70 protein-coding genes and 2 pseudogenes (1 of these 72 only partly in view) are annotated in these 57,030 nt (G+C 35.9%); 12 read left to right on the top strand and 60 right to left on the bottom strand.

What is annotated here, in order from left to right; genetic code table 11:
- Both terL and K5S59_RS11855 read right to left on the bottom strand, forming a co-directional pair.
- A protein-coding gene (terL, locus tag K5S59_RS11860) for a phage terminase large subunit (RefSeq protein WP_000323342.1) crosses the window boundary here: on the bottom strand, nt 1-44 show its 5' end (the start). It extends 1,672 nt beyond the left edge of the window; 44 of the gene's 1,716 nt are visible here — the first part of the coding sequence; it begins with the start codon at nt 42-44; the stop codon falls past the left edge of the window.
- Between the two features lie 16 nt (nt 45-60).
- Entirely contained in the window at nt 61-492 is a 432-nt protein-coding gene (locus tag K5S59_RS11855) for a phBC6A51 family helix-turn-helix protein (protein ID WP_230090773.1), read from the bottom strand.
- Between the two features lie 148 nt (nt 493-640).
- Between K5S59_RS11855 and K5S59_RS11850 the strand changes: the two genes are divergently transcribed.
- Nucleotides 641-1,282, top strand: coding sequence for a S1 family peptidase (locus K5S59_RS11850; RefSeq protein WP_001083941.1), 642 nt, complete (start codon nt 641-643; stop codon nt 1,280-1,282).
- Nucleotides 1,283-1,726 carry a hypothetical protein gene (locus tag K5S59_RS11845; RefSeq protein ID WP_000185755.1) on the top strand — a complete coding sequence of 148 codons (444 nt, stop codon included), beginning with the start codon at nt 1,283-1,285 and terminating at the stop codon, nt 1,724-1,726.
- Between the two features lie 193 nt (nt 1,727-1,919).
- Here K5S59_RS11845 and K5S59_RS11840 read toward each other — a convergent pair whose 3' ends face one another.
- From K5S59_RS11840 to K5S59_RS11825, 4 genes are all read right to left on the bottom strand, one after another.
- Complete coding sequence (locus K5S59_RS11840) at nt 1,920-2,483, bottom strand: recombinase family protein (protein ID WP_000873651.1); 564 nt, start codon at nt 2,481-2,483, stop codon at nt 1,920-1,922.
- Between the two features lie 161 nt (nt 2,484-2,644).
- The gene (locus K5S59_RS11835; protein ID WP_001032575.1) at nt 2,645-3,457 is read right to left on the bottom strand and encodes an AAA family ATPase; all 813 of its coding nucleotides are present in this window, start codon (nt 3,455-3,457) and stop codon (nt 2,645-2,647) included.
- Nucleotides 3,450-4,901, bottom strand: a complete 1,452-nt coding sequence (locus tag K5S59_RS11830; RefSeq protein WP_001178744.1) for a Mu transposase C-terminal domain-containing protein — start codon at nt 4,899-4,901, stop codon at nt 3,450-3,452. Before K5S59_RS11830 ends, K5S59_RS11835 begins: the two co-directional genes overlap by 8 nt.
- Before the next feature lie 19 nt (nt 4,902-4,920).
- Nucleotides 4,921-5,475, bottom strand: coding sequence for a recombinase family protein (locus tag K5S59_RS11825; protein WP_000904909.1), 555 nt, complete (start codon nt 5,473-5,475; stop codon nt 4,921-4,923).
- Between the two features lie 381 nt (nt 5,476-5,856).
- Here K5S59_RS11825 and K5S59_RS11820 point away from each other — a divergent pair, with 381 nt between their 5' ends.
- On the top strand, nt 5,857-6,444 hold the full coding sequence (locus K5S59_RS11820) for a GNAT family N-acetyltransferase (RefSeq protein ID WP_000680909.1): 588 nt from the start codon (nt 5,857-5,859) through the stop codon (nt 6,442-6,444).
- Between the two features lie 493 nt (nt 6,445-6,937).
- On the opposite strand, the gene K5S59_RS11815 is transcribed toward K5S59_RS11820, so the two are convergent.
- On the bottom strand, nt 6,938-7,327 hold the full coding sequence (locus K5S59_RS11815; RefSeq protein ID WP_000196742.1) for a hypothetical protein: 390 nt from the start codon (nt 7,325-7,327) through the stop codon (nt 6,938-6,940).
- Between the two features lie 259 nt (nt 7,328-7,586).
- On the bottom strand, nt 7,587-7,913 hold the full coding sequence (locus tag K5S59_RS11810; RefSeq protein ID WP_000200018.1) for a hypothetical protein: 327 nt from the start codon (nt 7,911-7,913) through the stop codon (nt 7,587-7,589).
- A gap of 156 nt (nt 7,914-8,069) precedes the next feature.
- Here K5S59_RS11810 and K5S59_RS11805 point away from each other — a divergent pair, with 156 nt between their 5' ends.
- Nucleotides 8,070-9,275 carry a protein kinase family protein gene (locus K5S59_RS11805; protein WP_000214049.1) on the top strand — a complete coding sequence of 402 codons (1,206 nt, stop codon included), beginning with the start codon at nt 8,070-8,072 and terminating at the stop codon, nt 9,273-9,275.
- Here the strand turns inward: K5S59_RS11805 and K5S59_RS11800 are convergent.
- From K5S59_RS11800 to K5S59_RS11770, 7 genes are all read right to left on the bottom strand, one after another.
- A complete protein-coding gene (locus tag K5S59_RS11800; RefSeq protein WP_000678671.1) occupies nt 9,272-9,469 on the bottom strand; it encodes a hypothetical protein in 198 nt (65 codons plus the stop codon). The genes K5S59_RS11805 and K5S59_RS11800 overlap by 4 nt on opposite strands.
- Entirely contained in the window at nt 9,466-9,663 is a 198-nt protein-coding gene (locus tag K5S59_RS11795) for a hypothetical protein (RefSeq protein ID WP_001294613.1), read from the bottom strand. Before K5S59_RS11795 ends, K5S59_RS11800 begins: the two co-directional genes overlap by 4 nt.
- 1 nt (nt 9,664) lies before the next feature.
- A complete protein-coding gene (locus K5S59_RS11790) occupies nt 9,665-9,946 on the bottom strand; it encodes an AbrB/MazE/SpoVT family DNA-binding domain-containing protein (RefSeq protein ID WP_000843025.1) in 282 nt (93 codons plus the stop codon).
- The gene (locus K5S59_RS11785) at nt 9,943-10,323 is read right to left on the bottom strand and encodes a hypothetical protein (RefSeq protein WP_000659531.1); all 381 of its coding nucleotides are present in this window, start codon (nt 10,321-10,323) and stop codon (nt 9,943-9,945) included. The genes K5S59_RS11790 and K5S59_RS11785 overlap by 4 nt, the downstream gene beginning before the upstream one ends.
- A gap of 126 nt (nt 10,324-10,449) precedes the next feature.
- On the bottom strand, nt 10,450-10,596 hold the full coding sequence (locus tag K5S59_RS11780) for a BC1881 family protein (protein ID WP_000790088.1): 147 nt from the start codon (nt 10,594-10,596) through the stop codon (nt 10,450-10,452).
- 2 nt (nt 10,597-10,598) lie between these two features.
- On the bottom strand, nt 10,599-11,540 hold the full coding sequence (locus tag K5S59_RS11775; RefSeq protein WP_000354189.1) for a hypothetical protein: 942 nt from the start codon (nt 11,538-11,540) through the stop codon (nt 10,599-10,601).
- Nucleotides 11,541-11,556: 16 nt separating this feature from the next.
- Entirely contained in the window at nt 11,557-11,874 is a 318-nt protein-coding gene (locus K5S59_RS11770) for a hypothetical protein (protein WP_000802566.1), read from the bottom strand.
- 272 nt (nt 11,875-12,146) lie between these two features.
- Between K5S59_RS11770 and K5S59_RS11765 the strand changes: the two genes are divergently transcribed.
- A complete protein-coding gene (locus K5S59_RS11765) occupies nt 12,147-12,602 on the top strand; it encodes a hypothetical protein (protein WP_000796401.1) in 456 nt (151 codons plus the stop codon).
- Between the two features lie 688 nt (nt 12,603-13,290).
- On the opposite strand, the gene K5S59_RS11760 is transcribed toward K5S59_RS11765, so the two are convergent.
- Nucleotides 13,291-13,713 carry a hypothetical protein gene (locus K5S59_RS11760; RefSeq protein ID WP_000801155.1) on the bottom strand — a complete coding sequence of 141 codons (423 nt, stop codon included), beginning with the start codon at nt 13,711-13,713 and terminating at the stop codon, nt 13,291-13,293.
- 153 nt (nt 13,714-13,866) lie between these two features.
- Here K5S59_RS11760 and K5S59_RS11755 point away from each other — a divergent pair, with 153 nt between their 5' ends.
- Nucleotides 13,867-14,397, top strand: coding sequence for a GNAT family N-acetyltransferase (locus K5S59_RS11755; RefSeq protein ID WP_000627263.1), 531 nt, complete (start codon nt 13,867-13,869; stop codon nt 14,395-14,397).
- A 246-nt stretch (nt 14,398-14,643) separates the two neighbouring features.
- On the opposite strand, the gene K5S59_RS11750 is transcribed toward K5S59_RS11755, so the two are convergent.
- The 23 genes from K5S59_RS11750 to K5S59_RS11640 form a co-directional block, all read right to left on the bottom strand.
- Nucleotides 14,644-15,423, bottom strand: coding sequence for a hypothetical protein (locus tag K5S59_RS11750; RefSeq protein ID WP_002078178.1), 780 nt, complete (start codon nt 15,421-15,423; stop codon nt 14,644-14,646).
- Nucleotides 15,424-15,449: 26 nt separating this feature from the next.
- Nucleotides 15,450-15,974, bottom strand: coding sequence for a dUTP diphosphatase (locus K5S59_RS11745; protein ID WP_001021291.1), 525 nt, complete (start codon nt 15,972-15,974; stop codon nt 15,450-15,452).
- A complete protein-coding gene (locus K5S59_RS11740) occupies nt 15,974-16,273 on the bottom strand; it encodes a hypothetical protein (protein WP_000117788.1) in 300 nt (99 codons plus the stop codon). Before K5S59_RS11740 ends, K5S59_RS11745 begins: the two co-directional genes overlap by 1 nt.
- 16 nt (nt 16,274-16,289) lie before the next feature.
- Nucleotides 16,290-16,655, bottom strand: coding sequence for a hypothetical protein (locus tag K5S59_RS11735; RefSeq protein WP_000509443.1), 366 nt, complete (start codon nt 16,653-16,655; stop codon nt 16,290-16,292).
- Between the two features lie 25 nt (nt 16,656-16,680).
- Entirely contained in the window at nt 16,681-16,938 is a 258-nt protein-coding gene (locus tag K5S59_RS11730) for a hypothetical protein (RefSeq protein WP_080010456.1), read from the bottom strand.
- Nucleotides 16,901-17,173, bottom strand: a complete 273-nt coding sequence (locus K5S59_RS11725; protein ID WP_000532405.1) for a hypothetical protein — start codon at nt 17,171-17,173, stop codon at nt 16,901-16,903. The genes K5S59_RS11730 and K5S59_RS11725 overlap by 38 nt, the downstream gene beginning before the upstream one ends.
- A 3-nt stretch (nt 17,174-17,176) precedes the next feature.
- Nucleotides 17,177-19,603, bottom strand: a complete 2,427-nt coding sequence (locus tag K5S59_RS11720; RefSeq protein WP_002078183.1) for a bifunctional 3'-5' exonuclease/DNA polymerase — start codon at nt 19,601-19,603, stop codon at nt 17,177-17,179.
- Between the two features lie 23 nt (nt 19,604-19,626).
- The gene (locus K5S59_RS11715; RefSeq protein ID WP_001074793.1) at nt 19,627-22,713 is read right to left on the bottom strand and encodes a DNA primase small subunit domain-containing protein; all 3,087 of its coding nucleotides are present in this window, start codon (nt 22,711-22,713) and stop codon (nt 19,627-19,629) included.
- Nucleotides 22,714-22,732: 19 nt separating this feature from the next.
- Nucleotides 22,733-23,467, bottom strand: a complete 735-nt coding sequence (locus K5S59_RS11710) for a hypothetical protein (RefSeq protein ID WP_000191309.1) — start codon at nt 23,465-23,467, stop codon at nt 22,733-22,735.
- Nucleotides 23,467-23,709 (bottom strand): hypothetical protein, encoded by a 243-nt coding sequence (locus K5S59_RS11705; RefSeq protein ID WP_000523224.1) that lies wholly within the window; start codon nt 23,707-23,709, stop codon nt 23,467-23,469. The genes K5S59_RS11710 and K5S59_RS11705 overlap by 1 nt, the downstream gene beginning before the upstream one ends.
- Before the next feature lie 89 nt (nt 23,710-23,798).
- Nucleotides 23,799-25,376, bottom strand: coding sequence for a DEAD/DEAH box helicase (locus K5S59_RS11700; RefSeq protein WP_002078187.1), 1,578 nt, complete (start codon nt 25,374-25,376; stop codon nt 23,799-23,801).
- A gap of 83 nt (nt 25,377-25,459) precedes the next feature.
- Nucleotides 25,460-25,978: a M48 family metalloprotease gene (locus tag K5S59_RS11695; protein WP_000371312.1), complete on the bottom strand. Its 519-nt coding sequence runs from the start codon at nt 25,976-25,978 to the stop codon at nt 25,460-25,462.
- 9 nt (nt 25,979-25,987) lie between these two features.
- Nucleotides 25,988-26,539 (bottom strand): hypothetical protein, encoded by a 552-nt coding sequence (locus K5S59_RS11690; RefSeq protein WP_000137802.1) that lies wholly within the window; start codon nt 26,537-26,539, stop codon nt 25,988-25,990.
- Nucleotides 26,532-26,834 carry a hypothetical protein gene (locus K5S59_RS11685; protein WP_000636793.1) on the bottom strand — a complete coding sequence of 101 codons (303 nt, stop codon included), beginning with the start codon at nt 26,832-26,834 and terminating at the stop codon, nt 26,532-26,534. The genes K5S59_RS11690 and K5S59_RS11685 overlap by 8 nt, the downstream gene beginning before the upstream one ends.
- Complete coding sequence (locus K5S59_RS11680) at nt 26,831-27,889, bottom strand: metallophosphoesterase family protein (protein ID WP_001216049.1); 1,059 nt, start codon at nt 27,887-27,889, stop codon at nt 26,831-26,833. The genes K5S59_RS11685 and K5S59_RS11680 overlap by 4 nt, the downstream gene beginning before the upstream one ends.
- Nucleotides 27,889-28,266 (bottom strand): hypothetical protein, encoded by a 378-nt coding sequence (locus tag K5S59_RS11675; protein WP_000335906.1) that lies wholly within the window; start codon nt 28,264-28,266, stop codon nt 27,889-27,891. Before K5S59_RS11675 ends, K5S59_RS11680 begins: the two co-directional genes overlap by 1 nt.
- A gap of 16 nt (nt 28,267-28,282) precedes the next feature.
- Entirely contained in the window at nt 28,283-28,918 is a 636-nt protein-coding gene (locus tag K5S59_RS11670; protein ID WP_000273132.1) for a chromosome segregation ATPase, read from the bottom strand.
- 13 nt (nt 28,919-28,931) lie between these two features.
- Nucleotides 28,932-29,165, bottom strand: a complete 234-nt coding sequence (locus K5S59_RS11665; protein ID WP_000421150.1) for a hypothetical protein — start codon at nt 29,163-29,165, stop codon at nt 28,932-28,934.
- Nucleotides 29,165-29,464 (bottom strand): hypothetical protein, encoded by a 300-nt coding sequence (locus tag K5S59_RS11660; RefSeq protein ID WP_229144806.1) that lies wholly within the window; start codon nt 29,462-29,464, stop codon nt 29,165-29,167. The genes K5S59_RS11665 and K5S59_RS11660 overlap by 1 nt, the downstream gene beginning before the upstream one ends.
- A 10-nt stretch (nt 29,465-29,474) precedes the next feature.
- Entirely contained in the window at nt 29,475-31,031 is a 1,557-nt protein-coding gene (locus K5S59_RS11655; protein WP_033656670.1) for an AAA family ATPase, read from the bottom strand.
- Nucleotides 31,015-31,176: a hypothetical protein gene (locus K5S59_RS11650; protein ID WP_001190219.1), complete on the bottom strand. Its 162-nt coding sequence runs from the start codon at nt 31,174-31,176 to the stop codon at nt 31,015-31,017. Before K5S59_RS11650 ends, K5S59_RS11655 begins: the two co-directional genes overlap by 17 nt.
- Nucleotides 31,177-31,199: 23 nt before the next feature.
- Complete coding sequence (locus K5S59_RS11645; protein WP_000516901.1) at nt 31,200-31,349, bottom strand: hypothetical protein; 150 nt, start codon at nt 31,347-31,349, stop codon at nt 31,200-31,202.
- A gap of 5 nt (nt 31,350-31,354) precedes the next feature.
- Entirely contained in the window at nt 31,355-31,663 is a 309-nt protein-coding gene (locus tag K5S59_RS11640; protein ID WP_212981986.1) for a helix-turn-helix transcriptional regulator, read from the bottom strand.
- 266 nt (nt 31,664-31,929) lie between these two features.
- On the opposite strand from K5S59_RS11640, the gene K5S59_RS11635 reads away from it, so the two are divergent.
- The gene (locus K5S59_RS11635) at nt 31,930-32,268 is read left to right on the top strand and encodes a helix-turn-helix domain-containing protein (RefSeq protein ID WP_000351123.1); all 339 of its coding nucleotides are present in this window, start codon (nt 31,930-31,932) and stop codon (nt 32,266-32,268) included.
- A 22-nt stretch (nt 32,269-32,290) separates the two neighbouring features.
- On the opposite strand, the gene K5S59_RS11630 is transcribed toward K5S59_RS11635, so the two are convergent.
- The 3 genes from K5S59_RS11630 to K5S59_RS11620 form a co-directional block, all read right to left on the bottom strand.
- Complete coding sequence (locus K5S59_RS11630) at nt 32,291-32,464, bottom strand: hypothetical protein (RefSeq protein ID WP_000712296.1); 174 nt, start codon at nt 32,462-32,464, stop codon at nt 32,291-32,293.
- Nucleotides 32,465-32,607: 143 nt separating this feature from the next.
- A complete protein-coding gene (locus K5S59_RS11625) occupies nt 32,608-32,763 on the bottom strand; it encodes a hypothetical protein (RefSeq protein WP_000723157.1) in 156 nt (51 codons plus the stop codon).
- 1 nt (nt 32,764) lies between these two features.
- Nucleotides 32,765-33,922, bottom strand: coding sequence for an AimR family lysis-lysogeny pheromone receptor (locus tag K5S59_RS11620; protein WP_001202304.1), 1,158 nt, complete (start codon nt 33,920-33,922; stop codon nt 32,765-32,767).
- Nucleotides 33,923-34,301: 379 nt separating this feature from the next.
- Here K5S59_RS11620 and K5S59_RS30675 point away from each other — a divergent pair.
- Nucleotides 34,302-34,370 (top strand): annotated as a pseudogene (locus K5S59_RS30675) (YkvA family protein); the annotation flags it as partial.
- A 238-nt stretch (nt 34,371-34,608) separates the two neighbouring features.
- On the opposite strand, the gene K5S59_RS11615 reads toward K5S59_RS30675, so the two are convergent.
- The 10 genes from K5S59_RS11615 to K5S59_RS11570 form a co-directional block, all read right to left on the bottom strand.
- Nucleotides 34,609-35,838, bottom strand: a complete 1,230-nt coding sequence (locus K5S59_RS11615) for a tetracycline resistance MFS efflux pump (RefSeq protein ID WP_000021839.1) — start codon at nt 35,836-35,838, stop codon at nt 34,609-34,611.
- A gap of 199 nt (nt 35,839-36,037) precedes the next feature.
- Nucleotides 36,038-36,508: a MarR family transcriptional regulator gene (locus K5S59_RS11610; RefSeq protein ID WP_001030894.1), complete on the bottom strand. Its 471-nt coding sequence runs from the start codon at nt 36,506-36,508 to the stop codon at nt 36,038-36,040.
- Between the two features lie 204 nt (nt 36,509-36,712).
- Entirely contained in the window at nt 36,713-37,714 is a 1,002-nt protein-coding gene (gene tdcB / locus K5S59_RS11605; protein ID WP_000628901.1) for a bifunctional threonine ammonia-lyase/L-serine ammonia-lyase TdcB, read from the bottom strand.
- Between the two features lie 86 nt (nt 37,715-37,800).
- Entirely contained in the window at nt 37,801-39,384 is a 1,584-nt protein-coding gene (locus K5S59_RS11600; protein WP_000523021.1) for an aminotransferase class V-fold PLP-dependent enzyme, read from the bottom strand.
- Nucleotides 39,385-39,453: 69 nt separating this feature from the next.
- Entirely contained in the window at nt 39,454-40,002 is a 549-nt protein-coding gene (gene plsY, locus K5S59_RS11595) for a glycerol-3-phosphate 1-O-acyltransferase PlsY (protein ID WP_000610851.1), read from the bottom strand.
- Between the two features lie 132 nt (nt 40,003-40,134).
- Entirely contained in the window at nt 40,135-41,034 is a 900-nt protein-coding gene (locus tag K5S59_RS11590) for a BadF/BadG/BcrA/BcrD ATPase family protein (RefSeq protein ID WP_000876633.1), read from the bottom strand.
- Nucleotides 41,035-41,052: 18 nt separating this feature from the next.
- Nucleotides 41,053-42,201, bottom strand: coding sequence for an anhydro-N-acetylmuramic acid kinase AnmK (gene anmK / locus K5S59_RS11585; protein ID WP_098258766.1), 1,149 nt, complete (start codon nt 42,199-42,201; stop codon nt 41,053-41,055).
- Nucleotides 42,202-42,223: 22 nt separating this feature from the next.
- Nucleotides 42,224-42,490 (bottom strand): hypothetical protein, encoded by a 267-nt coding sequence (locus K5S59_RS11580; RefSeq protein WP_001021967.1) that lies wholly within the window; start codon nt 42,488-42,490, stop codon nt 42,224-42,226.
- A 78-nt stretch (nt 42,491-42,568) separates the two neighbouring features.
- Entirely contained in the window at nt 42,569-43,852 is a 1,284-nt protein-coding gene (locus K5S59_RS11575) for a PTS sugar transporter subunit IIC (RefSeq protein ID WP_120450162.1), read from the bottom strand.
- A gap of 11 nt (nt 43,853-43,863) precedes the next feature.
- Nucleotides 43,864-44,169: a PTS sugar transporter subunit IIB gene (locus K5S59_RS11570; RefSeq protein WP_097845051.1), complete on the bottom strand. Its 306-nt coding sequence runs from the start codon at nt 44,167-44,169 to the stop codon at nt 43,864-43,866.
- A 226-nt stretch (nt 44,170-44,395) separates the two neighbouring features.
- On the opposite strand from K5S59_RS11570, the gene K5S59_RS11565 reads away from it, so the two are divergent.
- Nucleotides 44,396-45,955, top strand: coding sequence for a glycoside hydrolase family 10-like protein (locus K5S59_RS11565; protein WP_098258765.1), 1,560 nt, complete (start codon nt 44,396-44,398; stop codon nt 45,953-45,955).
- A gap of 56 nt (nt 45,956-46,011) precedes the next feature.
- Here K5S59_RS11565 and K5S59_RS11560 read toward each other — a convergent pair whose 3' ends face one another.
- The 3 genes from K5S59_RS11560 to K5S59_RS11550 form a co-directional block, all read right to left on the bottom strand.
- Nucleotides 46,012-46,845, bottom strand: coding sequence for a DUF3974 domain-containing protein (locus K5S59_RS11560; RefSeq protein ID WP_097845053.1), 834 nt, complete (start codon nt 46,843-46,845; stop codon nt 46,012-46,014).
- Nucleotides 46,846-46,869: 24 nt separating this feature from the next.
- Entirely contained in the window at nt 46,870-47,982 is a 1,113-nt protein-coding gene (locus tag K5S59_RS11555) for a toxic anion resistance protein (RefSeq protein WP_120450160.1), read from the bottom strand.
- 314 nt (nt 47,983-48,296) lie between these two features.
- Nucleotides 48,297-48,881, bottom strand: coding sequence for an O-methyltransferase (locus K5S59_RS11550; protein ID WP_098258764.1), 585 nt, complete (start codon nt 48,879-48,881; stop codon nt 48,297-48,299).
- A 311-nt stretch (nt 48,882-49,192) separates the two neighbouring features.
- Between K5S59_RS11550 and K5S59_RS11545 the strand changes: the two genes are divergently transcribed.
- Nucleotides 49,193-49,351 carry a hypothetical protein gene (locus tag K5S59_RS11545; RefSeq protein WP_001100983.1) on the top strand — a complete coding sequence of 53 codons (159 nt, stop codon included), beginning with the start codon at nt 49,193-49,195 and terminating at the stop codon, nt 49,349-49,351.
- A 35-nt stretch (nt 49,352-49,386) separates the two neighbouring features.
- Here the strand turns inward: K5S59_RS11545 and K5S59_RS11540 are convergent, their stop codons facing one another.
- The 3 genes from K5S59_RS11540 to K5S59_RS11530 form a co-directional block, all read right to left on the bottom strand.
- A complete protein-coding gene (locus K5S59_RS11540; RefSeq protein WP_098258763.1) occupies nt 49,387-50,256 on the bottom strand; it encodes a sigma-70 family RNA polymerase sigma factor in 870 nt (289 codons plus the stop codon).
- Entirely contained in the window at nt 50,234-51,544 is a 1,311-nt protein-coding gene (locus tag K5S59_RS11535) for a phytoene desaturase family protein (RefSeq protein WP_098258762.1), read from the bottom strand. Before K5S59_RS11535 ends, K5S59_RS11540 begins: the two co-directional genes overlap by 23 nt.
- Before the next feature lie 83 nt (nt 51,545-51,627).
- On the bottom strand, nt 51,628-53,160 hold the full coding sequence (locus K5S59_RS11530; protein ID WP_120450158.1) for an SMI1/KNR4 family protein: 1,533 nt from the start codon (nt 53,158-53,160) through the stop codon (nt 51,628-51,630).
- 225 nt (nt 53,161-53,385) lie between these two features.
- Here K5S59_RS11530 and K5S59_RS11525 point away from each other — a divergent pair, with 225 nt between their 5' ends.
- Nucleotides 53,386-54,018: a cupin domain-containing protein gene (locus tag K5S59_RS11525; protein ID WP_000204202.1), complete on the top strand. Its 633-nt coding sequence runs from the start codon at nt 53,386-53,388 to the stop codon at nt 54,016-54,018.
- Nucleotides 54,019-54,659: 641 nt separating this feature from the next.
- Here the strand turns inward: K5S59_RS11525 and K5S59_RS11520 are convergent.
- Nucleotides 54,660-55,891 (bottom strand): annotated as a pseudogene (locus K5S59_RS11520) (exosporium glycoprotein BclB-related protein).
- Between the two features lie 478 nt (nt 55,892-56,369).
- On the opposite strand from K5S59_RS11520, the gene K5S59_RS11515 reads away from it, so the two are divergent.
- Nucleotides 56,370-56,660, top strand: a complete 291-nt coding sequence (locus tag K5S59_RS11515; protein WP_001121646.1) for a DUF4183 domain-containing protein — start codon at nt 56,370-56,372, stop codon at nt 56,658-56,660.
- A 61-nt stretch (nt 56,661-56,721) separates the two neighbouring features.
- On the opposite strand, the gene K5S59_RS11510 is transcribed toward K5S59_RS11515, so the two are convergent.
- Nucleotides 56,722-57,030 (bottom strand): DUF4183 domain-containing protein (locus tag K5S59_RS11510; protein ID WP_220784052.1); only part of this gene is annotated, 309 nt, incomplete at its 5' end.

Here is a 57,030-nt window from a genome sequence, read left to right as displayed (position 1 = left end):
TGACGTTCTTGACGGGCTAACCATTTACCGTCTATATATGCCATGTAGCCCGCCCTCCTTTTACTCGCCTGTCAATTTTTTTAATTTCTCAAGCTGTTCTTCAATTTCAGCATTTGTACGAGTTGCATTGCCTAAATCACCCTCGATTACTTTCTTATCAGTCAGTAAACCGAATCGCTGCATGTACAATTGCATCGCTTTTACACTTGGTTGCGGCCCTAAAATTAACTGCATTAACTTGCTGTATACCTGCTCGCGCTTCTCTGCGAGAAAACTATCGGCCACTTCACTCTTGAATGCGATGAAGTCCTGGTTCTTAGTTCGCCACTCCCAAAGCGTTGTCCGATTTATACCAAGCTCGTTCGCCATTTCGTCTTGGGTTCTTTTTTCCTCGTTATTCGATTCCATCAACTCATTTTCTACAAGCAAGTACGCCGCTTGAATTTGTTTAGCCGTAAGTTTCTGTTTTAACTCGTCTAACTTCGCCATCATCCCGCTCCCCTTTCTTCGTGAAATAGAAAAAGGCAATCGATTTAATATCGACTGCCTTGAAATTCGTATATTTAAACTTTTAAATCACTATATTTCCATGGTAAAATTTACTTGTATTTTCATATAAATTTAGAGGTGGTCTATAATCATGAATAGCTTTATTTTCTCAATAGGTAGACTTATAAATGGTACATATCATGCCGCAGGTACCTGTACTTTAATCAATAGGAAAAACACATTAGTAACAGCAGCACACGTAGTTAATGGCACTGATGTAAATCTAGTAATCAAGCTCAATGACAACTTTGACAATGGTTACCAAGACACAACTCTCACCCAATCAAATTTTTATGCTGTTAAAATCGAGCATATAGACCCAATAAGAGATGTTTGTATCCTTTCTTTGCAAAGTAAAAATGCCTTCTACTCGCACCTTAAGATTGGAAATTCTGATGAAATAAATCCAGGTGATGAAGTTACTATTTCCAGTTTTCCACACTCTGACTTGGGTAGAATTGTCTTGACCCAACAAACTTGTGAAGTTGGCGCCAAAATTCTACTTAGTTCTAAAAAAATTAAATCCAAACACCTAGTCTTGAACATTCAAGCACGTCCAGGACAATCTGGAGGACCTGTTATTAGAAAATCAGATAATACAATTATTGCTATACTGATTGGTGCTTACGTTCCCACAATTGGCGGCGGTATTGACCTTGGAGGAATTGACCCTCAAACATTGCACCAAACAACACATGCTGTTTCTACAGAATACATGGAAAGGATGTTATAAATGACTAATACAAACTCATTTTTCGAAAAACAAAAAGATTCAGAATGGCTTGATGTGTTACCAGATTACCAAAAAAGTATAGTATCTGAATTACTTGTCTCAAATTCTTATGAAGAAGCTGCATCAGCATGGCTTGAAGCCTCTGTTGATTATACATCTCCTTTCAGTGCGCAACCAAAATCAGAAAAGAAATTTTTTGATTTACTAAAAAAAGAGGTACAAAAATTACTTTGCGGAAGTCCTGATTATGCCGCTGAGCGAAATGAGTTTACTCAATTAACTCAATTACCTCAAAATAAAACAGCTATTGTTTCTATGGTATCAGCTTTAATTGGTGCAAAGGTTGGACTAGCAGCTTCTTTTATAGCACCAGCTATTGTTCTTATTTTCATGACGATCGGAAAAGCATCGCTTAATGCATGGTGCGAAATGCAAACCAACTAATCTATTGAATAGTATTATTATAAATAAACACACCCGCCAGTTACATAGTAGGTGTGTTTATTTACAAAAACTCGTTCTGTTTAACCCCTCGAGTTTAAAAATTCTGGCGGAACGTTACGAGCACCTGCCAGTCCCTCACCAGATTTGACCTCCCCCGGGGGATTTCTTTTTGCCCCAAAATAAAAAGCCGGAATTACTGTTCCGACTTTTTTTTCTTTTTCGCTCGTATTAAAGTACTTTTACTTATTCCAGTCTTTTCTTCTACTTGCTTATATGAATGCTTATTAGCTAATAAACCTAGTGCGTGTTCAATTTGTTTCTTACTGTACTTATTCGGTCTACCTTCCCTAAAGTCTTCACGCTGCTTAGCAATTGCCTTACCTTCTTGTGTCCGCTCAACAATCATGTCACGTTCAAACTCTGCGAACGCACTCATAACATTGAATACTAAGCGACCTGTCGGTGTATCCTCTATCAGTCCCATGTTCAATACATGTACCTTCACACCTTTTTCAAACAGTTCTCTCACAGTCTGTATCGCATCTACAGTTGAACGAGCAAAACGATCCAGCTTAGTAACTACCAAGGTATCACCTGACTCTAGTATCGAAAGTAGTTCCTTAAACTTAGGACGATCAGCTTTTGTACCAGTGAACTTCTCTGAATAAATTATACTACAGCTTTCCTTCTCCAGTGTTTGAATCTGTGCCTCTAAGTCCTGGTGAATCGTACTTACCCTCGCATATCCGTACTTCATTCATATCAGCTCCATTTCGGCCTAACTAATGACACTAAGTTATGACACCATTTAATACCTTGTGTCACTTTTGGAGTTATTTTGCGCTTGTTTTAAGTAATATTTTGCATTATAAGTAAATATAAAAACGCTATCATCATATAAAACGATAGCGTTTTTATTTACTTGATTCCGATTACTAAACTATCTCGTGCGGCTTCAACAACTTCTGTTGTTATTGTTTCAAGCTTATTAATTTCGAGTATTCTTTCAATTTGAGTGAACAGTCTCTGTATGAGCCTAAAGTTCCCTCCAGTAATCTTTATTATGCTAGTTATTGCCTCATAATCGGAAAAGTCCTCAAGCTTTATAGAAAGTCCTAACTCTCTCCATTTATATTCCAAAATATGATGGGTTTCATCTTTACTAAGTTTATCAAATTCATGGGCAAATCCAATTCTAGAGTAGAGTTGAGGGTATCGAGCTAATCGCTTTTCAATGCCAGGCATTCCAATTAATATCATCGCTATATCATTTCGATCGTAGATATCCCTAAGTTGTTCTAAATTTTGTACTTTTAGGCGATCTATTTCATCAACAATAATCAGGTCGATATCTTCATAAGCGTCAGTGGAGTACTTTTCTTCTTCTCCCTTAGTAAGTACTTTATACATAGTTCTTACCATGTTCATTCTAATTCCAATAGTATGAATCTCGTCAGTCATTTTAGTGGCTCGTACAGCTGGAGCTGTATAAAAAATTGTCCTAGCCTCAAGTATTTTTTCATCTGCATCTTGGCCAATTTCATTTGCTGTTTTATAAGCTATTTGTTTTTCAATGGAATCCCAATTTGCATAATACCTTGAGGACAATGTTTTTCCTACACCCGGTAATCCATAACAAATGCCTATATATTTATATTTGATACATGCATCACAAAACTCGGCAAATCGCTTATATTCTTTTGTTTCAATAAATTTTTGACCTTTATTCATTGAAATACCTCTTTAACTTTGACTTTGACTTTTTGGTAGGTTCATTTATTTTGTTCTCTAGATCCTTTTTCTTTGACAAGGCAATTTCTTCTACAACAGTTTTTCCAGAATCGAGTTGCTTTTTTAGACTTCTCCGTATTTTATTTCGTGCTGAAACAATCTCTTTTAAATCTACTGTATAATCGGAGATTTCAGGGGAAATAGCCGTACATAAGTATTTATCTTGATAAAACACTCGAATCTCCGCAATGTCTCTTGGATTATAACGAATAATGACAGTTTCTCCAATGTATGCAGCTAGATTTGTGTCTATATATCTAAGTCCTTGGAAGTGAATCCCGTCAGAATGAACCTTCCTTGGTTTCGCTACATTTAGCAATAATAAATCAAGACTTTCCAAACTCTCAGGCATATTGGGAAGAAATCCAGAATTATTCCACGCCTGTATCGGTTCTTTTTTTGTTGTACTGTGAACCCTATGGTGATAGTTACTTATAATGAAATTTGATAATTTTTCATCTAATTCTTTAATGGTAAGAAGTGAAGTGCTAGTCTGATTTCCCAAATAACCGGGTAAATCTTGCAGAAACAATTGATTAATGGTTAAAAAGAATCTCTCTATTTTCCCACGCCCTCTTGGAACACCAACTGTAGAAAAAACTAGATTAATTTTTAAATCAACTGCTACTTGCTCTAAATGGTTGGATGTAAAGTCACTCCCATGGTCTGTATAAAATATTTCAGGAATCCCACATATTTTCCAATCGGGATTGCTTTTTTTCCATATTGCTTGGTGTAAGACCAAAGATGTATGTATAGCAGAGGGATTTTCAAAAGTTAAGAAATATCCAGCGACTGCTCGGCTATAATCATCTAAAATGATTGTTAGCCAAGGTCTTTCTGGTTTTCCTTTTTCATTTAAAACTATAATGTCTAATGGGGTATGGTCTGCTTGCCAAATTTCATTGGGGTAGCTTGCCTCTCTTCGATGAATTAAATCATATTGATTGTTGTATGCTTTTTGGCCATCATGCGCTAACTTCTTCAGGCTTGGCAAAAGGGACTGTGATACCTTATGCACTTGATAATAACTTGGTTTTTCCCAGCCTTTTTTCTGACATTGCTCACAAATCATCCGATGAATAGACGTTAATGAATTCCTTTTGTACTTCAATATCAATTGTTCGATCGACACGACAACTTCTGGCTCTAAATGTGTTTTGCCGGCATCACTTCTTGTTTTTCGAATTAAACCTTTTAATCCATTTTGTTTATAGTCCTGAATCCAGTATTGCAGCGTTCTTTTGGCAATACCGGTTTCTTTTATAATAACAGTTAATGTTTTCTCATCGGTAAGATAAGGCGCAATGATTTTATACTTTACCATTGCTTCTCGACGTTGTTCTTCTGAATAAGCCGTTAATGGAGGATGTTCATTTTGCATTAATAACCACCTTTCCGATTTATTGTCTTTCTAAATAGCGATAAATTGTAGTACGAGATACACCCCATTTTTCTGCGACATCTTTGATAGGTGTACCACTTTCAATTAGGGATTTCATCATTTCTATGTCTTTCAATCCAAACTTTTCTGGTCTGCCACCGAGCCTTCCTCTTGCTCTAGCTGCCGCTCGACCGGCAGCCGATCTTTCTTCTATTAAATTACGTTCAAATTCAGCAAAAGCTGCGAATAAGTGAAACATCAATTGTCCTGTTGCATTACTTTTATCCATTGTTAGGTTTTCTTGAAGACTATGAAAACCAATACCACGTTTATTTAAGTTATTCACAATTTGGATCAAATCTTGCATGTTGCGTCCTAGACGATCCAATCGCCAAACTACAATTGTATCGCCTTCACGTGCATAATGAATTGCTTCCTCTAAACCAGGACGTTGTTTTTTTGTTCCACTCATTTTATCGTGAAAAATCTTCTTACAACCATATTGAGTTAGTGCATCTGTTTGTAAATCTAAATTTTGTAATCCTGTAGATACACGTGCATATCCAATTAACACCAATTATCACTCTTTCTAATTTTTACTCTATTACCATTGTAACATAAGATAGAAACACATTGGTTATTGAACATAGAATAATGAACAGAGTTTTATTACATATAAGACAATAAAACACGCTTCTTTTAAATCAAAAAGAAGCGTGTTCAGAAAAGGACGAGTTTTGGAACAAATATTGGGTTTAAGAAATATTGGCAGGCTGCTTTTTTGATAAAAAGCGCTTTTTTAATTTTGTTCCGCAATCGGTCCATATTCTGGAATAAGTGATTGTATAAATAATTAAATTTTGAGATAATTACCATTAAGGAAAAGGGAGTTTAAATGGAATAAGATTGCTCACTAAAAGAAGTAATGAAAATATGACTTATAAGGGGTAGAGTTATGAAGCATAAAATATCAGAAAGATTATTTAGAATAGATTGCGGATATATATATATCCAAGAGTTTTCCATTAAAGATGCAGATAGTATATACAGAATTTCAAATCAACCCGAAATATTTAAGTTCTTGCCAGACTGGAAATCAACAAAAGAACAAAGGGTAGATTGGGTTACCAATTATGAAATACCAGCAAATAAAGCCTTTCTTGATGCCGCTGTAAATACATCAAACATAGATGGTCATTTTTTAAAACTAGGGGTATTTATTAAGGAAACAGATGAATTTATTGGTTGGTGCTGTACAGGCATTAAAGATGAGCTACCTTCACCGAATAGAGAAATTATGTATGCCATTTCAAGTGAATTTCAAAAGAAAGGATACGCTACTAAAGCGTCTAAAGGATTGATTAACTATTTGTTTACAAATACAAATTTAGATGTCATTAACGCAGTAGCTTTAATTAACAACGTTTCATCAAATAAAGTTATTGAAAAATGCGGATTTACTTATCTGAGTCAACAAACGATAGAAAATGAATTATATAATCACTATATATTGAATAAATCAGAGTGGATGAAAAAGCATTAAATGAAAATGTTGTTGTTCCAGAAAAGGGCGCTTTAATGGAGCAACGAAAAAAGCCTAATTTCTCAATTTTAATGAGAAATTGGGCTTTTTATATTTACTCATAGTGCAAAATAGCGCTTAAAATAGGTGCAAAATAACTCCTAAATTGACAACCTTGATACTATCACACCCATAACAAAGTGTCAAAACCTTTAAGTTATGATACCGATATGAATGATTATGACCCCCTGAGTCTCAAAGACCCTTCTCTCTCAGCGAGCTCGGCTGATAAAAACACCCATCGGTTTCACCTTTCGTGTTGCCGACAGTTAGATAACTACTACAGTAGTCACCTTAGTTTCTACCTACTATATACGCCACAGTCAGTCCAATCCAACGGGCATAGAAAAAGCCAGGTACCCATGTGCTAGGTTCCTGGCTTTTGACATAATGAAAATATGGAGGATATGTACACAAAATACCTATCCTAGCATAAATTGTACCTAGAAAAACCCTACTTTGTCAAGCCTTGCTCAACTTTTTTTATTAGCTGGTTCATACCAACCATGTCACCATTGATTATCAGATAGAGCGTATCTACAGCTTTATCACAGTACTTATAATACTCATTGGCATTAATACTCAGCGTATGCAGTATTCGTTTCCGCGGAACCTTAACCACGTACCGCGCAAGTACGACATATCGCATATTCTTCGGTAATTGTTTAATCGCCTGATCCAGCACAATCTTATTCAACCGCCCATCACCTTTCCCGTCCTGTGCACCAGGTCCAGTAAAGCTAGGTGGGGCATCAGGGAACCGATCACCTACAGCCAACGATTCGTAATTCTCCAGCCATAGTCGTATCGTCTTCTTTGAAACATAGCCGTCAATTCTGGTCATCTCCGAACCTCCTGACTCAGAAAATCAAACCCCTAAAACAAACACCTTAAACCATTAATAGTATTACATACTATATAACTATTAATAAATACTACTATATATATAATATATAATTATTAGTTTTATATTTATATTATATATATAAGGTATATTTTTTTAAGGGGGGTTCTTTTTTATTGTCTTTTTCTTTTTTGAGTACTGTAGTGTATTAGACCCCCTCCTAAAAACTTTTCTTTTATATATTTTTATTTTCGTGTAATCAGCTGTGAATCTCCGAATCTTGAAACACGTGCCACGTCGCTGTTGTCTCATAACCACGTAGCACCGACTTTCCAGCTAAGAGAAACCGTTCCTCAGTCACTTTCGCAATCAATCCTTCTCCAGCATATACATTGCCCTGCTCTGTCTCGATATTCACATCACGTAACTGGTTCGTGGCCACAAATTCACTTACCCCATAATCCACAACATGGAGACTCCAGGTGAGCTTACCCGTAACAACTCCTTCTTGTATCGTCACATATCCATCGTAAAACGGAACATCTACTCCATCGATTTGTAAGTTACGGATTTCTTCGGACGTCATGTTCCTTACTCCTTTTCCATACAGCTTCCTCCCTCTGTTGTATTCATTTAAAAAACACAGCTCTTAACCACCTTGCCAAATCTTTAAATTTATATAACCAAAATATGCATTTTTTGTTATGATTATATAAATACGCATTAGCAGGAGGTTTCATGTATGACTACAACAAACGAAGAATACTTAGTTAACTACCTAGAAGAACAATTGGAGCATTATCAAAATATTTATGGCAGTAATCTAAATAAAAGATTCTTAAAATTTTATGAGGGTATGCCTGCCCCTTTAGATAAACTCTTTGCTTTTTTTCATGAAAGTTTTAACGGTTTACTTAACTACCTCAACACTAAATCGCAATCCGGACATTATAATGCTGATGAAAGCCGAATGTTATACAAGTTGATAACAGATATAAATACTTTGCAAGATCATACAATTGATACTCCATTTGCTTTTGAATTGAATTCTAACTATAGCCAATATCTCGGTTACTGTAAAACATTTCTAAGAACTAGCGGCGGCAGCCCATTACCAAATGCTTTTATCCCTGCGAAGTTAGAAGAAATTAATCCTATTTTTACATTAAAATCAGGAATAACAGCCGTGAGATCTACCAGTATTTTCACATTCCCTGCTGAAGAAATTGGTGGAGGCTCATACGCGACTGTGTATAAATACCTAGACCCTCTTTATGACCATGAATTCGCGTATAAACAAGCACTTGATGACTTAACAGAAGATGAAAAAGAGCGCTTTTATAGGGAATTTGATGTGATGAAAAATTTAAATCATCCTTTTATTCTTGATGTTTACTCATTAAATAAAGAACAAAATTATTACATCATGGAATGTGTAGATGAAACTCTAGAAGATTATGTTGAACAGCATTCTGACCATAAATTTATAAATGAAAAACTTATGTTTGTCCGTCAAATTTGTAACGCATTTCAATACATACATAGTAAAGAGATTCTGCACAGAGATATTTCACCGAAAAATATACTAATAAAACATCTTGATGGTTCAAAAATGATAAAAGTTTCAGACTTCGGTCTCGTAAAAATTCCAGGTAGTAAACTTACGCGTTTTGGCACAGAACTAAAAGGCTCGCTTAATGATCCACATCTAGGACTTACAGGGTTTAAAAATTACGAAATGTGCCATGAAACATACGCACTAACAAGACTAATTTATTATATTTTCACTAGTAGATTAGATGATGGAAGTTTTACCAACCCTTTATTTGAAGAATTCTTCAGAAAAGGAACTCACTTCGAAACTGTATATAGATTTGCTAGTACAAAAGAATTAGCAACTGCATTTTTTGAGGACGTAGCCCCATCATTAGCGGTATCTGGTATTTAAATAATACCCTTCTTTGCTAAAAACTGTCTTGCGTTATCTGTAAGCCGATAATAATAAACATGTTTATCATCTTTCGTGACTTGCTCCAGTAGACCTAACTGAGAGAGTTGTCCCAGCCACGTATCAAACTGCGTAGCCGGGATTTCTCCTCCAACCTGGTGCATCGCTCGTAAAATTGCTTCCGAACCTTTCACTCTATACCTCGTGACTTTACAATTTCTAGTGCTTGTTGTTCAGTAAAACCTTCTGAAACAAGTGCGTCAAAACGTGCTTTAAGTAATTTAGACATCTCGCGCTGCATTCGTATTTGCATTGGTAACGCCTTGACAAAATTGTCCAAAATCATTTCCAGTTCGATATTTGTATATTGCTTATTAGGTTCGCTCATTTTATCGCCCCTTCAAACGTGCTTCGAGTTCCGCTAATACCTGATCAACCCCTTCAGGACTTAGCACGAGTTTACCGCCAGCTAGTTCAATATTTTCTTCTGAAACCTCGCCTGTAATTTGGCAAGAGTTATTAGGATTATATTTTTGTAGAATAATAGATTCACCATCTACGAAAATCTCCATAGGATCCTTTACCTGGATACCTAATGTACGGCGTAATTCCATCGGAACCACAATACGTCCTAATGGATCAATGTTACGAATGATACCTGTTGATTTCATTTCTCTTCAGCTCCTTTTATCCAACTAGATTGAAGACGTCGTTCCCCTAGTTCTACAAGAGTGTTAACTTCATATTTTTCCGCAGGGATTGGAACCATCTTTCGCGGTTCACTTTCTGTATCAATATGAACACCTGGCACATACGTTAAAGCCTCAGCTACCGCATAACTACCATCAGGATTCTTCTGCTGCGTTGTCACCTGCATCACGCAACCGCCTTTTACGTTACAAACCTTAGTTGATTTCATCCAACCTTGTTCTTGAGAACTCGCTTTGCAAAGTAAAGCGAACATATCTACATCACCATAAACTTGTAAGTCTGAAATGTTCTTTTTCGCACCTCGTACTTCTGAAATGTTTAAATCTTTTTCCTTCATTTCTCTTCAGCTCCTTTTCTTTACTTCTTAATCGTTTCTATAACGCTAGCTAAACCAAAGAATATTACACAGATGAACCACGTTGTCCAAATCGGATATTCATATATAAGTTCCATCCAGTCACTCCTAGTCTTTATTAATTAGAATTACAGCCGGACCCTCAACCGTAATACCGGCTACTTCAATCTTTTCATGGGGGCTTACTTGTACTGTTGTGACACCCTCACGTGTCTCCAGTTCTTCACTTATGTTTTTTGTAGGTATATTCTTCATCTTTACTCACCATCCAAAATAACGCTGTATTCATCATTAGCTACGTAAAAATTACCGAATGCATCGCGTTCAGGGAATCCATTTTTCGTTGCCTGTACTATCTTGAGTTTCGCATTACATTTATGACATTTCGTGAATTTGTTCTCTTTGTACTCGTATTGATTCCCACGATTTCCACACATGCGGCACTCATAGCGTGTACGATATCTCGGATTGCCTTCTTCGTCATACTTAATACCTGTTTTCCAATGAATCGGATCAGCTTCTTCTTCTTTTTTCGTGATCTTTGCTATCTCTTCAACAGGAAACGAGCTACGATTTACGTCTACGATTGGAAGTTTACGAGTCGGCTTTTCAGGAGCCGTTTTGACAGTCCATTCATGAAGCTGTTCACGCGTAATATCGTCTACTGCGTTATGAATCTCCGTTTTTGCCATCGCAGTTCCTAATACTGAAACATCCACTTCTGGTGGGTGTTGATTAATAGTTTGTACAAGTTCCGCCGCTGTATTTATAAATGAAAGTTCATCTGTTTCTTTTTTTAATCTTAGAGTGGCAGGATCCGCATCAGAATCATAAAATTCTATATTCGTTTTTTCTGGACGTTTAAGTAATAAATACTGATACCCTACAAAACTGGAGATACCACCACGAATGTTATTTTTAATAAAGTCGAAAAAGACTGTAGTTAATGCATTTACGTTTGCTTCTTTATTTAAACGATCGAGTCCGTATTCATAAAGCATTGCGTGAATCGCTTCATGAAGTACGTTTTTCATTTGCCCTTCATGCTTCGCTACATTGTCCGAAATCTTGATTTGTTGTTCGTGATACGTTACTTCTGCAATTCTTACTTCTCCGTTTTCTCTTTCTTCAAGCCATCCTTTTACGACTTCCACATCGTACGGTACACTACCAATCATCAATTGTTTAGGTATATCCATATAACTTCATCCCCCTTTAATTTGGTAAATTATTTTCAATTTCCGTTCGTAATTTATCTGATAGCCACTTAAACTCTAAATCTTTTTTATCGATTTTTGCCTGAATCACTTTTGCCTGGTCCTTTGTATAACATTTACGGAAACCGTTGTATAATTTCGAAATTCCTTTCTGCAGCTGTCTCATTTCACGGTTCGAATAATAACTTACAAATTCTGTTTTACAGCTTGGACAAATGAAATAGTGCTTGTCCACACGGTTCGGTAATCGTGCTGTGAGCATGTGAACACGAAACACGTGCTCACATGCTTCACATTTCGCTTTTATGGGTTTCATAGTATTTGACTTCCCCTTTTTTCTACAAAATGAAATTTTTATACAAAATACACACAACTAAATTCACATAATTTCATATGATATATTGCATCATTTCTTTTTAGAGTGGATAGTCGTTACAGAAGGGCACTTTTCTAAGTGCTCTTATATTTACATACCAAATAGCGTTTTTATTCAGTTTTATAGAGCGGATTTTATACTTTTGTACAAGCACTTTTCCTTTTTGATAAATAGAATATATTGATACTTCGAAAAAGGAGAGTAAGATAAATTTGGCTGATTACTTTTACAATCATGGTAAAAAATGTTACAAAAAACAATCGGATTCTCACCAACAAAAAGCTACCTGCTCCATTGCAACACACACGATATCAGGTACTGGAGTTAATTTAAATGGAAATATACTACTTGATATTTTCGTTCCGCCTAACTCAACAATTACAGCTTTTGAAGATTTAACCAATAATCATAATAAAACATTACTTCAATTTTTTGTTATTGGTGGTCTCCCTCCTGTTACAGTTACAATTGTGACAAGAAAATCTTCTAGACCAATTACTGTTACTCTAAAGGCGCTTGATACTAGAATATTTCAAGTAGAAGATTTTGAAAGTCTTATTTTCACAAATGCAACTAACGAAAATGGTGGTGTTAGTATATTCGTTGAAAAAACATTCTGTATTTGCTGTAATAGCGAAAACAACTCTTGCGATAAATATTACAGTTAAATAAGTATGTAGTGATTATCTTGTGACATTTACTAAGGGGTGCCTATACAAGGTGCTCTTTTTTTGTATATTTTTTCGATTAAAATAACGATTTTATCTAAATCCATTCACTAATCCTATACTTCCGCATACAATAATAGTGCCTTTCTATTTAATGTGAGTTCGTCACTGTCGTTATAATGAGGCATAAGGAGCGCACTCTCGATTAGCGCTCTTTTTAATTAAATAAAGATTTTATTAAAATTTGATTCACTCTTTATTTTCAACTTCCATATACTTATACAGACTATAAAAAATACACAATATAGTTCTTTGTCAAAGAGCGCCATACGCCCTAATGGTGCTCTTTTCTATTCTTATAAAGATTTGTTTAATTTTCATTAACCTTATTGATTCTTTTGCATACATTACAATCACAAGGAATTCTACAGGTTTCCCTAGGCCAGTTACCTTGTATTCCTTGCACACCTTAAGGGAAGAATCCGTTTATAACAAACGGGTTCTTTTATTTACTCACCATAATAATCATATTTAAAATTTTTTAACATATCTTAATATTAATCAGGAATTACACTACCCCCCAGTAGATCTGTAGTTCCTGTAATTGAGCCTATAGTTCTGATTAGAACCTGTTTATAACAGGTTCTATTTATTTTCATTCTTTATCTCCGTCAAATAACTATTTTGTTTAGTTTTCTAACAAACTTATACGCTGCAAATACTTAACTGAGAAGTAACCACTAAATCCTTCTAAAAACACCACTTGTGAACCACTACTTGCTTTAAATTGCTCTGTTCTACAAGTCCAAACTTTTCCCTCATAACGCTTCGCTTCTAAGCAAGTGTGCATCACTACCTTGTCACCTACTTTTAATTCATCCATAGCACCGAATACTGTTTGATAAGCTTCTTTATATTTGCGTTTTATAAAATCCACTTGCTTCAACGTTCTAACGTTTGCAAAGCGACCTTTCATGTAGTCCAAACAAACATGATCTATATCTTCTGGAGGGCCAGGGAAGTAAGTAGAAGATTGCTTACCTCCACTCGTTGTATAAGTCATTTCAACCCCACCGTATTCATTCTTTATCATTTCAAATGCAGGTTTCATTTCTCATTCCCCTTTTCGATTAAAATAACGCTTTTGTTCAATTTAGTAATTTTTTGTATAATAAGAGTTAACTAATCCAGAAGGGACTGAATTATGCGCAGATATCAATATTTTTAATCTACCTATCACAACAACATAATGGAGGTAAAAGTATTGATTACAGAACTACACACACAAAGATTGCATTTAAGACAAATGAAAGAATCAGATTCATTAAGCTTATTTAGAATATGGTCTGATCCTGACGTTACAAAATTCATGAATATAAGTAATTTCACTGATGAAAACCAAGCGAAAGATATGATTCATTTTCTCAATGAACTGACTCAAAATAATAAAGCTATGCGTTTTACTATTATTGAAAAAGAATCTAATCAAATCATCGGTTCATGCGGTTATAATTCCTTAGATTTCGAAAATTTAAAGACTGAGATTGGCTATGATGTTTCGAAAGCATTTTGGGGCAAAGGTTATGCCCCTGAAGCGATTTCTGCTCTATTAGATTACGCTTTTACACATTTGAAACTAAATCGTGTCGAAGCAAAAGTTGAACCAGAAAATGTGAACTCCATAAAAGTATTACAAAAATTACAATTCACTTTTGAAGGGACTCTAAGAAAAAGCGAAATCTCAGCTGGGAAGCTTATCGATTTAAATATCTATTCGAAATTAATAACAGATTAATTTTAGTCTCTCGGCCTATACTATATTGAAGTATAGGCTTCCTTAATTTTTATACAAAATTCAAATTTGATTTCTATCAAACTCTTCAATCCTGTGTAAAGTTTACGTAAAGATCGCTATGATTCAGCCTGTCCACCTCAGAAACGTTATATAATGAATTTGCAAACACCTGATTTGCGCACAAGTACCTTTTTGTACGACATAACTCTTTTGCTAGGAGAAATCCTAGCCTTTTTTAATTGAAATCTAAAACACGGGGTTCTCAGGCTTTATCACCATTTTCGCTCTGAATCGATACCCTTTACTTTCTAAGTAACCAACAAGTGTTAACGCACTTTTCCCAAACCTTTCTGCAATTGCATCTACCGTATAACCTTTTTCAAATAGGTCTAAACTAATTCGTATTTCATTTTCTGTATAAGATTCTTGACTTTCTACAGGTCTCTCTAAGATCCCAAGCTCCTCCAGTTTTTTCTTTATTGCACTTTCTGTTCGCTGGAGTCGTTTCGCGATATACAAATACGTATAACAATTCGCTTTAACCATACTTCTTAGTAATAATTCATCTTGTTTGGTCCAAGGATCTCTCTCTTTTTTCCTTCTATACACATCCGCATCACGTTTGTCTTTCATCCATTCTGGTTCAGGTCCTAAAATCCCATATTCAACCTTTGAAAAATCAACTACCTGCTTATGCCGTTTTAACCAGTTCCAAAAATCCTTATAGTAAACAACCTTTATTTTTTGAGTTTTTGCAAATAGCTTTAATCTTACAGGAAATGCAAATCTTTCATACCACGATTCAATTGTTTTATAACTTACTTGTAATACATCTGCTAGTTGGAGCACTGTAAGCCCATTGAAGTGTAGGCGGGGATCACTTAACCCTATACGATTCGCTTTTAGTTTTATGGCATTTACAGTGCGATCTAACTTCTTTGCAATACTTTTAATGCTATATGTCCCCCAGGAATCCTCGAGATACGCTACCTCTTCTTTTGTCCAAAGAATAACTTTCCCCACCATTTCGCCTCCTTTTAGTACCCGGATGCCTAACGATCATGATTGATTTTATTTTTTTCGATATATGCGTTGTAAATTTCAATAGCCGAAAATCCAAGCGCTGCACCTAAGTACGCCAAGTCATTCATCAAGGTCATGTAGTGTGCGGCAGTCCATAATTTGTTTTCATATAAATCGTTAAACACATCGATAATTTCTGTTTTTGTATTTCCTTTGCTATTACGTACTACAAAGGCATCGATATATTTATTCCATTCACGTTCTAATCCAATCGATAAAGCAAAGTGAAGTGCATCAACAAATTCGTCTAATAACGGATTGTAGTACTCCTTATCTTCTTCCATCATTTGCCCCTTGTTACGTACACCTTTTGTAATCGGCTTGTTATTTTCACTCCAAAACTTATGACCACGCCACACATGAAGTAACTCACTTAACTCGTCACGAAATGATAATTTCTTTTCTTGAAACAAAGACACGTTTTGCAAACTACGTTTTTCCACAATCTTGTTATCCAGGTCTTTTTGAAGCTGGAATAAATGAATGATGTTCATTATTTTGCACGCTCCCCTTTTTTAAACAAATCTATAAAACTTCTCACCATTCTTTCTACACTGGCACCAGTTAAGGAATTAACAAAGGGTGCAGTTTCTGCGAATTTTAAAGAGTCCTTTTCAGGTATTCCCGCACAAATCAACTTTTCTTTTACGGCTTCAATAATTCTCACTCTTTTCTCGTTCTTACTATTGAACTGAGCCTCCATGACCTTTACAGCCTCATCCTTATAGCAATTATGCTTTTCCATGTAGTAATACACTTCTTTCCAAAACTCGTTGTCTTTCACTACAGACATCTCAATCGCTCCCTTCTTATCTAGCAATTAGAAAACTAACAATGACCGTTACCACCATATAAGAAACAAATAACGAAATAGACTTTTTACGTAAATTTTTAATCTGTTCCCGTAATTCGTTATTTTCTTTCAATACACGTTTTGCGTAATTGTCTTTCACTTTCACTTGTGATTTGTATAAATCAACTTCTAACTGCAAATCATGATTTTCTTGCATCACATCTTTTAACTGTTGCTCCGAATTATTCAAGTACACTACCGCCTTTCGTGTCTCACCTTTTGCTATTTTCTTTTTTTGCTTAACCATTTCACGTTTTAGTTTTTCTAATTTCCGATCGCTTTTCCGATTTTCGTACCCCTTCCCTTGCTGTCTACCACCCACAATCGCACATCCTTCCTACAGCTTTTTATTTTCTTAAATGCTCTAAAAATAGTTCATTGAAATTCTCGTTTTCTAGTTCTTCCAAACGTTTCTGTACACGATCCAAACGTACTGGACCCAAACCTAACACATCTTTTACTGCACGTAAGGCTAATGTTCGGCCATCTTTATACGATAAAAGGGATACTTGCTGCACTTCACCCCTGTGAAAACTTTGCCGCTCCCTTGTTCTCTTTCTCTCACGTTCACTTGCCCGGCGTTGTTGACGGTTCAAGGCGTTCATCGTCTTCCCCCCATTTTTTAAAGCAACTACTAAATAAAAATTCTGCGTATGGATCTTGTGGTACTGGGTCTAACACACCAGTCTTTTTATCTTTTCTTAATGAACTTACTACCCAAACCATGTTGTACGGTTCTCCAGCAATGCTTCCCACAATTTTTGCTGGCTTTACACGTGGTAATGCTGTTGCATGACGCTTTGTAAATAACGATTTACGCGGTCCCTCTCCTCTTCCCACATGCTATTCCTCCCTTTGTTTAAGCCAGGACTCAACACTCATTTTCTCGCCCCATCGATAACCTACACTTCCTTCTGCCTCAATCGGAACTGGAAATCCTGGTACTGGAGGTTGCTCCATAACTTGTTTAATTTGTTTTTCTACTGCAACTACAATTTCCGGATCATCATCTATTTCAAAAATGATTTCATCGTGAATTTGTGCAATCATATCGGCACTACCATGAGCAAGTACACCTTCTTGTTTACCAATAGATTCATAAATTTCATTTTGTACTTTCTTCATAATGTCAGCCGCACTACCTTGCACTGGTGTATTCGCTGCTTGTCTTTCAGCTGAGCCACGATCTCTTCTATTCGCGCTGTTAATGCCAGGTAGTAATCTCATATATCCATAAATCGTTTGTACATAGCCTTGCTCCCGTGCTTCTAAAACAATCTTGCGTTGATACTCTGGTATGCGTTTGTACGCTGTTTTAACAGCATTTACAATCTGCGCACATTCATCTAATGTTTTACGAATCATGTACTTCGTTTTAAATGTAAACTGTAAAGCGTGTTCCGTACCGCCATAAGAAATACCGAAGTTGCCCGCCTTGGCATCTGTACGTTCTTTCTTTACAATTTCAGCCTCAGACTTTCCAGTCATTACAGATGCGGTTCTACGGTGCATATCGCCACCTGTGTTAAATAACTCAATCATGACCTCATCGCCTGATTTCCATGCCATTAAGCGAAGCTCGAACCCTGAGAAGTCAATGAAGAATAATATCTTTCCTGGTTTAGGTACAAAGAAGTTTCTTATCTTAAACTCATCATTATCTGGTCTCGGTACGTTTTGTCCGTTCGGATTAAAGCTGTTTAAGCGTCCTGTTTCTGTGAATGGACTGTACCCTGCATGAATCCGTCCACTCATAAAGTTCAAGTACTTTTCACGTCCTATGATGTGCGAAGAAAGTAATGTCGTGTATTTTTGGATTTTCTTCAGCTGATCGATAACCTCCAACGCTTGTTCCTTATAAGGATGTGGTTCACGTTTTGCGATACGAATCGCTCCACGCTCTAACTTATCTAAGGTAGGGTCCTTGTCAGGATCAATACTTTCCCAATTTTCAGGCAACGAAATGCTGAGGTACTTTTCTTCATCGATATCGTTTAACTTATTCTCAAGCATAAATGCCATATCGATAAGTGCCTCTTGATCAAGACTCGCACCTGTTTTTCCATACTTTGCTACCGGTATTTTTAAGTAATCAAACATTAAACTTTTCACTTCGTTTGTCTTACCTGATTTACCGGTATTTATATCAATATTGAACGTTTCTTTCGCGATTTGTTTAATACGTTCAGCCGCTTGCTCTTGCATAATTTCCGCTTCTTGTTTCTTTTGCGTTGCAAGGTTTGGATCCCAATTCATTCCCCAATATTCCATAAGGCCAATAACACGTGTGAATGGCATTTCAATCTTATGGAGCCAGTCCTCATATCGCGGAATTTGAGCTGCAATTTGAGACCAATATTCGTAATGCTGCAGTGCGTAATCCGCATCTTCTGCTGAGTAAAGCAGTCCTTCACCTTTACTAGCATCAATTTCATCAAAGAAATCCACTTTGTATTTCTTTAAAAGAGCTGCAAAGTCGTTCATTGTTACACCAAAAATGTGTTTCGTAGCTGGTTTTAAACCCCATCCGCTTGTAGGTTTTTTCGGGTTATTAATCTTTTGAGGTGCTGCGATTTGTAAACACCGTACCCACATAATCAATGGATCTGCTACTTTTCCTAAAATGTATTTACCGTACTTCGCTGCATATTTCGTTTCAAAAGACAAATTGACCGCAATCTTTAATACCTTTTCATTTTTAAATAGGTATTCATCAAGCAAATCTAGAACCAATTTCCTAGCTTCACCCCTATCCATACTTGGTTCAAATACTTGACCAACTTTATGTGATATTGGAACAACTCTTGACTCGTGTGCCGCCGCTGACAGCGATACCGTACAAATTTCACCTTTCCACGGATCCAAGGGTGTTTTTAAATATGCTTTTTGTAAGCTCTCACTTCGGCTCTCCGCTTCTTTATCATCGATAATACCTGTAGCACATGCTTCTTCTATATCTTCAAAAGCCTTTTTATAATGCGTCCTAATTTCTTCACTTGCTACAGTCTCCCAGTCAAATCCTGCTTTACCTGTTTGTACACAACGCTCAAGATATTTCTTTAAATCTGAAACTGTAAGAATAGCCTGATAGTCTTTCACTTGTTGTGATTCTACTTTTGGCCAAACAATATCGAATTGTCCCGGCTTCTTCTTTTTTTCCATTTCTACCGCTAACTTCGATTCCTTTACCGGTACCTGCTTTTTACTACTTGCTAATGTTTTAGGTCTTCCAAATAAACTTCCGAGTTTCATATTTTCACTTCCAGTCATATTTGTAGTGCTTGTCCATATAATTAGTAGTACTCATCCTGTATGTGATCAAAGAGTCCTTTCTTCATGCAATACGCAATGTAGGCATTAAAGCGTGGTGTTTTTCGATAACCACCGCTTGTTAAAAGAATCATCCTCATTTTCGCTAATTGATTTACGATTGCTTTCGCTTCTTCTTTATCGATAGACAGCATTGCCTCAACATCACCAAGTCGTAAATACTTCTGCTGAGCGAACAATTTGATAAACTCATAGAATTTCATTTCGCCTGTTAACGTATCGATTTTCTTAAGATCCGCCGTAAACTTCTGGTATCTTTCTTCTGTCATTTCTTCCTCTTTTATTGCTAAACGAGCATAGTAATTTAAGCCGCAACCTGGAGCATTGTATAAAGCTTTTAAATACTCCCCAATAAACTCAACGTGTCCCGGCCAAACTTGAATTCTTTCACCTGATTCATCAACTGAATGTGTAAGTGCTGCAAGTGCTACTGCTAAACGAGCCACTTTATTCCGCTGATCTGAAGGAGAAACAAGTGGTATGTCATTCGCATTTCCATATACTTTCGCAAGGTCTGTCGCAACCTCCAGTACTTTATCAATCGTACCGTCTGTAAATAGCACGTCCTCCGGCTTACGTGACCAAGCATATAAGATGTTATTTTTCAAAGTATCCTTCTGTATAATCGATGGATACGTAGCAAGCGTTTGGTTGTACAACTCAGGATCCACATCACTCGCTCTCATAAAAACTGCAAAGTCAAAACGACGTATATCCTCGTTATTGAAAATATCTTTTAAACTTTCTGCGCCTTGGGAGTAATCAGCAAGTCGTTTCCCTTTCGGTACGTTCCCTGACATGATGGCACGTACTCTACAAGGTGTTTCAGCTGTTACAGCTCGTTTTACTTCCAGCTTCCCGTCAGAACGAGCAAGCGTCATTTCACCATAATCATCTTTCGTAATACCTGTATCTTCATCAATCCAAATCATTTCTTTGTCCGCTAACGGCCATGCCCCCCAAACGATGTACCATGCACCTTGAGCACCAGATTGTTCCATCTTGTACGTTAGACCTGTACGAGAAGTACTTTCCGCATTCACGCGTGTTCCAAGCCCTGCATATTTCATTACTTTTTCAATGAGTGCAGACTTACCAGTACCTGTGTCACCTACTATTTTTAATTCCACCCAACCACGTAACGGATTTAAATCCCAAGGTACTTTAAAACGTAAAACACTATGAAGTGTTAGCAATACTGCAAGTAATGTCTCATCACGTTCTACGATGTGTGTTACGTTGTACGTTAAATCGTTACAAATTGCTCCTAGTTTCTGTTCAATTGATTCTGCTGTATAATCCGCCGGCTGAAATGTTGCTAAATCTTCTTTCACTTGTTCATTTAGCTCAAAACTTTCAACCACATCCTGAAGCGGTACCGCACTCTTTACAAGTAGTGTTGACTCCTGATTCTTTGGATGTGGGTATACATAACCTGTTAATTCGTAGTACTTATTCTCACTTACGTTTAGTCCATTTACGGCGTACACTTTTCGTAGTACATAATTCCCTTTATGCTGCTCTTGCTTTTCGTCATCTTCTTCAGCCATCGGGATTACAAGCAACTCTTCAACGTTCATGTTTTCTAAAATATCGGTATTGTATTTCGGACAATTTGGAATGCCTGATATTTCTCGTAAAATACCTTTTATATTATCGTCACCTACACCTGTCATTTGAATAACTTCCCGATCACTTACGCCCAGGTCTTTATATCCTGTATGTGTATGGATGTCGTATAGAGGGCAATGTACCTTTTTACAACTTTCTCTGCCCCAGCAATGGTACTCAATGTTTTTCGGAATGATGTAAGGCGTATGCTTTTTCCCTGCAACCATGACACGTGTTTTTACAAGCTTTCCAGTAAGATCCGCATTGCCTGTCTCTGCTAAATGAAGTAACTTTGCATTTTCTTCTTCCTCAGCATTCTTCTTAATGCAATGACACATATCACCAGCACACGCTACACGTTCATAATCTTTGCTTCCCGGTTTCTTTTCGCCATGTAGTGAACGAATAAACGCGCAACCAAATTTGTATGTATTATCACCGCTGTATACCGCATCGATAACACTTCTCGTATTCGCAACACGTTGTTGCTTACCATACTCGTTATCCTCAGATGTAAATTTAAGCACCCAGTCTTCCAGCTCTTTCATTGTTTCTTCTCTCGTGTAGCCAGCGTCTTTGAAGTAACATGCAAGCTGTACTGTTGCCTGGTTTCGGTCACCGTCTTTTTTCCAGCCACCATTTAAAATATCAACTACACATGCTGGTGGTTTATCTTTCTTAAATTGGAATTCTTCTTTCGCATACTTACGAGCACTCGTTGCTGCAGCTTGCTCATATTCTTCTGTCTTATTTATTAGTAAATACCCCGTACGAGGTCTGTATTTCATTGCCTTTTTACGTTCTTCTGCCGTATAAGGTAGATCGTCAGCGTGTCTTGGCGATTTCGCTAAATCTTTAATTTCTTCCAGAGTTAATTTGTTTAACTCATTTACACTAATTTCTGTTTTAAATAGGTTTGTTTTTTGATGCATACTGTTCGGTAAACGAATCATCCGCTTTTCTGTATACACCACAAGGTCTAGTGACGTGAGTCCTAATCTATGGACTAAATACCCAGCCATATGTTTGAAGATTTTATGAAGGTCGTTTCTCGGTTCAATACCGAGTGCATCGGAGCTTATTAAGATGTGGAACCCTTTTGATCCAGAAAAGTAAATCCACATATCCGATTCACGAATGTCCATTTCTTTCGTAAAAAATTCCACCAGCTTTATTGCATCCTTTTGGCTGACTGATGGGTCTTCCGCATGGTCAAGGTCAAAATATAGGGGAGCAATAAATGCCTCCCCCTTTACTTTTGTGTCGTTCGCAAATCGTTGAACTGTAGCAAAGCAATTGAAATTGAATGCCTCTCCCGTTTGGAATTGCTTCACTTCAGAGGAAAGGATTCGTTTCCACGGAATGCTTCTACCGTTCTGATTGCTGTACCATGCGTCTACATATTGATACTCACTTGTTTTATCTTTCTTTTTTGCCATTTGTAGACGCCCTCCTTAATTATTCTGAAGCTTGTTCTGTTTCTTCTACGTTAATTCCGTAATCTTCTGGTTTAAATACACCAACAGGTTGGAAGTCGATACCGATCCATTGGTTACTAGCGTTTGTACGACTTTTACGTTCTGTTGTTACTAAGCGTGTAACAATTTTATTGACACCTAATTTAGACGGAACACCTAGAGCTTTATATTTCCCTGTATACACATTCATCGCAAAACGCCCGAAAATAATTGTGTCTGTTGGGCTAAAGCTCATTAAGTAGATACGAGGGAAGTCTTCTGGGCTTAACGTTGATACTGGAACAACTGACGCCATATAGCGAAGTTGAATATCATCTAATTCATAACGTTCTTCTGCTTGAGGGTTTTCAGCTAGCCATTGATTGAATACAACTTCCGCATCTTCTTTTGTTTTTTCCGCCACGATCAACTGACCATCTTCAGGAGAATCTTGTTTCCCCCATACAGACCAACGTTGCTCACCGTATCCGATTACTACATCAATATTGTCACCGTACATTACATTTTCATCATCTTTTTCTACGAAATTCCCTTTCTTGTTAACCGTTAACCACTCGCCCATACGGACAAAATCCATATCAAGACCGTTATTCGCTTCAACGAATCCCTGCTTTGTTTCTTCTAAAATTGCTGAAATATAATTGCTGCCATCGTTTCTTTTCGCCACCGCGTTATTTTGTACCACTACTTCATTTTGATTTGTTTCTTGTGTCATTATTTTTTCCTCCCGCGCCCTTGTAGGCCATGTTTTTTCCATGCTTTTCGTTTTGCTTGGCTTTTCTTTTTTCGATAGGTTACTTTTCTGTTATACGAAATCTCGTAATCTTTCGAATCGTATTCCGGAACCTCAACTATTATCGGGATTCCTCGTTGAAGAGTTAAACTTTTACCGGATCCTCTTGCAAACACCCTTATCACTTTTTTAACAATTTTTTGACCTGTTTCTTTCAAACCCACTTACTTCACCTCTTTCGTTGAAGCAATTAGTTCTGTGATTTCATAAAGCGCACCCACATATTCGTACTTTTCCATCGTTATCACCCCTTTTACCAAGGCATATCATTTAAGAAGTCAGCCACTGTATCGCGTTCTGTTTTCGGCTTTCTTGGTACCGTTAACCCAATTCTGCTGTATACTTTCCTACGGCTGTGATATTGGTCCTTAAATACTCCAACATTGTAGTCAACGTAATCGAACCAGTATGCTTCTTTATCCGGATTGTTCCGATCTGGACGCATGATACGCCCAATTTCTTGCTCTACTGATGAACCACTATTACTCTCACGGGAGTCACCACGTTTCGGCATTACCATGTGGCCAACTACTAAATGCTGCATGTCCAGTCCTTCACGCGCTAACTGAGTGGCAAACAAAATATCTACTTCTTTTCGGTCGCAAGCTTCTAAAATGTCTTTACGTTGTTGTTTTGTTACTTGCCATTCACGAATTTCTTTTTCTGAATACTGAGCAACCTTTACCTGCCAACCGTACTTACCTTGCTTTTTATCTACCGCATGACCACTATTGATAAGCTGTTGTGCATGTTTTTCGCTTTTTGCTTTTCTCCAGGTATAACGACTAATACCCCCGTGTACTACAGCTGTTCTAACATCGATACCGAATCTTGCTTTTGCCATTCGTTTTACGAGTTCTTCAAGTACGAAACAGTAGCGAACTGATTCTGTTATAACAATGGATGGCCCTAAACTTGCAGACTCAACAATATTCTCAGCAACTAACTTCGCACGCTTTTTATCAGAAATGAGGTGCCTTATTAGATCTGTGTAATCAAGATCTTCTCCACCAGCATCCACACTATCAATCGCGTTACGGTTACTTGCCGTCTCGTAATTGAACTCGGTATATACGAATTTCACTGTCGGTTTTACCAGTCTCCCAGCTTCATACATTCCGTCTCTGCTAATCTCATACACTTTTGGACCTACACCGTTGTACATATAGATTTCTAATCCATCTTTTCGGGAAGGTGTTGCGGTGAGGCCAATCACATTTTCAGCCGTTAACTTCCCAGCCGTTTCAATGAATTGTATTGCCGGAAAATGATGGGCTTCATCCACTACTACCGTCCCGATAAAATCATTTAGTGCATCGATTATTTGTGGATTTCGCTGCAAGGTTTGTACTGTAGCAACAATTAGTTTACCGTCTCCCCAATCATGTACACCGTCACCGAAAAAGCCGATACGACCAATACCAGGCATTGTATCCTTAGCTCGCTTTGCGGATTGATACATTAAGTCTTTTGTATGCGTAAGCCATAATGCTGCTTTACCCTTTTCGTAAATGTAGCGCATGCCCATTACGGTTTTACCTGAACCAGCCGGTGCTACACCTATTCCATTTTCTTGCATAAGTGCTTCAACCATCGGTGTCTGATCCTCTTTTAATACAAACCCGTCATCCCATTCCCCGAAACTAACATCTCGGCCATATGAAATCTGTGAGGTAATAACTTTACTTGGGTCGTAACCTAGGTTTTTCAGTACCTCTTCTAGCTTTGACAAGAAACCTCGAGGCGTAACAATATCGCCTCTGTCATGTAAAAACAATTCAAGTTTTGCTTGTACACCCCATGTAGGTCTACGTTGTTTTTTTGCTTTCAAATACGCTGGATTATCAAATGTTAGCGCCTTAGTAATTGCCGCCTTAAGAGGTGTACTAGCACCTCTTATTCGGATGTTGTGTTTTACAAAGATTTGTAGCAAGTGAGCACCCCCGATAGATCGTAAGAAGGTTCATGGTATGTAAGTCTTGGAAGTGGTACACAGGGAACCGTCTGACTTTGAAATTCTTCAAGTTTTATATGGTTCATATTTCGTTTTTTCATATGAATAAGAGCTGTAATAAGTCTGAATGCATAAGCCTCGTCAAGCCCTTTGCTATCGTTTAGAAAACTGATAAACACTAAACCTAAATTCCTATCAATAATTTGATCAAAATCTCGTAATCCGAGAATCTGATTCGGTCTCATATAATCTAGTGAAAATCTACGACTCTCTGTACGTTTCATTTCAGCTAATATATTTACTTCAGGTGTTATTACAATCTCGTCACCTGGACGAGTTGCACCTGCACCATCTGCAATTCTCATACGCCATACATTCGGAATTTCTCTCCAGCTTCTTCTAATTTCAGCTTGGAAATCATCCCCACGTTGCTGACGTTCACGCTGTTTATTTCTCATTGCTGTTTGTTTTGGATCCATAGCAACCTCCTATGCCAAAAACTTCAGTAGATTCGCTTGTACATAAGCTTTTGCTTTTACAAGATCCGCTGATTCTTTAGCTGTTTCCCAAGCATCTTTTGTTTGATAAATTTTGATATCAATGGACGCTAACTCTTGCTCTACGTCTGTAAGTTGTTGACGTTCTTCTTTGCTGTAATGCAGGCGGTACGCATCACGTAACGTATCATTCGTGAGAGCCACTTTTTGATCATTCACGTAAGCGTATTGGTTACGTCCCTCACCTTGAATTTGCATAAATGCCTCTGCTTCTTTTAGCTCTACTGCAGTTTTCAGCTTCACTTTTTTCTTAATTAGGTCTGCTTTTTTCCCATAAGCTTCTTCACGTGCTTTACCTTTTTCAAGAACATCCTGTACTGCAGCATCAATTTGTTGTAAGGATGCTTGTAATTCAAGTGGATCTAATACTCGAACATAGTCAGTCGGTACTTTCTTACCTAAAATTTTTGTTGCCGCTGCAAGTAGCTTTTCTTTCCCATGCTCGTCTTGTAAACTACGAATTTGATTATTTAATTCAGTCATTTTCTGGTCCCACCTCACATTGAATTTTTGGTAGTTCTACTACTAACTTTTTAAGCGTCACGTGCTCTTTAACAATTGAGTCAATTGTTATGTTCATCGTTTCTACTCGATCATGTTCCTCTTTGTTGTAACCAGCTACACTTATCATCAACGGTGAAAACTCTATTACTACAGCATTCCAATCATGTTTATTATTACTATAGTTAGGGCGTCTAAACGGGTTACCACTTGTGACCTGTACCGCCGTACCTTCGCCTAGTTCATTCTCATCAAACTGCGGTTTGTTTACAATCATGTTCGTAATCCCTCCTTTGCTTCCGCTATTTTCGTTAACGCTATTTCTACTACATCCGGATTAATACTTTCTGTCTCAGCAATACTCTCAACAATCGTATTAATATCGACTAGCACATCTTCCCCTGTTTCCGTTTGAATTAATGAGGCAAACTCTTCCATCGCATACGCTCGTTTCTTCTCAGCTTCAATCCGGCTACGGTCAAGTACTTCTTCACCAGGTTTTGCACTTTGAAGCGGAATCCGTTCTAAATCAAAAACACCTGGTGATTTTACATCGATAAGAAGAACTTGTATTGGTCTAGTAATCTCAGCTTCTGAAGCCGATAAACGTGTAATACTACCGATATTCGCAAACACTTTTCCATCCGAACGCTCGTAAACACCAAAACCAGTATGATCGTGGCCACACAAAACCAAATCCGCCTCTGTTTTTACATCTTGTACTTTTGTGTACCTGTCAAAAGGCGGATCATGATCAAGCAGCATTCCGTGAGCCACGTGTATTTTGGTTGACTCATAATCTTCAATAATATCTGGTGAATAACCATACCCAGCTTTATCAATTTGATCACTGTATGGTGTAAACGTTAGCTGCACATGATTACCGTCCTGGTGGAACATGTGAGCTTGCCCAGGATCATTAATGACTGTAAGCTGCGGAACAATTAACTCCAGTACTCTAAGGCTTGTCCGTCCATATGTTGCAAGATTGTACCCGTATATATCGTGATTACCAGCTGTTGTATAAATGGGAACTGGACTTTCTTTCAGTACTTTTGCAAACTCTAGTAACACACTTGTCGTAACCTCAGGTCTATCAAACGTATCTCCAGGTTGAATAATTGCTGTCACACCTTTGTATTTAGCTAAAGCAAAAATCTCACGTAATTTTGCAACTAATGCCTCTTTGTAGTTATCCTTACGGTTACGAGGATTGGTACCTCTTATATGTGGATCACCGAAATATAGAAACTTCATACTCTCACCTCTGCTTTTTCGTGCTCTTCGTAACGTTGTATCTAAGGTAATACCGCCATCAACAATATGACGCATTAGTGAAGATTGCTTGATTCTTTTTCTTTAATAACTTCTTTTGTAACTTCACCAGTTCCAAGATTAATTGATACATCGTCGTCTTCTTTGATACCTAAAGTATTTTGAATTTCCATACAAGCAGCGTCATGACGTTCAAAAACTGGTTTTAATAGTTCCTCAGTTCGCTTTACGTACTTCTCACGAATAGGAGCAATCTCAGCTTTATATTCAGCTTGAAGTTGTTCTTTAATAGCTTTCTCCGCTGCATCTGCAGCTTGTAATTCCTTTAACTGAGCTTCCGTTGCTTTCCCGATAACTTCCTCAGTAATTTTTAAACCTGCAGCACTAGCTAGTGCACCTTTTAACGCATTTTTAATTTCGCATTTCATACACATATCCAAATCTCCCTTTCTATAAAGCAGTTACTATGCTTTTTCCTTGTTTTTGAGTCACACCAAGTGCTACGTCACCTATCTCAGCTAAATGAGTACTGTGCGTAATTAAAATGATTTGACGTTTAAATTTCGTACTATACTCCTTCAAGAAATACGCCACATTTGGTGCGTATTCTTGACTCACGTGCTTTCCAACCTCATCTAAGAATAACGGTCCTCTTACACCACTAATTTCTCCAACAGCCAATCTGAGCGCTAAACTAACTACGTCTGCTACACCACCACCGCGATCATAATCAGGTGGCTTTAATTGTGTCCGTACATCCTCAGACTGTAGCCAATACTCTGCTACCGGTTGATTACCTTTTACGGCAATTTCAATTTCGAATCTGTAGTCTTTATCGAAAACAACTGTAAGAGCTGACGTAACAATTTCTTCTATACGACGTTTTGCTTGCTGCCTTGCATAATCACTTGTCTTTTGAAGAAGAATTTGTACTAAATCAAACTCTCCAAGTTGCTCCTCAGCTTTTGCTTTTCTTGCTTCTGCGCTTTTTTGTTGCTTAACTAACAAATCACGTTGACCGATTTTCATTTTCAATTTATCGCTTGCCTGACGGATATCCGCTCTTGCTTTTAGAAGCTCGTACATAAAAATAGCCTCCTTATACCTGCGGGATGAGTCGTTCTACATGCTCCAGGTTTTCTTTAACTGATGTATCAAGCTTATTGATTTCTTCCTGGATCGTTTCAGGCGTTACCCCGTACTGCGCCATTTGTTCAGCGATTTCTGTTAATTGCTTTTCAGCTGAAGACTTTTCCGCCTCTGCTTGGATTTTTGCTGTTTCTGCTTTCTTTAAATTTGCTTTTGCAATTTCAATACGTTGTTTTAATTCCATTACTCATTTCCCCCTTCAAGTTGTTTTGATAGTAAATTTTGTAGCTCTGATTCAAGAAACTTTTCTTTATCTTTTAAGTGCCCAATTATGACATAGCGAATAACTGTATCCAGTTCTTTACGATTTACCATATTTAATTTGTGAATACTGTGATAGACATGATGCCTACGAAGATCTATTTCAAATTGACCTTCCCCACTTTCTAGAGCAGCTAACGTTGACCGCACTTCGGAAAGTGCTGTATTTAAACGTCCAACGGTATTAACGTACTCATCAATTTCTTTTATATTTACCAACACTAATCACCCCTCAATGAGAATGTTCAAAAGACATCGGCGATTCGCATAGCGGACAAACTCCACCAGCCTCGTTCCATGTCTCTTCCAATTCCTTAGTGTAATTTTCAATGTGCTTTTCATATAGTTCCAATGTGCTTGTACTATGACGTACTCTTTGATGCCAGATCATATAGTTTCGTAACAACTCTTTTAATTCAGCTAAATGAGTAACATTGTTCTCAGCATTTGCAATCTGTATTACCACTTCTCTCGGACCATTTAAATGTTCCGCACGACTTTTCCGGCTCATATAATAATTTTGTATATTCTGGTATTTTTGTAAGAGCACACTCATTTGACTTAGTTGTGTAATACTGGTTTCGCATTCTTGTAGTTGATCTGACGCATTACCAGGTACAGATAATCTTTCTACATCCTTACTTGTTTTTTCGTAGCGTTGTTTAACCACGCTATGTTGTACATAGAGTTTCTTTAACTCATCCGTTTTCTTTACTTCCTCTTCAATCACAGCTACATTAATGTTTGCAATTACAGTTAACCTCTCGACCTGTAATTGAGCTTCTTGTAATACTTGACTATACTTCTTATAGTTTTGTGATAAGATAGAAAGCAAAGAATATATTTCTTCGGATTTAGTAGAACCTCGTAACAAGTTACTTACTTCTACTAATCCATCAAATTGTTTTAGTGTTTCAGTCAATGTCTTCTTGGCGGTGGACAGTGACTCGTATCTTTTTTGTAAGTCCAGTAGTGTTTGCAGACGCTGCTGGTCTTTTTCTGTTTCTTCAAGTATTTGTATAAGAACCGGCACCTTTGAGAGTCTCTCATCCTCAACAAACGCTACACGGAATTTTTCAAATGCTATCTGTTGTTGAGTTTGTAGTTGCTGCAGTACCTCTTTCTTTTTATGTAATTCTTCTACATGTTCCATCAAACTTTCAGCTGTTTTTAACTGCTGTACTTTATCATCCACATCCAAGTACTCGAGCAAGTTACCTGCTAATCTCTCAATTTCTTTTTCAGCTAGTAACCTCTCTTGCCTTGCTGCGTATGTATCTTTTGAAACACTTTTTACCGCGAGATCCACAGCTTCTGTTCCTGCTAACTTACCTAGTACTTTTGCACCCGATGATGGTGTCTCACTTATTAAGAACGGAGCTTCGAGCTGAAATGCAAAGTTTAAAGCAGTAACAAAATCCCCAAATGTTTGCTTTGTGATACCAAGTAATTGTTTTACTTCTTCCGGTACCTCTGACTTCTCAAATACACTTCCTGCATCGCCTGGATCCGTTTGGATTCTGTACGATGTTTTTCCTTTTCTACGGTGCTTTGAAATAATAATGCCGTTATCCATGTGAATCGCTACAGTAGCCTGTCCCACTGATTCGTTAACAAAAGCCTCACCTTGAGGTTCGTTAAATGCTATCCAGCGAACCGCTCGTATGATGGATGTTTTACCACTATCAGATGGTCCGGTAATTACGTTCAGCCCATTTCCTAAATTGAAATGGCTATTCGTATGTGACTGGAATCCTTCTACGAAAATCTCATTAATGTTGGCCAACACGTTCACTCCTTTCCGTTAGCTTTAACATGGTGTTTACCGCTTGTTCTTCTGAGCCATTCTTGAAGTAATTTTTACTTTCGCAACATACAGCTTTTACGTCTTTTGCTTTTACTAATCGAGTCGCATAAGTCACGTACCGTTGCATGTGTATCACCTCCTTTCAATTTTTTAACTTGCCTTTACTTCTGTTTTTTTCTTTCTTGTGACCGTTACTTTAACACCTAAATATTTTTCGTATACTTCTTGAAATAGAACTTCCTTTTTCTCTGTACCGTAGTACTCGTTACGGACGTATAAGCCGGATGTCTTTTTCCCCACACTCCTCAGCCCCCTACAGTTTTTTCTAAGTAATGAGGATAATGCTCTAAAAATTCTTCTTTTGGTGGAAATCCCAGTTCAAACGATTGTCTAACTTCTTTTTTACTGGCGATTTGCAAGTAAGCGGGTAAATAAAAATGTTCCATAGGGAACCCAAGTACAATTGCGATTTGCAAGGCTAATTTTCCTCCCGGATCGCGTCTACCAGTCTCTAAATCTGCTATATGACCAGGAGTCACACTAACCTTATCCGCTAGAGCCGCCTGCGACATACGTTTTTTCCCACGTAAATCCGCTAACCAAGTCCTTTTCATATGTCCACCTCCAGACAACCTTTAATGATTTTTATTATACTGGCGTTTTGCAAGTAAGTAAAGTGATTTTTCAACTTTTTTATGAACACTCATCTAATTTCACTTGCAATATGCGTGTATTTACCATTGTGTAATTGTCCAATAAAGTGTTATCTTATATATAGATAACAACAAAAAAATAAAAAACGTTTTATATATTTTTATAAAATTTATAAAAAATAAAATCGATGAAAAATATAAAAGAGAATTTAACGGGGGTAAAAAGTATGGATATAGGAACTCAATTAAAATTCTTACGAAATAGACGCGGTTGGACAATGCAAGAAGTCGCAGATCGTATTGGTAAAAACGATTCTACGTATAGTGGATATGAGACAAATAAAAGAAAACCAAACGCTGAGGTTCTTGTACAGCTAGCAGACATATTTGATACTACTACAGACTTCATCTTAGGAAGAACAGAAAATCCAAACGGTCTTAACTTTAATGTAAAAGACTTTTTAGATCAAGGCAGACTTCATTCTGATGGGGTAGAAATTACGGATGAGCAAGCTGAAATTGCTAATGTTTTATTAAGACAACTCCTACAAAGAAAGCAGCAATAAGTAAAAAAGGATTAGCCAGATGCTATTCCTTTTTTTGTTGCAATATAGCTGCAATTTGTTTGTACTGTTCCGGAGTAATCTGTCCTTGCTTATACAACTCCTCCATTAGATAATTCATATCACAACTTACTTTTTCAGCTCCGAACAACTCCCTAATTAAGCGTTTTGTTTCTTGTTTGGCCGTCTCTTTTTTCACCTTATTTCCTCCCCTTCATCCTTACCAATTTGTGAAATATGTATCAAGTGGTATATTTTTTCCGAAACTTCCAAAAACGTGACACGCCTATAAAAGACGAAAGACGCTACTATAAGTAGCGTCTTTTTAACTATTCATTTATATTACATCCCACCGGGATCGACCATCATTAATTGTACTTCTTTAGTATGTACAGTAGCTTTTTCTTTACCTAAATCTTTAGTCTGATCTGCACCAGCACCGATAACCCCAATTGATAACGCAAGTGCGCATAATGTAGTGACTAAAATTTTTTTCATTTTACAACACTCCTTCAGTTATTAAAATGCGCTTTGGAAGTTGCGCATATATTATACTTCCCGTTTTTTCAAATTTTTCTAAAGATTCCCTCGCCATAATTGTATCATTTTCAATTCTAGAAAGATAGTACATTTGGAAGGCCGATAGACCTTGATCTTTTAACCTTTCAAAAATTCTATAACCATTTTGCTTATCACCATATAAACACTCATAATAAGCAAGATCACCATCACTAATAAAATCAAAATCAATATTATCTAAATTAAATCCGAACTCAATATATAAAAAGGCAAGAGTCGTTTTAAAAGAATTGTATTTTTGAGTTCCTTTCGGTGAACTTATACCTTCAAGACATTGAATAGCTTTCAAGATATATTTTTCCGCCATTAATGGATTTTCAAAGATATAACTTTCACCTAAACAACAATATGCTGTAGCTTTTACAACTGTGAAATTCAATTCGGAATTTATAATGGCATGGCACGTAGCTCTACAGCTATCAATTTCATTGGCATGCAACTGAGTGTACGCAATTCGTTCCATATGCTGCATGCGTAAACAATCTTTAATATAACCGTTATCCATCTTAGCGACATAAGCTTCTGCCGCGTCCGCGTATGATGACATAGCACTATACCTTTGTCTATCATATTCTGCTGCCATTAGTAATGTATTTAATAATACCTGACATTCCAAATCTGATGAAACACGTGTTTTGTATATTTCCTCCAGAAGACTTTGTCCTTTTTTCCGATTCATATTCCGTTGGTTATATAGATTGTATACATTTAAATATTTACGTACATCTTTTTGAAGCTTCTTGAAATCCGGATCTTTTGTTTCCATTTTGAATTTTTCGATTAACATATCTATAAGATCGTATTCTCCTGCTACCTGGCAATAACTCAATGCTTTTCTTACATTCAAGCTAGTTCCACACTTTAAAATAAAATCTTTAATCCTTCTTGTTTGTTCTATGGGACTTTTATACACATGACGAACCAATTTTTCAAAAACATCAAATTTCATTTCTCCTGTTACAAAGGACAGACCATTTGTAATTGTTGTTCTACTAATACCTGTATCTTTCGCTAACTTTCTTGTACTAATATTATTTGACTGAATCGTGTTATTCAGTTCATTCATCAAAGCCCTCATCCGTATCCTCCTAAATAGAACACAAGACACAGCCCCTGATTTTCTCAACAAGAAAACGTTCCATATGGATTTAAAACTATTTGAAGTGTGATATACTTGAGGCTGACTCATGGAAAGTTTTACCTACATTCGCTAGGGTAAAACGTCACAGTTGTGTTACCGCACTACTGTAACGCCGTGGGTCTTTTTGCTCTTTTTTTATTATTTTCATCTTATCATAAAATTTAGAACATTCGTTTCACTCTTTTCTCAAACAATGTTGAGAAAGTTTTTTCTAAATTTTTAAGAATCCCAACAAGAAACTTCCCCCATTATACTTCAGGGTAATGGGAGACTATTTGTCTTCTCGGTTTATAATTTTTGTCCATATAAGCATACCGCAGACGCTGAAATTCGAGAAAAGAGCAAAGTAAAAATGGAGTCATTATTTACTTCAGCACAAGTATAATTATACCGTCCAGTCATTTACCTAGCTTTTTACTTTCAAAAAAGCTAACTTTAATTATTGATAGTTCTATTTAACCTTCACCATGAGATCATTACAGAATACATTCTTAATTTCTCTTAGCTCTCAAGCCGTAAACAAATAGGGTGCCAGTACTTGTTCCCAAGTTCTGACACCCTATTATTTGTTCTTATTCATTTTATTTCAATTAAGGAATATAGAAAATATTAGTACATGTAGTTTATGCAGTTACATGTGTTCCCCTATACAAAACTGCTATTGCCACTACTATAAGAATCATCCCCATAAAAGCAGGTGCGGCATGACCAAGTGATACATAGAATTGCCCTCCAATAATTGGACCAATCATTCTTGCCAAAGCTTGAATAGATTGGCTACCGCCTTGAATCCTTCCTTGTTCACTAGAATCGACAGACTTTGAGAGCATCCCATTAAATGAAGGTCCGAAAATTGAATCACCAAAGCCAAACATTAACATTCCAATGATAAGAAGAGGATATAAGGAAAACAAAGCAGATGCTGCAATAAAACTGTAGCCAATAATCTCCGAAACCATTCCAAGCATAGCTATTTGTTTATCACTAAGCTTGATCAAAAGCTTTGGCATTATAAAAGCTTGTGAAATGATATCTTGAAAGCCCATAATTGAAAACATAAGTCCGATTAGTGCAGGTTTCCAGCTAAAAGTATCCATCGTAAATTGTGTAAAAATTGCTTGTAAAGATCCGTTAGGTATCCAAAGTAAAAACGCTGAGATGAGTAACCATTTTAAGTTTTTCATGGAAAGTATATTTGCCAGCTGTGCAAAAGGATTTAACCTTACAAAAGTAATTTCTTTTAACCTATTATTTTTGTCAAGACTCTCTGGCATATATTTCATCCCATATAAAACATTTAATAAAGTTATAAGTGCTCCGAAATATAAAGGTACAGAATGACCAAACTTTGCAAGTAATCCCCCAAGAGTTGGTCCGATAATAGTTCCTGCACCTACCACTGCACTCACCCACCCAAAATACTTCGTTCTCTGTTCTGAGGGAATGATATCTGCAAAATATGCAAAAATTGTACTGATGCTCCCGCCTGTTATTCCTTCTACTATACGTCCAGTAAATAGTACCCATAAAGCCCCTCCTATACCAAAAACTAAGTACCCGATTGCAGAACCGAAAAGGCATATTAAAAGTAATGGACGACGACCATATTTATCGCTTAAAGCTCCGAGTGCAGGAGCCGTGAAAAACACGCAGACCGCATAAACAGAGGTCAGTAGCGTAACAACTAGAGCCTGTTCTTCCGGACTACTTATATATGGCTGCACTAAGAATGGCGCTACAGGCATGATGATACTGAAACCTATACCACAAAGAAATACCGAAATAAGACCGAATATCAAAGCATGTTTATCTATGTTTGTTTCCGTTTCATTTTGTGATCTAAATATAGACATTTAACTTCTCCTCTCAAAACTTTTTGTTGCTTTGTCAACAAAATAATAACTTCATTTCGTTGATTAGTCAACAAAAACACAATAATAAAAAGGTAGCCTTACTGTGAACAGGCTACCTTTTTATTATTTAAATGTACCTCGCATGAACGGGCAAACAAGTTAGTTTTTCGGGATCAACTGCCCGAATGCTTCAACTTTATTACGACTTTATATGTATCCCTTGTTTCTTTATTTCTGCATCCAAATGCCTACTATACTTTTCCACGAAGTTAATAATACTGTCGAATTCTGCCTCGGTTACTTGCTCAAATACAGCTTTATCCCGCTCTTGAAACTCATTGTGCAACTCTTCGTGAATTTTATATATTTCTTTCCCTTGTTCAGTAAGCCTAAAATATATTTCTTTTTTATTCTCTGATTTCTGGTAACTTTCGATAAGGCCTTTGTTTATGAGCTTCTTAGTCATTCTACTTATTGCACCGCGAGTCACATAAAAAGCCTCTGCAAGTTGTGTCACGTTAGAATCTGCATTATTTTCAATATATTCAATGCAATGTACTTCAGAAGACTTAAAACCTTTAAGACCTTCTTCCATCTTATCTTTATTAAGCCAAACTAGCTTATTATATAATTCCCTGAAACCGTTCATGACCTGTTCTTCCTTATTCATGGCCTATCCTCCTAACAGCTCATTCATACATTAAAACTATTATATTAAATTTATGCTTACGTTTCGACAATATTGATATAATTATTTGAGCTCTCTTTGAAAATAGACGATTGCATATAATAATTCACTATACATTAGAAAAAAAGTAAGAGCTAAGATTAGTTGTCTTAGCTCTTCTTCCATAAAATTTATATTTTTTAAATACTATTTCACTTCATTGGCTACAAAAAATTGCTCACAAACACTTGAAATGCGCTGCAAGTCTACGTTTCCACCAGATATAACCGCGACTACCTTTTTCCCTTTAATATATGGATCCACTTTCCCTGCAAGTAGAGCAGCAGTAGCTAATGCGCCAGCTCCTTCTACAACAGCTTTACCTCGTTGTAATAAGTCTTTCATCGCTACTTCTAATTCACCTTCTGATACTGTTACAATATCATCTACTAATTCTTTTACTACTTCAAAAGTTAAATCGCCAGGTATTTTAACTGCGCAGCCATCTGCTATTGTAGGTGCCTCATAATGCTCTACAATCGTACCTTTTTCATAAGATGCCTTCATCCCATGAACATTATCTGCTTGGACACCAATAATATTAATGGATGGATTAAAAGATTTTAATGCAACAGCAATACCAGAAATAATTCCACCTCCGCCAATTGGTACAATGACAGTATCAACATCCCACATATCATCAAGAATATCTAATCCTATTGTACCTTGACCAGCCATTACTTCTACATCGTCATACGGATGTAAGTATGTTTCACCTGTTTCCTTAATAATCTCCTCACATTTTGCCTTCGCATCATCAAAAGTTTCACCATATAAAATCACTTCTGATCCGTATCCTCTAGTTGCTTCAACTTTCGCCTGAGGGGCAGAAATCGGCATCACAATTTTACTCTTAATACCAAGTAAATGAGCAGATAAAGCGACTCCTTGCGCATGATTACCAGCGGAACAAGCAATTACTCCTCTCTCTTTTTCCTGATCTGCCAGCTGTGACATTTTATTAAATGCACCACGGAATTTAAAAGAACCCGTTAATTGCATATTTTCTAATTTCAAGTGAATCTCTCCGCCTGTTTTACTAGTCAAATAAAATGATTTTACTAATGGCGTTTTACGAGCATTTCTGTCTAAAATGTTTTGAGCTTTTTTAATATCATCTATATGTAACGGTAGTTTTTTAGTTATCATACTAACACCTCTTCCAATGATCTATTCCTAAGTTTTCGTATGTAGCAACTCCTTTATACGAAACCATCTATATTAAGAAAAAGTCTTTATATATGTACCTCACTCTGTAATACACACAGTTGTAAACAATTCAACATCCTCTTCATGTCACGTTCTTTGTAATGATTCAGGCATGCAATTTGGATCCAGTTATTCTTTTGTAAATACGCTGATTCATAATGGACGATATATCCTTGTAACGCCAACGCATCTCCTAACGCTTTAGAAGAAAGACCTTTATTTAATTGAATGGTAAGTATAATTGGCGCAGCATGTTCTTTAGGTGAAACAAGTTTTAACCCCATAGTAGCAATAGCTTGTTCAATATATGCATACGCCTCTTTAATTTTTTCAAATGTCATTTCATCATCAAATCTTTTTAAGGCTTCTTGCAATGCATACATTAAATTCCATGAATGTGAATATGGAATACTATCATTTTCTTCGTACATACCAATGTCTATATAGGCCGGTAATGTCTCATTTACTTTCACATTGTGATTATGAAAAACAAAAGATAATCCAGTAAACGATTTAATTGCCTTTCCACTAACACCGCTTGCAAAATATACATCATTCAAATCTATCGGTATTGCTCCAATTGAGCTAATGCAATCTACACATAGTTTCACTTTATACTTTTCACATAAAACATTTAGTTCTTCTAAATCATTTAACATTCCGGTTGATGTTTCATGGTGAACAAACCAAAGCCATTCATAATTGTCAGTTTCCATTATTTTTTCTAATTCGGTATAAATAAACGGTTCTCCCATTTCTTTTTTATACGTATCAAAATGTAATTGCGCGCGTGCTGCATGTCCAACTAATCTATTACCAAATTCCCCATTTGTTAATACTAGTCCTTTCCCTTTTACAGAACGTAACTGTAAAGCAATGGCATCATTCGCTAGCGTCCCTGTACCTAATAGTATTTGCACACGTTTCGCTTTTGTCATTTGCAGTAAACGTTTTTTCACATTTTCCATCGTCACTTGAAATGACTTAGAACGATGCGAAATAGGCTTAGTAGAAAATGCCTTTCGAACATTCTCTTCAATATCTACTGGACCTGGTAAAAACGTAAATTCTTTCGTCATTATCCCCCCAACACTCGACGCTTCAAACATAGCAGGGGTAACATACATTGGCTGGAATGCTGCTGCTTCTGTACCAACTAACGTATGGAAAGATTTGAACCCCATTTGCTCATATAAAGGAAGTTCACGTGTTGTAGCAGAAATGAGTGCCAATTCATATCCATTTAGAAGTAAATAACGATGTAAAAAGCGAATTAAACCTAATAACGCTCTTCCATTTCTATATTCACGTTCTACTGAAAGTAAACGAATTTCATATACATTTTCTCCATATTCTTGCAAATAAAAATCTAAATTTGAAATTTTATAATCTAACGAGAATGGTCGTTTTCCTCGCAACGCGACCATTCCTACTAACTTATCGTCATCTAAACAAATTAAATATGTATTTTCTTCATGAAAACGATCAATACGAATACGCTCTTGCGTTTCTTCATGTTGCGGAATTTCTTCTACAAATGTTTTATAATTCAATTTATGTATACGTTCAAATTCCCAAGCTTGATCAGCAACTTTATAAATTAACCCCATGTTGTATCTCCTTTATATATTTAATAAAAATTATAAGTGGAGATTAACCCCACTTATTAACAGTTCATTTCATTCTCGATTTACATATAAAATAAGTACAATGATAAGAGCACTTAAAATAGTCGAAACAATAGAGTAAGAATAAAAAATCATGCACACTGGTAAACAAGCAATTGTAATTAATCCTGGCTTAGTAAACCCTTTAAAGATTAAATAAAATATAACGAAAACAGCAACAAGAGTAAGCGCTATCAAATAATCGAATGCGATTAATCCTCCAATAAATGTTGAAATGCCTTTTCCGCCCTTGCCTTTAAATACAATTGGGTAAATATGTCCAAGTAAAACAGCCAGTAAAGCTAACATTACAAATGTAGAATCTCCATAAAGGTATTTTGCAATAGAAATTACGATTGCCCCTTTGATTGCATCACCTAAAAATGTAGCGATAAAATACCCTTTTCCGTATACGCGCCCCATATTTCTTGCGCCAGGATTACCGCTTCCTTCATCCCGAATATCAACGTTATGTCTCCATTTCGTTACTATATAAGCGGTCAATATGTTTCCAAATAAATAAGAAGCCACCAAATACAAAAATTGCATACTATTAATCATGTAATCATTCACTTTCTACATGGGAATACATATACAATATTCAAGAACTATGTATATTGTACTTTTTTATCCACATCCCTTCATACATTTTAACATCATATATTTACAAATCATACAAAAATTCTCATACAATTATATTTTAAAATATTTATTCTTCATTAAATAATATGTTCCTTTCACTGCTGGCTCTGATCGTGATACAAATGTTACTTCCCCTATACTCTTCTCACAGCATTTCTTAAATTCAGCGTATATTTCTGGAACGAAACGCAATATGCTGCCACTTACTGCAATTGAAGTTGTTACATCAAACTGCATTTTATTATAAATATTCACCGTAATTTTCGTTAATTCCTTAGCCGCTTGCACTATAATTTCATGTGCATCAACATTCCCATTTCTCGCTTCCTCAATAATGAATGGTGCAATTGCTGCCACTTTATCTTTTGAAGAAGTATATACTAGTTGTTTTATATGAGACGATGTTAAAAGTTGAAACTCATCTTGAATCCTTAAACTTAATGGACAAAGTGTAACTCCTTGATCAAGTTGATTTGCCATTCTCTTTAAACCTTGTAATGCAATCCAATATCCGCTTCCTTCATCTCCTAAAATATGTCCCCATCCACCGCTATACTCGTACATTTCTCCTTTCTTTCCAAGACAAATCGCACCTGTACCACCAATTGTTAAAATTCCATCCTTCCCTTTTAAAGTAGCTGCATGTGCAATCATTGCGTCATTAAATACTTCAATTGGTGTTCCAAACTTCTTTTTTAGACGTAATGTTAATTCATTTGTATTTGCTCCACTTACACCCGCTAATCCTAAACAAATACAAACGCAATCCCCATTTAACAACCCTTTCTGGCATTGATCAATCGCTTCCATAATATGCAAAAGAGCTTCTTCAAAATCTATTAATATATTTCCAAAACCACTTGTAGCTCTTACGAATTCATTTCCGTCTTTATCAAATGCAGTTGCTTCTGTCTTCGTTCCCCCGCCGTCTACTCCAATCATATACTTCATACTTTCGCCTCATTCTCTTCAAATTGGAGGGAATGTTATGTTCCCTAAAACTACAGATTGCTTTGCACCTGTTGCACTCGGCACATTACTCGGATTACAATGATGCGTTTCGTTTGCTAAAATGGCAAAGGCGATTGCTTCCTTCGCTTCTGAAGAATAGCCTATATCTTCTTGAAGGAATAATGCACATTTTTCTTCTTTTAATCCATGCCGTATCATTTCTACAAGTGTATCATTATAACTTCCACCACCACCTAGAATTACCTCATCGATTTCATAATATGGCAAAATAAACTCCTTATAATGATAAACAATTGAACTTGCAGTAAACATCGTGACAGTCGTCAATATATTTTCTTTACTATGCTTTTCAAACCGCTTCAATAATTTACTTACAAATTCTTCTCCAAACTGTTCTCTACCAGTTGATTTCGGTGGATTCATCTTCACAAATGGATGGTTCAGACAATATGCCAAAATTTCATCTACAACTACCCCTTGATTTGCAATTTTACCATTATGATCATATGGCAACCGAAATAACCTTTGACATACTTCATCCATTATCATATTCCCTGGCCCTGTATCAAAAGCTATTACGCTCTTCTCACTTAGTTGACTTGGTATTACAGTAACATTACCAATCCCACCAATATTTTGTAGTATTCTATTTTTAGTTTGGTGACGATACAAAATAATCTCTGAATATGGTACAAGTGGTGCACCTTGTCCCCCTGCTGCCATATCCATCGTTCGAAAATTAGAGATAACCGTTGTTTTCGTTTCATACGCTATAACTGCTGGTTCTCCAATTTGTAACGTGGAAGGAATCATAGTGCCATCTTGCTTTGGCTGATGATAAATCGTTTGTCCGTGAGAACCAATTACATCTAATTGTCCCAAATGAAAATTGGCCTCTTTACAAACTTCCTTTACAGCACCTGCGAAGCATAAACCGAGTTTGAAATTTAAACTGCATATGAGTTGTACATTTGAATTTTCTATTGATAATGCCTGCTGGATCTCATTTTTCATATCATCACAAAATGGCACAGTAGTAAAATGGATTAGTTCAACTTTAGAACCTACACCGCTTCCTTCTATATGAACGAGCGCTACGTCTATTCCGTCTAACGATGTACCGGACATTATCCCTGCAATATACATAACATGCATGACCTCCCCTTTACTAAAAAACGATCATGTAAGTTACAAACGTACAACCGATCGAAAATAATATAAATCTATAAAACAACTGAGCTTTTGATGCAAACGATCCATCAATGAAAGAAACAACTACTGTAAGCAAAATACTTGCCGCAATGCTTGTAACGAGCCATATACTATACATTTGTGATAAATCTAGCATTCTTAATAAAGGTACAAAAAGTAAATTTGCACATATCACTCCAAATAATAATAAAAATACACCTTTATAACTAAATTTTATATTCATTCCATTTCACCCTCTCTGGACTTCATGTGAAAGAAGTGATAGACAAAATGCCTATCACTCAAAAATAAAATATAAAACTTACGGATTAACAGATTCCCCATCACCATTTTTCTCAATTTCAAGCATGTTTTTGTCGTACATTTTAAAGAATGGTAAATAAATAAGGAATGATATTGTTATGTTTATAAATACGAGTACAATCGCTCTCCAATCCCCACCTGTCGCTAAATATGCACCAATTGGAGCTGGTAATGTCCATGGAGGCATTATATGTGTTGGTGTAACAAACCCCATCGCAGTTGCTGAGTATGCAATAGTTGCTGTTACTAGTGGTGTAATGATAAATGGGATAATTAATATTGGGTTTAGTACGATTGGCAATCCAAAAATAACAGGTTCATTAATATTAAAAATACCAGGTACAATACAACTTCTCGATAATGCTTTCGAATATTTCGATCTACCAAATACGATCATGGCTAATACAAGTCCTAGCGTTGCGCCCGAACCACCAATCCATATAAACCATTGGTATAATGGTTCTGGTGAAATGAATGGTAACTGATTTGCGCCACTAGCAACTGCTTCACCATTTTTCCCTAAATATACTTCCCATAATGGCCGGGCAACAGTTCCAACAACCGACACACCATGAATTCCGAATGACCAAAAAAATGTAATTAAAAATACTGGAATGATTACACCGAAGTAACTATCACCAGCTTTTACTAACGGTGCCGCTAATTTATCAACTACATGATGTAAATCCATACTAAAAACGACAGTTACTAAACTCATTAAAATAATAACGAATGCAGCAGGTATAAGTGCTTCAAACGAACGTGAAACAGACGGCGGTACTTGTTCTGGCATTTTAATCATTACATTTTTCGTCTTACAAAATCTTAATATCTCAACTGATAAAATAGAAACAATCATTGTCACGAATAATCCATGACCCCCGAGATTTGTCATCGGAAGCATAAACCCTTTTTTATCAATTAATTCAGGCGTTAATGTTAATAGCAATGAACATACTGCAAGCTGTGCCCCTGATAAAGCATCTAGCTTATAACTTTTCGCTAAATTATATCCTATTCCAAACGCTATATATAAAGACATAATAAACATCGTTAAACGATATGGTATTAAAATACTTGTTTGATTTTTTAATGCCCACACGGATATGAAACTATCTTTCGGTAATGGTGGAAATGCTACGATTAAAAAGAAACTTCCTACGATGATAAATGGTAATGCTGAAATAACTCCATCACGGATTGCTTGTAAATGCCTCTGTTCAGAAAGCCTTGCCATCGGTCCAGATAAATTTTTATCAAGAAACGTGACAAACTTATTCATAACGCTTCCCCCTAACTAATTAAATCATGTACAGTTTTTAATAAAGTCGGTCCGCCAAGCGGCGTATAAGCTTGCGGCGGTATAATACCGCACGGGATAGATTCCTCTTCTGCAAATTTTTTAACTGAATCAAATCGATGTCTTACTTGAGGTGCAACCATTACAACGTCCCAGCCATTCTTCACTTCTTCTTCCACCTCATTTGTTCCAATCGCATGCACTTCCATGTTTACACCTTTTTTCTCCGCCTCTTTTTTTAAAGCGTTTACAACAATTGCACTGGACATTCCTCCAGAACAAACGAATAAAACCTTCATTTATTAATCCTCCTATACTTATCATTTATCCCCTTTGAATGAAAGGAAGTTTCACTTTACTAACAAGCATATGAAGAAGTGAAAGAATTTAGTTATGATGAAAGTAAATTTCAGTAAAAAAATTTTTCCTATTAAATTAATGTTTCAATATTTATTTTTCTCAATTGTAAGAACAACCTCCACTCAGATATCATATTAGTTAACCATATAATAGGGAGGCGTATAAATGATCGTTAAACGTTTATTAATGATATGTTGTATCGTCATCTTTTTTATTCCTTTCTCTTTCATTTCCCCTTACTCTACTTATGCTGAAGTAAATACTACGTACAAAAAGCATGAATTACGTGCTGTATGGATTGCATCTGTTCTTAATATTGATTGGCCCTCAAAAACTGGCTTACCCATCGAAAAGCAGAAACAAGAGTTTATTAGATTATTAGATGATGTAAAAAACACTGGTATGAATGCAGTTGTTGTACAAATAAAACCAACCGCTGATGCTTTTTACCCTTCCCATTACGGTCCTTGGTCTGAATACATTACAGGTACACAAGGAAAAGACCCTGGATACGACCCGCTCGCATTTATGATTGAAGAAGCACATAAAAGAAATATAGAATTCCACGCATGGATTAATCCATACCGAATAACGATGAATCACACTGATATAAATCGATTATCAGATAATCACCCTGCAAGACAACATCCGGATTGGGTTGTACCTTATGGCGGGAAGTTATATTACAACCCTGGTATTCCAGAAGTGAAAAAGTTTATAACAGAAGGTGCTTTAGAAATCGTGCAAAATTACGATGTTGACGCAATACATATGGATGATTATTTTTATCCATATAAAGTAGCAGGTGAAGAATTCCCCGATCAAAAAACGTACGAAACATATAATAACGGTAGATTTACAAATATAGAAGATTGGCGACGTGACAATGTAAATGAACTTGTCAAAGGTTTAAACACTGCTATAAAACAAGAAAAATCATACGTAAAGTTTGGTATAAGTCCGTTCGGCGTATGGCGAAATATAGCCGACGATCCAACTGGCTCTAACACAACTGCAGGTCAAAGAAACTATGATGATCTTTACGCTGATACACGTGAGTGGATACAAAAAGGATACATTGATTACATTACACCGCAAATATACTGGAATATTGGTTTCACACCAGCTGCATATGACATATTAGTAGATTGGTGGGTAAAAGAAACAAATAATAAACCGATTCACCTATACATCGGTCAGGCGGCTTATAAAATTAATAACAACTCTGTCCCCGCTTGGTCTGATCCAGAAGAATATCCAAGACAAATTGCATTAAACCGGTTATATCCTGAAATAAAAGGTAGTATGCATTTTAGCTTAAAAGATATTAACAATAATCCACTTGGAGTTAAATCTAGACTCGCAGAAGACATATATAAACATCCTGCACTAATCCCGCCTATGCCTTGGCTTGATCATGATCCACCAAAACAACCGACTTTAAAAGGGGCCATTCCAAGAGATGAAGGTATTGCTGTAGGTATCATTGATGATAGAGAGAATGACTCTGCTTATTACGCCATTTACCGTGTAAAAGGGAAAAATGAAGTGGATACAAAAAATCCAAAAAATTTACTTACTACTGTAAGAAAAACAAAGCTTGGAGAAATTTATGTAGATAAAACAGCGATTTCTGGAGAAACGTATACGTATGTAGTAACCGCAGTTGATCGATTGCATAATGAAAGTGTTGCTTCTAGTAAAACTACAGTTAAAGCAAAATAACATCTAATAAAAAAAGCGCCTTAAAAGCTAAGAACTATAGCTTTAAGGCACTTTTTTTATTTATTTTTAAACTTCTCAGTCGCTGCTCTCATCTTCACATTCAAATCGTGATCAATCGAGTCACGAATATCTCGCTCGACTACTTCCATTTCTTTTTGGAAATTTTGCAAGTAGATTTTTAATTCTTCTTCTTTTTCTGGTCGTTGTGAAGGTGGTAATTGTACGACTAACGATAGCATCGCTGTTAAATCTTTCATTAAGAACGTTTCAAGTTTATGTTGTTGTTCAAACATACGCTGCTCCTGATAATACGGCAAGGCATTTAATACTGAAATTGTAATTTCATCAACCGTTCTTTGTAATGAAGGATTTATTGAGCGTTTATACGCCTGAATTGTATTTAATGCATCTGGATATCGATCATAAAAATACAATTTATAAAACGAAAGGTCTGATGGTTTTACTGTTTGCTGCGTTTCTTGTCTTAAAAAATCTTTTACTTTCATCGCCGCTACATCAATATCTTCATTTGTAAGTTTTTTCGTTGTTTTTGCCATTACATGTACTTTTTTCTGTTTTTCTTTCGGTAACATTGAGAATACTTGCTCTCTCGTACGTTGACCCGATGCACAGAAAAGAGTGTTTAATGTATACTGTTCTTTCTTTCCTTCTGTACGAATCCAGCGATAAAAGAGCGGATGTTGTGTAAATTCTTGTAGAAACGGTAATGATTTATTCGATAACTTATCTAAAGAATCATGTGCTCTTTTATATGGTTTCGTCCATGAAAAATACAGTTTACGTCCGAAATATACAACTAAAACAACGACAGTAAATGCGATTAAAAGCAATGTACCCAATAGTACTAATACTGTTTGAATGAAACTCATTTTTTCACCTCCTCTAAAAGTCTGTTATTTCCTTGGACGCTGAATGAGTTTTTGTTTCATTTCATCATTAAATGTGTCTAATTCAATTACAAACTTCTTACTTGACTCGATAATACGTTCTGATGATTTCTCAGAAGCTTCAATCGCAGCAAATACATTTTGGAATGATTCGCGTAATTTATCCATGCTAATAGCAGGATTTTCAAGAAGTTTTGTTGTTTCTTCTGTGTTTTGTTTTAATGCTTGTGAGTTACTTAATACCATTGATTCAATTGCTTCATTTGTCGCATTCACTGCATCAATTGTTTTCCGTTGATTTGTTAATGCTAGCTGAATAGCAGCTGAAACCGTTACGACGTTTTGCGTCATCGTAATTGCATTACGAATTGCCTCTGTTAACTTTTCATTATTTTTCTTAATAATGTCTACAGATGCGATAGATTGTAATAAAACACTTTTCGCTTGCTGCATATTACGTGTACGCACGAGAATCTTTTCTAATGCATCGTTAATTAATGGAATATCTCTTTGACGTTCTGGATTTTGTTTCTCAGCTTCCAGCATGCCAGCGAGTTTTCTACCTAAGTATACTTGCTTATCAAGTGCGTGAATTTTATCGTGCGATTGCTCTTTAAGCATTTCAAGACCAACTGTATCTTCTTGTAAGTTGTCACGACCAATTAGAAGGGATCTTATAATCTCCTCAATTTGCTTATCTATAGATTGATATTTATGCACATATGTTTCAAGTCGATTTTTCTTGAATACTTTAAACATAATTTTCTTCATACCACTTGCTTTTAATGAATTTGGATCAAGCTCTGATACCACTTTGCGTAATTCTAACAATGTATTTGGAATTTCTTCGTTCTTTCCATTCATCATCGCTGTTACAGGACGTTTTAATGCTGACAACGTTTGTCCTGCTGCTTGTTGCTCTTTATCTCCTAAATCTCCTAGCTGAGACAATACTTTTGATAAATCTGTATTTTGCTCGCTATTTAACTTTTGTACATAAAGATCAGCTTCTTTATTCAGTTCCTCTAATTCTGCATCTTTTATAACTGTATCAACCACTACTTCTACATTATTATCTTTCACAATCGATACAGGTTCTTTTTTCTCGAGTTCAGTCAACAAAATCGCTCCTTTATTTATATGTGCGAATTTATATGCACTATATTTCATCTATTATATCGTATTTCATATACATTCTGATTGCTTGAAATCGATTTTTTTAGAAATGCCTGTTTATGCAGTCATTCCCTGTTTCTTACTATAAGTATACCTGTAATCAACATAATTTTCCTCAGACTTAAGACCTAGAGAATGACATGCTGAAGGCGGATTCTTAGTATATTACATATATAAATTATGTTCTTCTTATCCTATTGTACGTAATCTTTTGACATACACCCTTTTTCAATGCGATAATTAAATTGCGCTCACTCCTATTTCTTCTTGCGCGCTACAAATGCTCCATTTTGAAATGCCAATAACACCGTTTCAAACATTTCATCTTCTTCAATCATCTTTATAAACTCGGCTAACTCACTCGCATGAGAAGTAGCATTATCAACAACAAGAAAACCCTTTGGTTGTAAAATGCGCTTTATATGCTCAAGCCACCACATGTATTGCGTACGCTCTGAATCTAGGAAAATAAAATCAAATGAATAATCTAGTTGCGAATCTAAAAATGCCCCTGCTTCTTGATTATGAACATCAATCCTTTGCAAAAGGTTTGCCTTTTCAAAATTGACAAGTGCCTCTCCAACTCGTTCCGAAGAAAGCTCCACAGTTGTTACATTTCCATTTGTTTCTTCTACCGCGTTAGCTAACCACAATGTAGAATAGCCATTAGAAGTTCCAATTTCTAAAATTTTTTTTGCACTACATCCTCTTACTAAAATTGATAAAAATTGCCCCATTTCACGAGAAATATTCCGTAATTTTTCTTCCCGTGTTTTTTTATTTCGATCATGCTCTTCTCCATATTGTTCAAGTTGAAATAATAATGAATCTAACGTATCCATTTTTTCATCGCCTTTCCAAAGCAATATGATGAAAAAGCTCTTGCTGCCCGTCTACTTTCATTATATGCGAAACGAAAATCTTTTTCTCGTTATACGACAAAGATTTAAATTTTTTTATAGCATATTGTTTCGTTTTTTGGTAAAGTTAATTTCTACGTGCAATTATTCCATTCATACTATTTTTAATTCAATTGCAGTTGTTAAATCATATAAACCCCAATTAAATGAATCGGTATTTCAAATTCAATTAAGCGCCCTTTCCGGACGCATTTTCTTTTGTTTATATATTTCTAGAAGAAAGGATGCTTACAATGAACGTGATTAGCTTAGATGCTGCTCGAAAACGAAAACAGCATAAAAAATTAATGATTACTATACCGATTATTTCACGTATTTATGAAGAAGATGGGGAAATTAAATTTGAGGTAGCCGGCGAAAAAGATGTACCTCTTGAAATGTTAGAGAAATAAAAAAAAGACGCACTTCTAAAGAAATGCGTCTTTTTTTATACTGTTACATTTAAGTGCATAAGTTTTTCAGGATTAACCATCATATAAATGTTTGAGATTTTCCCATTCTCAAATGAAAATGAAAGCACATAAGTCACTTTATTATTTACTTTAACAATAACGCCTGGGGCACCATTTACCATCTTATAATCAACATTGTACTCTTCCAGGAACTTCTTCCCAATTCCAAAGAATAAACGTATAATTCTATCTGCAGAATAGATTGGATGAATTGCAGTTGTAGCTTTACCACCACCATCAGCTTTTAATATCACGTCTGTTTTTAATACTTCTAACATGCCTTGCGCATCCCCACACTGCAATGATGATACAAATTTCTCCACATAAGCAGCCATCTTCTTCGTACTTAACTTTGACTGCTTCGGCTTATCCAAAATACTTTTTCGTGCACGTTGAAAGATTTTTCGGCAGTTCACACTACTCTTATCAACAATTGAAGCGATTTCTTCGTAATCATAACTAAAAACCTCTCTTAATATGAAAACAACCCTCTCTACCTCAGTCAATTGTTGTAAAAGTAATAAATATGCTGTAGAAATTGATTCTTTCATTACAAATGACTCTGATGGATCATCAATCTCTTCCACAAATGGCTCTGGCAACCACATTCCGACATATACGTTACGTTTATGTGCTGCCGAACGTAATTTATCAATTGAGCGGTTTGTTACCATTTTACATAAATAGGCTCTCATATTTTCTATAGATTGAACGTCCTCCATATTATTAAGCGATATAAATACGTCATGGACGATATCTTCGGCATCCATAACACTCCCAAGGATTCGGTATGCTAACGAAAATAATAATAATTGATACGTTTCATATAATTGCTCCGCTTCCATTATGAACTGCCTCACTTTCAGATTGCTTTAAAATGTGTAACGCTGCACGTTTTCCACTTGCTACCGCAGCATCAGCTAATATTTCATCATGCCCAACCCAATCTCCTGCAACGTAAACACCTGGTATTTCAGGTATATTAGGGCCTGGTTTTTCAACACGGTCAATATGAGGAAAATCATGTACTACCGTAATTTTCGGTAAATATTGCTGTGCAACAACTTCTCTTTTCCAATTCGGATGTAACAATTCCATTACATTTTCTAACTGTTCTTTATCTTCTTGAATATGATTCAGCCCTAGCACAGGGTTATGATACTTAATTAGACTCACTGCAATTGATCCATCTTCACTTAATTTAGCTGCTCTCGATTGATTCGTGAAAAATATTGGCTGATCTAATCCTAATGTAAAATGATGCAAAGGGTTCGGTAAATGTTTTAAACCGATATCTAACGCTGCCGCGGTCACTTGTATAGATTGTTCACTCCATTTTTGTAAACTTGTTCCTTCTGCACCTTTTATAATTTTACAAGCTTCTTTCGGCGGAGTTGTTACAATGACCGTACCTGCTTCAAATATTTCATCGTCAAAACATTGTATTCTTTGTTTCCCTTCACAATACTCTATTTTCAACACATTCTTTTTAGCTAGAAATTGCACACCACTAGTACTTGCAATATCCCTTAAATTTGTTATTATCGTCTCCCAACCACCATCTACATAAAGTACTCCTTCTTTCATTGAAAGCTGTATTTGCTTTAGTACGGAAGATGCTAATTGAATTGTAGGAGCATACGTATATGTTGTTGTTCGGCATAATGCATAAAATATATTTCGAACCATTGGATCTTTAATTTCATTTTCTGCCCATGTAGATAGGCTCATTTTCGGAACTTTTCCTACATCTAATTTTCCTAAATGAATCATAAGACGAGAGAACTGTACTTTTGCAGACCATGAAAGTAACGGTGTTGATAAAATTGAGCGGAAATCTGTTGGGATGGTAAAAATATCCCCTTTCCATATTCCATGTGCTTTTGTAGATGGGATTCCACCTGGAAGATTTACACCTAACTCCTGAAAAGTTTTAAACGCTTCTCCACCTCTATATAAAGCATGTGCACCAAGATTCATACAAATGCCCTTTTTATTTATAGTCATCCCTCGACCACCGAAGTGACTGGACTTTTCTAATACAATAACTTTCCTTCCAGATTTCGCTAAATATATAGATGCTGTTAATCCAGCAAGCCCACCACCAACAATTACTACATCCAAATTTTTCATAACAAAATCCCTCCTTATCCGTTCTACATACAAGACGAACGATTAACGAGGGATGTGACATTCAGTGATACATAATTTATTTTCTAATCCATTACATACTGATGCCAAATTTCTCTTTCTTCTTCACTCATTCCTCCAATTATTTTTGAAAAATCTATTTTTCTATCAAATGAGTTTTTTAACTTATAAAATTGTTCAAACGAACCTGTAAATATTTTTAATGAATGAGAACAACAAATCGTTTCAAGGTTATCAATTGTTGTGCCATCTAATTCTAATTCCTTTAGTCCTTTCATTTTACCTAATGCAGCTCCATCCTTTACTTTTGTATCTGTCAACTTTATATTTTGAATTGATGAATTGTGTTTTAAGCAATTTAAATTAGCAATGATGCTATTTTCAAATTCAATTGTTATTAATTTTTTTAAATTTTGCAATACAAGCAAATCCAATTCACTAACATTCTCTAAACTTAAAATATATAAATGCTTTAAATTATCTACTTTCGAAATCGCATAGAGCTGTTCACAATTTGAAATAAGTACTGTAAGAGATTCTAAATTTTGAAACTTCGGTAGCAACGAAAAATCTTGAATACTAGTATGTGAAATGTCTAATTTTTTTAATGATGACATTTCTACAAGTTCCGATAGAGTATTTATCTTCGTATTCTTTATATTCATTTCTTGTAAGTGCTGCAAACGTAATAATGGCGTTAAATCTTGAACCGGGTTACTTACTAAATACAACTTCTTTAAAGAATCCACTTGTTCTAATCCTGTTAAATCTTTAATTTCATTTCCAGATAAAATTAGTTCTCTCACTTCCGTACACATCTGTAACGGACTAATATCTACTAATCCATTTCCACCTAAATATAATCTCTTCTCTCTAATAAACTTGCCTGCACACTCAGGTGGACCCACTATATTTCTCCAATTCTCATCTAAACTATCGTACCAATCATTAATGTTATTTTCAGATTGAAATATAAATTGAGGATGTAAAACAGGTAATTCAATATTAAATAAAGCGTCTAAAAAGTGTATATTGTCGTTAGCACCATAACTCCAATATAAATAGTCTTCTTCTTGGTGAATGGTAAATTTTTTAACTTTTAGTGTTTGTAAAATAAATAGTAACAAGTCTGAAATTCTATTCGCAATTACATATTTTACTTCTTCATCTCGTCCAAAATTAATAACTTGTCCCACTTTCCCCTTTTGATCCGGGTCAACATCTATTCCTATATTGTTACCGCCATAATCTTTACTAATAGGTATCCAATTGTGATTCACATATCTTTCCTTAATACATTCTGCCGGTATTGAAAATGCATCAAAATTTAAAAAATCATCCTCTTCAATTCTTTTCCATATTCTCCACTCATCCAAAACTTGATTTAATGAAAGAAATGGCAAACCAAAAAATAACCCTGGTCCTGATTTATCCTCACCGTTATGTGCAAGATAAAGAGTACGTAATTCATCTGGAAACGCAATTCCCATTTCATTTTCAGCATCTTGAATTTCTTCTATTGTTGCAGGCTCATTCAAAAACAGTTGAAAGTAATTTTTTAATTCAACTTCCAACTCTTTTAAGATAGTTTGATTCATTTTCTGTACTCCCCTTATAATACAAATTAAAAAACCGCCATCTTTTACATTAATTGTAATTAATTGCACTTTTTTTCACAATGAAACTATTGTAATTATATTGAATACAAACGAACAATTTTATCACTTTACAAACCAAGAGCAGCAACGCTTTCACATTTCAATAACTAGACTCATATCCTAAATTCAAATTGCATGAAAATATAAGAAAGGCAGGTAATATAAATGACTTCTAGTATCGACTACACTTCCCCCTCAACTAATTTCACCTATGATGTAAGTAAAAGTAATTTTTTTAAAAAAGATGCCCAAAATTATATAAACGTACTTGGCGTGAAACAATTAAATACGTTAGAAAATACTTCTTTATTAGATATTTATTTAAGTACAGGAAATATTGTAGAGCCGCATATTCATCAAAATGCAGCTGAACTGGTTTACTGTATTTCCGGATCTGCTGTTGTTTCTTTACTGAATCCATTTACAAATCAAATATTAAACTTACCGATAAAACCAGGGCAAGTTGCCAACATTCCAAAAGCGTGGTGGCATTATGAAATTGCTACAACAGATAGTACTCATTTATTAGCTATTTTCGACGCCCCAACCCCAGAAGTTATTTTTGGTTCTGATATTTTAAGATTAACTCCCGCTAATATAATGGCTCATACTTACTGTCTCGATGAACAACAATGGAAACAAGCGATATCCCCTATTCAATCCACTACAGTAATTGGTCCGTCAGCAAACTGTAATCAAAACCGCGGAATGATAAATCCACCAACTCAGCCTCCTAGTCCACAACAAAATTTATATTACCAAGATTCATATTATTTCCCTCTCTACTGGGGATATTAATCTATATCATGAAAAGAACACCATTATCTCCTCGTAAAATACGTAGGAGATTTTTTATTGTATACCCTCTATTCCTATTTTTTATCGTAACAATTAATAGAGTACATACATATAATATTTATATATTTAATTGGAGGTGATAGTACTATGAGTAATTATAACTATCGAAAAAACTACTCTCATAATAAAAATAGTAGTTCATCAACATCCTCTCAGTCTTCGAATTCTCAATCTTCCAATTCCCAATCGCAAAGAGATTTAGCTGAGCAAGGCTATGTAAAGAAAAAAGGATGTAACTGCAATAAAAACAAATAGTTTATTACTAATTTGAACTATAACATTTCAACGTTCACGATAAATACCTTACTACCCTTGTATACCGTTTATGTAATGGATGAATTCTATTAAAAATAGAATTCATCTTTTTTATTTATAGGTAATTTTTTAAGCTATATAACTTATTCGATAAACAATAAAGTGTAAATCATACATTTTGATTTTCCTTTTATACCAACCTAACAATGAGGAATTTCTCAATTCATTTATCACCTATCTTCCCATAAAATATAGCCCTTCCTAATAAAATTAGGAAGGGCTATATACAAATGCCAGTTCAAATTTAAAACAGACATTGTAACAAATTAGACGATATTAATACCTGCACTTACAAATCCAGCTACTGCAGCTATTGGACTTGCTGCTGTTAACGAAACATATAACAGTATTTTATCCCCAGCTGCTACTGGAATAGCTTCAGCTATGATCCCTGATGCTGTAGAACCAATCGCTATTGCGGCAAATGCTGGTGTTAATAATAGAGGTGCACCTTGTACTGTAAACGTATTACTTGCTGGAGGTGCAGTTAATATTTGTATCTGCACTTGAACAGGTGATAATGGAGCTAATGCAGCTGTTGCACTAAAGAAACCTGCTAATGACGTAATAGTTCCTGCGCGTGGTGCTACAAATGCATAATCACCTATACCTAATGCTAATGTGATACTTGTTCCACCAGTTAAAGCTACACCAGGCTGACTAAATCCAAATCCAAGAAGAGTTCCTGTATTAGCTATTAACGCGTTAACTAACGCAGATGGTGTTGTACCTGAAGCAAATGGAATAATAGCTCCGCCACCAGTTGCTCCTGTTAAGCCTGTTGCTCCTGTTACTCCTGTTGCTCCTGTTGGACCTGTCGCTCCTGTTAAGCCTGTTACTCCTGTTGCTCCCGTTGGGCCTGTTGCTCCTGTTACTCCTGTTGCTCCACCAGTACCTGCTGGACCTGTCGCTCCTGTTGGGCCTGTTGGACCTGTTGCGCTCCTGTTGCTCCCGTTGGACCTGCTCCGGTTCCTGCTGGACCTGTTGGACCTGTTGCTCCTGTTGGACCTGTTGGACCTGTCGCCCCTGGAGTAGCATTGATTAATTGAATTAATAAATTAAAAAGAAGTTGTAAAGTTGCAGAATCAACATTTGAATTGCAGGAAATAGGGATAAGATCTAAAGCGAAGAAGAATTGTGCAAGGGCGCTATAAAATTGTTGCAATAATGTTGACAATTGTCCTAAATTAGGTGCTGGAGATTGTAATAAAACTATAATACTTTGAGTTAATTGTTTCAAAAAATTAACTTCTGGAGAAGGTAATAAGGAATTTAAGAAAATTAAAAATTGATTAAATAAATCGAGTAACACTAATCTGTTTGCATTACTTGGATTTGCAAAAAATGCTGAAATAGCTGATACTAATGAGTTTAGTAAAGTAATTAATTGACTTAATTGTTCCCTAGTAATAGGAACTGACTGTGGATTTTTACAACAATCTGCTGAAAAAACAATCGGATTGCAGTTATTATGATCAAAACAATCATTATGGTTCATTTATTTCCTCCTTACTTTTCTTATAGTTGAGTGTTTTCCTATTCTAAGTACTATAAAAGATGCGATTGAAAAAAGTAGTTGAGTTATATGTTTCTCTTAAAATAGGAAACATGAATGATAATCAAACTTGAAAACGTTATTTAATTATGTTCATGACTCACATATTAATTATATGTTTTTAATAATTGACTGCTTAGATTAAACACCTAAACTTAAGAGTTTATTTTATTTTTCCACGTTTATCTCTTAGAGCCAAAGACACATTTTAAGTTGAATACAAAACTCGAATTTACGATTAATATACATTCCGCAAGTAACAACATCATTTTTTCATATAAGTAAAGAACATTTCTTTACTAAAATTGGGCTCACCTTATAAAGGGGAAGCCGTTTCTATTATAAAAAACTCTCATACAATATAGTGGACAAGTTATTTTATACTTCGTTCTAATAAAATATTGTAAGGAGTGAGAATTAATTGCCAATCATCCAACCATTTATGGCATCTAGAAGATTTACATCTACACTAGGAGCTGGAACAGGAACAGGTGCAGCTTTTGCAATTGCCGCTACAGCTTGTTTAAACGATGCTGGTACTACTGCAACTGCTTTTCCGACTTTTACGTATTACAACTTTTATGTAAACGGCATTCTTCAACCTAGTGTGAACTCCAGTATTACTACTGGACCTACTGGTGCTATTACAATTCCTGGCGGAGATGCATTAGACGGCGGAATTCCAATTACAATCGAATTTATCGTCACTTAGTGCTAGTTACTTTAAAGTAAAACAAAAAGACAGCTTCTTTTTATTTAAGAAGCTGTCTTTTTTAATTAATAATGATAAATTGCAAAATAATTGATGAACCTTGTGATGGTGGTTGATCATCCAATAAAGTTAGCTGACCAGTACTAACTTGATAAAATGGTTGTGGTTGAAGTATTCCATTAATAAACAAGTTAATATATGAAACTTCATTAGGAGATAATATGTGAGTTGTACCATATTGAGCTATTCCATCTGAATCTGTATATATAAGTTTCTCTCCATCTGAAAAAGTGTAAAATAATAAATTAGTTGTTGTTATGGGACCAATAACTCCAGTTGGACCTGTTGTTCCCGTTGAACCTGTTACTCC

Source organism: Bacillus sp. BML-BC051 (assembly GCF_019656175.1).
GTDB classification, from domain to species: domain Bacteria; phylum Bacillota; class Bacilli; order Bacillales; family Bacillaceae_G; genus Bacillus_A; species Bacillus_A mobilis.
This window is presented reverse-complemented; position numbering and strand designations above follow the sequence as displayed.

Coding starts and splice junctions, on each gene's coding strand:
- K5S59_RS11745 (WP_001021291.1), bottom strand. CDS start 15,974: ATGAACATCATTCATTTATTCCAGCTTCAAAAAGACCTGGATAACAAG.
- K5S59_RS11600 (WP_000523021.1), bottom strand. CDS start 39,384: ATGGGGTTAATTTATAAAGTTGCTGATCAAGCTTGGGAATTTGAACGT.
- K5S59_RS11535 (WP_098258762.1), bottom strand. CDS start 51,544: ATGAAAAATTTGGATGTAGTAATTGTTGGTGGTGGGCTTGCTGGATTA.
- K5S59_RS11550 (WP_098258764.1), bottom strand. CDS start 48,881: ATGGATACGTTAGATTCATTATTATTTCAACTTGAACAATATGGAGAA.
- K5S59_RS11830 (WP_001178744.1), bottom strand. CDS start 4,901: ATGCAAAATGAACATCCTCCATTAACGGCTTATTCAGAAGAACAACGT.
- K5S59_RS11810 (WP_000200018.1), bottom strand. CDS start 7,913: ATGACGTCCGAAGAAATCCGTAACTTACAAATCGATGGAGTAGATGTT.
- K5S59_RS11760 (WP_000801155.1), bottom strand. CDS start 13,713: ATGAAACCTGCATTTGAAATGATAAAGAATGAATACGGTGGGGTTGAA.
- K5S59_RS11570 (WP_097845051.1), bottom strand. CDS start 44,169: ATGAAGGTTTTATTCGTTTGTTCTGGAGGAATGTCCAGTGCAATTGTT.
- K5S59_RS11665 (WP_000421150.1), bottom strand. CDS start 29,165: ATGGAATTAAAACAACGTATTGAAATTGCAAAAGCAAATTTAAAGAAA.
- K5S59_RS11780 (WP_000790088.1), bottom strand. CDS start 10,596: ATGAAGAATATACCTACAAAAAACATAAGTGAAGAACTGGAGACACGT.
- K5S59_RS11575 (WP_120450162.1), bottom strand. CDS start 43,852: ATGAATAAGTTTGTCACGTTTCTTGATAAAAATTTATCTGGACCGATG.
- K5S59_RS11855 (WP_230090773.1), bottom strand. CDS start 492: ATGATGGCGAAGTTAGACGAGTTAAAACAGAAACTTACGGCTAAACAA.
- K5S59_RS11715 (WP_001074793.1), bottom strand. CDS start 22,713: ATGGCAAAAAAGAAAGATAAAACAAGTGAGTATCAATATGTAGACGCA.
- K5S59_RS11620 (WP_001202304.1), bottom strand. CDS start 33,922: ATGAGGGCTTTGATGAATGAACTGAATAACACGATTCAGTCAAATAAT.
- K5S59_RS11820 (WP_000680909.1), top strand. CDS start 5,857: ATGAAGCATAAAATATCAGAAAGATTATTTAGAATAGATTGCGGATAT.
- K5S59_RS11835 (WP_001032575.1), bottom strand. CDS start 3,457: ATGAATAAAGGTCAAAAATTTATTGAAACAAAAGAATATAAGCGATTT.
- K5S59_RS11545 (WP_001100983.1), top strand. CDS start 49,193: ATGAACGTGATTAGCTTAGATGCTGCTCGAAAACGAAAACAGCATAAA.
- K5S59_RS11635 (WP_000351123.1), top strand. CDS start 31,930: ATGGATATAGGAACTCAATTAAAATTCTTACGAAATAGACGCGGTTGG.
- anmK (WP_098258766.1), bottom strand. CDS start 42,201: ATGTATATTGCAGGGATAATGTCCGGTACATCGTTAGACGGAATAGAC.
- tdcB (WP_000628901.1), bottom strand. CDS start 37,714: ATGATAACTAAAAAACTACCGTTACATATAGATGATATTAAAAAAGCT.
- K5S59_RS11610 (WP_001030894.1), bottom strand. CDS start 36,508: ATGAATAAGGAAGAACAGGTCATGAACGGTTTCAGGGAATTATATAAT.
- K5S59_RS11850 (WP_001083941.1), top strand. CDS start 641: ATGAATAGCTTTATTTTCTCAATAGGTAGACTTATAAATGGTACATAT.
- K5S59_RS11840 (WP_000873651.1), bottom strand. CDS start 2,483: ATGAAGTACGGATATGCGAGGGTAAGTACGATTCACCAGGACTTAGAG.
- K5S59_RS11695 (WP_000371312.1), bottom strand. CDS start 25,978: ATGGATCCAAAACAAACAGCAATGAGAAATAAACAGCGTGAACGTCAG.
- K5S59_RS11720 (WP_002078183.1), bottom strand. CDS start 19,603: ATGACTGGAAGTGAAAATATGAAACTCGGAAGTTTATTTGGAAGACCT.
- K5S59_RS11565 (WP_098258765.1), top strand. CDS start 44,396: ATGATCGTTAAACGTTTATTAATGATATGTTGTATCGTCATCTTTTTT.
- K5S59_RS11590 (WP_000876633.1), bottom strand. CDS start 41,034: ATGAAGTATATGATTGGAGTAGACGGCGGGGGAACGAAGACAGAAGCA.
- K5S59_RS11615 (WP_000021839.1), bottom strand. CDS start 35,838: ATGTCTATATTTAGATCACAAAATGAAACGGAAACAAACATAGATAAA.
- K5S59_RS11730 (WP_080010456.1), bottom strand. CDS start 16,938: ATGAACGCCTTGAACCGTCAACAACGCCGGGCAAGTGAACGTGAGAGA.
- K5S59_RS11750 (WP_002078178.1), bottom strand. CDS start 15,423: ATGGTGGGGAAAGTTATTCTTTGGACAAAAGAAGAGGTAGCGTATCTC.
- K5S59_RS11680 (WP_001216049.1), bottom strand. CDS start 27,889: ATGCGTCATATTGTTGATGGCGGTATTACCTTAGATACAACGTTACGA.
- K5S59_RS11685 (WP_000636793.1), bottom strand. CDS start 26,834: ATGATTGTAAACAAACCGCAGTTTGATGAGAATGAACTAGGCGAAGGT.
- K5S59_RS11740 (WP_000117788.1), bottom strand. CDS start 16,273: ATGTCTGTAGTGAAAGACAACGAGTTTTGGAAAGAAGTGTATTACTAC.
- K5S59_RS11690 (WP_000137802.1), bottom strand. CDS start 26,539: ATGACTGAATTAAATAATCAAATTCGTAGTTTACAAGACGAGCATGGG.
- K5S59_RS11540 (WP_098258763.1), bottom strand. CDS start 50,256: ATGGAAGCGGAGCAATTATATGAAACGTATCAATTATTATTATTTTCG.
- K5S59_RS11670 (WP_000273132.1), bottom strand. CDS start 28,918: ATGTACGAGCTTCTAAAAGCAAGAGCGGATATCCGTCAGGCAAGCGAT.
- K5S59_RS11640 (WP_212981986.1), bottom strand. CDS start 31,663: ATGAAAAGGACTTGGTTAGCGGATTTACGTGGGAAAAAACGTATGTCG.
- K5S59_RS11815 (WP_000196742.1), bottom strand. CDS start 7,327: ATGACCAGAATTGACGGCTATGTTTCAAAGAAGACGATACGACTATGG.
- K5S59_RS11775 (WP_000354189.1), bottom strand. CDS start 11,540: ATGGATATACCTAAACAATTGATGATTGGTAGTGTACCGTACGATGTG.
- K5S59_RS11650 (WP_001190219.1), bottom strand. CDS start 31,176: ATGCAACGGTACGTGACTTATGCGACTCGATTAGTAAAAGCAAAAGAC.
- K5S59_RS11530 (WP_120450158.1), bottom strand. CDS start 53,160: ATGAATCAAACTATCTTAAAAGAGTTGGAAGTTGAATTAAAAAATTAC.
- K5S59_RS11805 (WP_000214049.1), top strand. CDS start 8,070: ATGACTACAACAAACGAAGAATACTTAGTTAACTACCTAGAAGAACAA.
- K5S59_RS11580 (WP_001021967.1), bottom strand. CDS start 42,490: ATGAATATAAAATTTAGTTATAAAGGTGTATTTTTATTATTATTTGGA.
- K5S59_RS11675 (WP_000335906.1), bottom strand. CDS start 28,266: ATGTGTATGAAATGCGAAATTAAAAATGCGTTAAAAGGTGCACTAGCT.
- K5S59_RS11795 (WP_001294613.1), bottom strand. CDS start 9,663: ATGAGCGAACCTAATAAGCAATATACAAATATCGAACTGGAAATGATT.
- K5S59_RS11625 (WP_000723157.1), bottom strand. CDS start 32,763: ATGAAAAAAATTTTAGTCACTACATTATGCGCACTTGCGTTATCAATT.
- K5S59_RS11525 (WP_000204202.1), top strand. CDS start 53,386: ATGACTTCTAGTATCGACTACACTTCCCCCTCAACTAATTTCACCTAT.
- K5S59_RS11790 (WP_000843025.1), bottom strand. CDS start 9,946: ATGAAATCAACAGGTATCATTCGTAACATTGATCCATTAGGACGTATT.
- K5S59_RS11845 (WP_000185755.1), top strand. CDS start 1,283: ATGACTAATACAAACTCATTTTTCGAAAAACAAAAAGATTCAGAATGG.
- plsY (WP_000610851.1), bottom strand. CDS start 40,002: ATGATTAATAGTATGCAATTTTTGTATTTGGTGGCTTCTTATTTATTT.
- K5S59_RS11560 (WP_097845053.1), bottom strand. CDS start 46,845: ATGAGTTTCATTCAAACAGTATTAGTACTATTGGGTACATTGCTTTTA.
- K5S59_RS11710 (WP_000191309.1), bottom strand. CDS start 23,467: ATGACACAAGAAACAAATCAAAATGAAGTAGTGGTACAAAATAACGCG.
- K5S59_RS11770 (WP_000802566.1), bottom strand. CDS start 11,874: ATGAAACCCATAAAAGCGAAATGTGAAGCATGTGAGCACGTGTTTCGT.
- K5S59_RS11785 (WP_000659531.1), bottom strand. CDS start 10,323: ATGAAGGAAAAAGATTTAAACATTTCAGAAGTACGAGGTGCGAAAAAG.